This is a genomic window from Micromonospora globbae (genome assembly GCF_003610785.1).
GTDB lineage: Bacteria > Actinomycetota > Actinomycetes > Mycobacteriales > Micromonosporaceae > Micromonospora > Micromonospora globbae.
In genome coordinates this window covers 172,493-230,163 of the sequence record NZ_RAQQ01000010.1, presented here as the reverse complement: position 1 = coordinate 230,163, position 57,671 = coordinate 172,493, and the positions used below count along the sequence as shown (strand labels likewise).

Annotated in this window: 47 protein-coding genes and 1 riboswitch (1 of these 48 cut by a window edge); of the genes, 29 read left to right on the top strand and 18 right to left on the bottom strand. The window is 74.5% G+C overall.

The window, feature by feature from the left end; all coding sequences use genetic code 11:
• On the bottom strand, window positions 1-213 hold the start of the coding sequence (locus D7I43_RS16060; RefSeq protein WP_204985206.1) for an amidohydrolase. 1,536 nt of this gene lie to the left of the window's left edge; only the first 213 of its 1,749 coding nucleotides appear in the window; its start codon is at window positions 211-213; its stop codon lies beyond the left edge, outside the window.
• 272 nt (window positions 214-485) lie between these two features.
• A riboswitch (glycine riboswitch) is annotated at window positions 486-579 on the bottom strand.
• A gap of 586 nt (window positions 580-1,165) precedes the next feature.
• Between D7I43_RS16060 and D7I43_RS16055 the strand changes: the two genes are divergently transcribed.
• Window positions 1,166-3,409 carry a penicillin acylase family protein gene (locus tag D7I43_RS16055; protein ID WP_120329301.1) on the top strand — a complete coding sequence of 748 codons (2,244 nt, stop codon included), beginning with the start codon at window positions 1,166-1,168 and terminating at the stop codon, window positions 3,407-3,409.
• 119 nt (window positions 3,410-3,528) lie between these two features.
• Here D7I43_RS16055 and D7I43_RS16050 read toward each other — a convergent pair whose 3' ends face one another.
• Window positions 3,529-4,098 carry a hypothetical protein gene (locus D7I43_RS16050; RefSeq protein ID WP_120329300.1) on the bottom strand — a complete coding sequence of 190 codons (570 nt, stop codon included), beginning with the start codon at window positions 4,096-4,098 and terminating at the stop codon, window positions 3,529-3,531.
• A gap of 215 nt (window positions 4,099-4,313) precedes the next feature.
• On the opposite strand from D7I43_RS16050, the gene D7I43_RS16045 reads away from it, so the two are divergent.
• The 3 genes from D7I43_RS16045 to D7I43_RS16035 all read left to right on the top strand — a co-directional run bounded on the left by D7I43_RS16045 (window position 4,314) and on the right by D7I43_RS16035 (window position 9,317).
• Window positions 4,314-5,096: an SDR family NAD(P)-dependent oxidoreductase gene (locus D7I43_RS16045; RefSeq protein ID WP_120329354.1), complete on the top strand. Its 783-nt coding sequence runs from the start codon at window positions 4,314-4,316 to the stop codon at window positions 5,094-5,096.
• Between the two features lie 251 nt (window positions 5,097-5,347).
• Complete coding sequence (locus tag D7I43_RS16040) at window positions 5,348-7,942, top strand: M64 family metallopeptidase (protein WP_120329299.1); 2,595 nt, start codon at window positions 5,348-5,350, stop codon at window positions 7,940-7,942.
• A gap of 130 nt (window positions 7,943-8,072) precedes the next feature.
• Window positions 8,073-9,317 (top strand): PucR family transcriptional regulator, encoded by a 1,245-nt coding sequence (locus D7I43_RS16035; RefSeq protein ID WP_240032987.1) that lies wholly within the window; start codon window positions 8,073-8,075, stop codon window positions 9,315-9,317.
• A gap of 10 nt (window positions 9,318-9,327) precedes the next feature.
• Here D7I43_RS16035 and D7I43_RS16030 read toward each other — a convergent pair whose 3' ends face one another.
• The 3 genes from D7I43_RS16030 to D7I43_RS16020 all read right to left on the bottom strand — a co-directional run bounded on the left by D7I43_RS16030 (window position 9,328) and on the right by D7I43_RS16020 (window position 10,803).
• Complete coding sequence (locus D7I43_RS16030) at window positions 9,328-9,600, bottom strand: cation:proton antiporter regulatory subunit (protein ID WP_120329298.1); 273 nt, start codon at window positions 9,598-9,600, stop codon at window positions 9,328-9,330.
• Window positions 9,601-9,703: 103 nt separating this feature from the next.
• Entirely contained in the window at window positions 9,704-10,642 is a 939-nt protein-coding gene (locus D7I43_RS16025) for a rod shape-determining protein (protein WP_120329297.1), read from the bottom strand.
• Window positions 10,597-10,803: a hypothetical protein gene (locus D7I43_RS16020; protein WP_240032986.1), complete on the bottom strand. Its 207-nt coding sequence runs from the start codon at window positions 10,801-10,803 to the stop codon at window positions 10,597-10,599. Before D7I43_RS16020 ends, D7I43_RS16025 begins: the two co-directional genes overlap by 46 nt.
• 268 nt (window positions 10,804-11,071) lie before the next feature.
• Here D7I43_RS16020 and D7I43_RS16015 point away from each other — a divergent pair, with 268 nt between their 5' ends.
• Both D7I43_RS16015 and D7I43_RS16010 read left to right on the top strand, forming a co-directional pair.
• Window positions 11,072-11,905: a rod shape-determining protein gene (locus D7I43_RS16015; protein ID WP_120329295.1), complete on the top strand. Its 834-nt coding sequence runs from the start codon at window positions 11,072-11,074 to the stop codon at window positions 11,903-11,905.
• A 13-nt stretch (window positions 11,906-11,918) separates the two neighbouring features.
• Window positions 11,919-12,257 carry a TraR/DksA family transcriptional regulator gene (locus D7I43_RS16010; protein ID WP_120329294.1) on the top strand — a complete coding sequence of 113 codons (339 nt, stop codon included), beginning with the start codon at window positions 11,919-11,921 and terminating at the stop codon, window positions 12,255-12,257.
• Between the two features lie 44 nt (window positions 12,258-12,301).
• Here D7I43_RS16010 and D7I43_RS34095 read toward each other — a convergent pair whose 3' ends face one another.
• Entirely contained in the window at window positions 12,302-13,270 is a 969-nt protein-coding gene (locus D7I43_RS34095) for a TrmB family transcriptional regulator (RefSeq protein ID WP_120329293.1), read from the bottom strand.
• Window positions 13,271-13,390: 120 nt separating this feature from the next.
• On the opposite strand from D7I43_RS34095, the gene D7I43_RS16000 reads away from it, so the two are divergent.
• Window positions 13,391-17,125: a S8 family serine peptidase gene (locus tag D7I43_RS16000; protein WP_158610108.1), complete on the top strand. Its 3,735-nt coding sequence runs from the start codon at window positions 13,391-13,393 to the stop codon at window positions 17,123-17,125.
• A gap of 164 nt (window positions 17,126-17,289) precedes the next feature.
• Here D7I43_RS16000 and D7I43_RS15995 read toward each other — a convergent pair whose 3' ends face one another.
• Window positions 17,290-19,314, bottom strand: a complete 2,025-nt coding sequence (locus tag D7I43_RS15995; protein ID WP_240032985.1) for a hypothetical protein — start codon at window positions 19,312-19,314, stop codon at window positions 17,290-17,292.
• Between the two features lie 622 nt (window positions 19,315-19,936).
• Between D7I43_RS15995 and D7I43_RS15990 the strand changes: the two genes are divergently transcribed.
• From D7I43_RS15990 to D7I43_RS15980, 3 genes are all read left to right on the top strand, one after another.
• On the top strand, window positions 19,937-22,870 hold the full coding sequence (locus D7I43_RS15990) for an ATP-binding protein (RefSeq protein WP_120329290.1): 2,934 nt from the start codon (window positions 19,937-19,939) through the stop codon (window positions 22,868-22,870).
• A 474-nt stretch (window positions 22,871-23,344) separates the two neighbouring features.
• Window positions 23,345-26,935, top strand: coding sequence for a S8 family serine peptidase (locus D7I43_RS15985; protein WP_147427254.1), 3,591 nt, complete (start codon window positions 23,345-23,347; stop codon window positions 26,933-26,935).
• Window positions 26,932-27,573, top strand: a complete 642-nt coding sequence (locus D7I43_RS15980; RefSeq protein WP_147427253.1) for a hypothetical protein — start codon at window positions 26,932-26,934, stop codon at window positions 27,571-27,573. The genes D7I43_RS15985 and D7I43_RS15980 overlap by 4 nt, the downstream gene beginning before the upstream one ends.
• 105 nt (window positions 27,574-27,678) lie before the next feature.
• Here D7I43_RS15980 and eccCb read toward each other — a convergent pair whose 3' ends face one another.
• From eccCb to D7I43_RS15965, 3 genes are all read right to left on the bottom strand, one after another.
• Entirely contained in the window at window positions 27,679-32,010 is a 4,332-nt protein-coding gene (gene eccCb, locus D7I43_RS15975; protein WP_120329287.1) for a type VII secretion protein EccCb, read from the bottom strand.
• Window positions 32,011-32,012: 2 nt separating this feature from the next.
• Window positions 32,013-32,456 (bottom strand): hypothetical protein, encoded by a 444-nt coding sequence (locus tag D7I43_RS15970; protein ID WP_120329286.1) that lies wholly within the window; start codon window positions 32,454-32,456, stop codon window positions 32,013-32,015.
• Between the two features lie 77 nt (window positions 32,457-32,533).
• Window positions 32,534-33,742: a hypothetical protein gene (locus tag D7I43_RS15965; protein WP_120329285.1), complete on the bottom strand. Its 1,209-nt coding sequence runs from the start codon at window positions 33,740-33,742 to the stop codon at window positions 32,534-32,536.
• An 83-nt stretch (window positions 33,743-33,825) separates the two neighbouring features.
• Here D7I43_RS15965 and D7I43_RS15960 point away from each other — a divergent pair, with 83 nt between their 5' ends.
• From D7I43_RS15960 to D7I43_RS15930, 7 genes are all read left to right on the top strand, one after another.
• On the top strand, window positions 33,826-34,524 hold the full coding sequence (locus D7I43_RS15960) for a TetR/AcrR family transcriptional regulator (RefSeq protein WP_120329284.1): 699 nt from the start codon (window positions 33,826-33,828) through the stop codon (window positions 34,522-34,524).
• Window positions 34,525-34,843: 319 nt separating this feature from the next.
• Window positions 34,844-35,806 carry an ABC transporter substrate-binding protein gene (locus tag D7I43_RS15955; protein ID WP_120329283.1) on the top strand — a complete coding sequence of 321 codons (963 nt, stop codon included), beginning with the start codon at window positions 34,844-34,846 and terminating at the stop codon, window positions 35,804-35,806.
• On the top strand, window positions 35,803-36,657 hold the full coding sequence (locus D7I43_RS15950; RefSeq protein ID WP_120329282.1) for an ABC transporter permease: 855 nt from the start codon (window positions 35,803-35,805) through the stop codon (window positions 36,655-36,657). Before D7I43_RS15955 ends, D7I43_RS15950 begins: the two co-directional genes overlap by 4 nt.
• A complete protein-coding gene (locus D7I43_RS15945) occupies window positions 36,654-37,373 on the top strand; it encodes an ABC transporter ATP-binding protein (RefSeq protein WP_120329281.1) in 720 nt (239 codons plus the stop codon). The genes D7I43_RS15950 and D7I43_RS15945 overlap by 4 nt, the downstream gene beginning before the upstream one ends.
• Complete coding sequence (locus D7I43_RS15940; protein ID WP_120329280.1) at window positions 37,370-38,932, top strand: FAD-dependent oxidoreductase; 1,563 nt, start codon at window positions 37,370-37,372, stop codon at window positions 38,930-38,932. The genes D7I43_RS15945 and D7I43_RS15940 overlap by 4 nt, the downstream gene beginning before the upstream one ends.
• Window positions 38,929-39,273 (top strand): 4Fe-4S dicluster domain-containing protein, encoded by a 345-nt coding sequence (locus D7I43_RS15935; RefSeq protein ID WP_120329279.1) that lies wholly within the window; start codon window positions 38,929-38,931, stop codon window positions 39,271-39,273. The genes D7I43_RS15940 and D7I43_RS15935 overlap by 4 nt, the downstream gene beginning before the upstream one ends.
• Window positions 39,274-39,290: 17 nt before the next feature.
• Window positions 39,291-39,869 carry a thioredoxin family protein gene (locus D7I43_RS15930; RefSeq protein ID WP_120329278.1) on the top strand — a complete coding sequence of 193 codons (579 nt, stop codon included), beginning with the start codon at window positions 39,291-39,293 and terminating at the stop codon, window positions 39,867-39,869.
• Between the two features lie 43 nt (window positions 39,870-39,912).
• Here the strand turns inward: D7I43_RS15930 and D7I43_RS15925 are convergent, their stop codons facing one another.
• The gene (locus D7I43_RS15925; RefSeq protein WP_204985204.1) at window positions 39,913-40,311 is read right to left on the bottom strand and encodes a winged helix-turn-helix transcriptional regulator; all 399 of its coding nucleotides are present in this window, start codon (window positions 40,309-40,311) and stop codon (window positions 39,913-39,915) included.
• Between the two features lie 60 nt (window positions 40,312-40,371).
• Here D7I43_RS15925 and D7I43_RS15920 point away from each other — a divergent pair, with 60 nt between their 5' ends.
• Both D7I43_RS15920 and D7I43_RS15915 read left to right on the top strand, forming a co-directional pair.
• Complete coding sequence (locus D7I43_RS15920) at window positions 40,372-41,061, top strand: NAD(P)-dependent oxidoreductase (protein ID WP_120329277.1); 690 nt, start codon at window positions 40,372-40,374, stop codon at window positions 41,059-41,061.
• Between the two features lie 46 nt (window positions 41,062-41,107).
• Window positions 41,108-41,989, top strand: coding sequence for a hypothetical protein (locus tag D7I43_RS15915; protein WP_120329276.1), 882 nt, complete (start codon window positions 41,108-41,110; stop codon window positions 41,987-41,989).
• A gap of 85 nt (window positions 41,990-42,074) precedes the next feature.
• On the opposite strand, the gene D7I43_RS15910 is transcribed toward D7I43_RS15915, so the two are convergent.
• From D7I43_RS15910 to D7I43_RS15890, 5 genes are read right to left on the bottom strand one after another with little or no spacing between them, the layout of a single operon-like run.
• Window positions 42,075-42,764, bottom strand: a complete 690-nt coding sequence (locus D7I43_RS15910) for a hypothetical protein (RefSeq protein WP_120329275.1) — start codon at window positions 42,762-42,764, stop codon at window positions 42,075-42,077.
• A gap of 33 nt (window positions 42,765-42,797) precedes the next feature.
• On the bottom strand, window positions 42,798-43,562 hold the full coding sequence (locus D7I43_RS15905) for a hypothetical protein (RefSeq protein ID WP_120329274.1): 765 nt from the start codon (window positions 43,560-43,562) through the stop codon (window positions 42,798-42,800).
• A 13-nt stretch (window positions 43,563-43,575) separates the two neighbouring features.
• Complete coding sequence (locus tag D7I43_RS15900) at window positions 43,576-44,277, bottom strand: WXG100 family type VII secretion target (protein WP_120329273.1); 702 nt, start codon at window positions 44,275-44,277, stop codon at window positions 43,576-43,578.
• Window positions 44,274-44,603, bottom strand: a complete 330-nt coding sequence (locus D7I43_RS15895) for a hypothetical protein (RefSeq protein ID WP_204985203.1) — start codon at window positions 44,601-44,603, stop codon at window positions 44,274-44,276. The genes D7I43_RS15900 and D7I43_RS15895 overlap by 4 nt, the downstream gene beginning before the upstream one ends.
• Window positions 44,600-45,040, bottom strand: a complete 441-nt coding sequence (locus tag D7I43_RS15890) for a YbaB/EbfC family nucleoid-associated protein (protein ID WP_204985202.1) — start codon at window positions 45,038-45,040, stop codon at window positions 44,600-44,602. The genes D7I43_RS15895 and D7I43_RS15890 overlap by 4 nt, the downstream gene beginning before the upstream one ends.
• Before the next feature lie 264 nt (window positions 45,041-45,304).
• On the opposite strand from D7I43_RS15890, the gene D7I43_RS15885 reads away from it, so the two are divergent.
• From D7I43_RS15885 to D7I43_RS15840, 10 genes are read left to right on the top strand one after another with little or no spacing between them, the layout of a single operon-like run.
• Window positions 45,305-46,600: an alpha/beta fold hydrolase gene (locus D7I43_RS15885; protein WP_120329272.1), complete on the top strand. Its 1,296-nt coding sequence runs from the start codon at window positions 45,305-45,307 to the stop codon at window positions 46,598-46,600.
• Window positions 46,601-46,646: 46 nt separating this feature from the next.
• On the top strand, window positions 46,647-47,552 hold the full coding sequence (locus D7I43_RS15880; RefSeq protein WP_120329271.1) for a dihydrodipicolinate synthase family protein: 906 nt from the start codon (window positions 46,647-46,649) through the stop codon (window positions 47,550-47,552).
• Complete coding sequence (locus tag D7I43_RS15875; protein ID WP_120329270.1) at window positions 47,549-48,550, top strand: proline racemase family protein; 1,002 nt, start codon at window positions 47,549-47,551, stop codon at window positions 48,548-48,550. Before D7I43_RS15880 ends, D7I43_RS15875 begins: the two co-directional genes overlap by 4 nt.
• Window positions 48,547-49,230 (top strand): GntR family transcriptional regulator, encoded by a 684-nt coding sequence (locus tag D7I43_RS15870; RefSeq protein ID WP_120329269.1) that lies wholly within the window; start codon window positions 48,547-48,549, stop codon window positions 49,228-49,230. The genes D7I43_RS15875 and D7I43_RS15870 overlap by 4 nt, the downstream gene beginning before the upstream one ends.
• Window positions 49,227-50,378: an NAD(P)/FAD-dependent oxidoreductase gene (locus tag D7I43_RS15865; RefSeq protein ID WP_120329268.1), complete on the top strand. Its 1,152-nt coding sequence runs from the start codon at window positions 49,227-49,229 to the stop codon at window positions 50,376-50,378. The genes D7I43_RS15870 and D7I43_RS15865 overlap by 4 nt, the downstream gene beginning before the upstream one ends.
• Window positions 50,375-50,713 carry a 2Fe-2S iron-sulfur cluster-binding protein gene (locus D7I43_RS15860; protein ID WP_240032984.1) on the top strand — a complete coding sequence of 113 codons (339 nt, stop codon included), beginning with the start codon at window positions 50,375-50,377 and terminating at the stop codon, window positions 50,711-50,713. The genes D7I43_RS15865 and D7I43_RS15860 overlap by 4 nt, the downstream gene beginning before the upstream one ends.
• Window positions 50,697-52,172, top strand: a complete 1,476-nt coding sequence (locus D7I43_RS15855; protein WP_120329266.1) for an FAD/NAD(P)-dependent oxidoreductase — start codon at window positions 50,697-50,699, stop codon at window positions 52,170-52,172. Before D7I43_RS15860 ends, D7I43_RS15855 begins: the two co-directional genes overlap by 17 nt.
• On the top strand, window positions 52,165-53,688 hold the full coding sequence (locus tag D7I43_RS15850) for an aldehyde dehydrogenase (NADP(+)) (RefSeq protein WP_240032983.1): 1,524 nt from the start codon (window positions 52,165-52,167) through the stop codon (window positions 53,686-53,688). Before D7I43_RS15855 ends, D7I43_RS15850 begins: the two co-directional genes overlap by 8 nt.
• A gap of 19 nt (window positions 53,689-53,707) precedes the next feature.
• Window positions 53,708-54,517 (top strand): helix-turn-helix domain-containing protein, encoded by an 810-nt coding sequence (locus D7I43_RS15845; RefSeq protein WP_120329264.1) that lies wholly within the window; start codon window positions 53,708-53,710, stop codon window positions 54,515-54,517.
• An 11-nt stretch (window positions 54,518-54,528) separates the two neighbouring features.
• On the top strand, window positions 54,529-55,248 hold the full coding sequence (locus D7I43_RS15840; RefSeq protein WP_120329263.1) for an SDR family oxidoreductase: 720 nt from the start codon (window positions 54,529-54,531) through the stop codon (window positions 55,246-55,248).
• Between the two features lie 15 nt (window positions 55,249-55,263).
• On the opposite strand, the gene D7I43_RS15835 is transcribed toward D7I43_RS15840, so the two are convergent.
• Together D7I43_RS15835 and D7I43_RS15830 are read right to left on the bottom strand one after the other, a co-directional pair.
• Window positions 55,264-55,968 (bottom strand): FadR/GntR family transcriptional regulator, encoded by a 705-nt coding sequence (locus D7I43_RS15835; RefSeq protein WP_240032982.1) that lies wholly within the window; start codon window positions 55,966-55,968, stop codon window positions 55,264-55,266.
• Between the two features lie 239 nt (window positions 55,969-56,207).
• Window positions 56,208-57,638 carry a P1 family peptidase gene (locus tag D7I43_RS15830; RefSeq protein WP_192902170.1) on the bottom strand — a complete coding sequence of 477 codons (1,431 nt, stop codon included), beginning with the start codon at window positions 57,636-57,638 and terminating at the stop codon, window positions 56,208-56,210.
• Window positions 57,639-57,671 lie beyond the last annotated feature (33 nt).

Sequence of the window (57,671 nt, the reverse complement as noted above, 5' to 3'; positions counted from 1 at the left end):
CTGTGAGTCGACGGCCAGACCCGTCGGCGCCTCGTAGTTCACGGGATCGGCCGGCATCGTCGCGGGGTCGAGCGCGAGATCCGACGCGGCGGCCAGGGCCGGGTCCGACGTCAGGATGGGAGCGACCGCGAGCCCGGCGCCGGCGGCGCCGAGGAGCCCGAGCAGATCGCGACGGCTGTACCCGGACGAATCGAGATGATCGGTTTCACACACGTTGCTCTCCTCGACCAGAAGCTGATCAACCGGACAGTGACAGCGGGTCGTCGGCATGCCGAAATGGTGAGCAACGGGCAATCCGAAATGGAGGATCCCGCGGAGGAGTGACACATTGGGGGTCGACGGAAAAGGGCATGACGTTGAGCCGACTGTCGATTGGACGCAACGGGCGCCCACCGTCCCCACTGTCTGTTTACCTGAGAGTGTCACCAGCTCGCGCTGGCTTCCCCCTTCGGTGAGCGGCATACGCCGCTGCTCTCCAGTGGCGCCTCGGAACTGCAGTACCTGGGCCTGAGAGATTCCGGGAAGTTGCTCCTTCGGCGCCTCCCTTGGCCAGAGGGAGGACTCTCCTGCAGCTCCTCAAACGGCTAGTGTCGATCCAAACCAACAGGGCCCGCGGATGTCAACCCTCATCCCATGGTTGCCCGTAAAAGATTATTACCGACGCCAATGCGTATCCGGTCGTGAACCCGCACGGCGGTGGCCGCGTGGCCGCGCGGGCGTACCTGGCCGCCGCCGTGCTGGTCGCCTGGCTCCGCCGCCCGCCCCTCGTGTCGCGGAGCGATCACGCGCGCCGGCCGTGACCCGGCCTGCGATCAGGGCGAATATCTGTTGATCTCTATTGCCCGTCCGCCCCACGAGTGGTAGTCATGTCGGAGCGGGTTGATCACCGAGTGGTCGGGGAGGTGGCGATGATCGTTGTCGTCCCCTGGCCGAACGGCGGGCACCGCGCCGCCGCCCGACCCTGCGCCGGCGCCTCCGGCGCACCTCACCCACGCGCGACCGGCACCGCCGGGTCCGTCCGGTAGGGACAGGCCGCAGTGCTCGGAGTCCGCGAACCGGCAGTCGCCGAGACGCCTCGGGCGCCGGCCCCGCGGATGCCACGAGCCGATCCACCCGGATCGCCCCACCACCGCACCGTCCCTTTCGAGAAAGGTGGACCACCCCCATGGACCACGCGCAGAACGACGGGCTGAGCCGGCGCCGCATCCTGGGCGGCGCGGCCGGACTGGCCGCCGGCGCCGCCGCCGTCGCGGCGGGACTGCCGACCGGCGGCGCGACCGCGGCCGGGAAGGGCGGTTCCGATCTCGCCCGCTGGCGCCGGCAGGCGGCACACGTGACGATCACCCGCGACGACTGGGGCATCCCGCACGTGACCGGCAGGACGGACGCCGACGCCGTGTTCGGGATGATGTACGCCCAGGCCGAGGACGACTTCAACCGGATCGAGCGCAACTACCTGGTGAGCCTCGGCCGTCTCGCCGAGGCCGAGGGCGAGAGCGCGATCTGGCAGGACCTGCGCCAGCGGCTGTTCATCGACCCCGAGACCCTGAAGAGGTACTACGCCGCCTGCCCCGCCTGGCTGCGGAAGCTCATGCAGGCCTGGGCGGACGGCCTCAACTACTACCTCGCGACCCACCCCGAGGTGCGCCCGCGCGTCATCACGCGGTTCGAGCCGTGGATGCCGCTGAGCTTCTCCGAGGGCAGCATCGGCGGCGACATCGAGCGGGTGCCGCTCAGCCAGCTCCAGGCGTTCTACGAGGGGCGTTCGGCGCCGATGACCGACGAGGAACGCGGGTTGCTGTTCCGCGAGCCCAGCGGCTCCAACGGCATGGCCATCGCGCCCAGCCACACCCGCGACGGCCACGCGCTGCTGCTGATCAACCCGCACACCAGCTTCTTCTTCCGCTCCGAGCAGCACGTGACCAGCGGCGAGGGGCTCGACGTCTACGGCGCGGCCACCTGGGGCCAGTTCTTCATCTACCAGGGCTTCAACGCCCACACCGGATGGATGCACACGTCCAGCGGCGTCGACAACGTCGACGAGTTCGCCGAGACGATCGTGACCGGGCCGGACGGCCGCCGCTCCTACCGGTACGGCACGCGGCTGCGGCCCGTGACCACGAAGACGATCACGCTGTCCTACCGTACGGCCGAGGGCGGGCTGGCGCGCCGGCGGTTCACGACGTACGCCACCCACCACGGGCCCATCGTGCGGGAGGCCGACGGCAAGTGGATCGCGTTCGCCCTCATGAACCGGCCCGTCGAGGCGCTGCAACAGAGCTTCCTGCGCACCAAGACGCGCGACTACGCGAGCTACATCGCCGTGGCGGGGCTCAAGGCCAACAGCTCGAACAACACCCTGTTCGCGAGCGCGAAGGGTGAGATCGCGTTCCTGGTGCCGCAGTTCATGCCCGTACGCGAGGACCGCTTCGACTACCGCAAGCCCGTCGACGGCAGCGACCCGGAGACCGACTGGCACGGGCTGCACACCCTGCGGAGCCTCCCTCAGGTGGTGAACCCGAGGAACGGCTGGACGTTCAACACGAACAACTGGCCGTGGACCGCCGCCGGCCCGGACAGCCCCCGGGCGGAGGACTACCCGCGCTACTTCGACCAGGCGGGGGAGAACCCGCGCGGCCCGCAGGCGATCCGGGTGCTCAGCGCCCGCACCGACTTCACCCCCCAGACGCTGATCGAGGCGGCCTTCGACCGGTACCTCACGGCGTTCGCCCGGCTCGTGCCGCAACTGGTCGCGGCATGGGACAAGCTGCCCGACGACGACCCGCAGAAGTCGGCACTCGCCGGCCCGGTCGGCCTGCTCCGCGACTGGGACCACCGCTGGAGCGCGGAGTCGACCGCGACGTCCCTGGCCGTGTTCTGGGGTGAGGCGCTGTGGGCGCCCCTGGCGCAGGCGGCCCGGGACGCCGGCATGTCCATGTGGGACTACCTGGCCGAACGCGCCACCGACCCGCAGCGGCTCACCGCCCTCGCGGAGGCAACGAACCGGCTTACCCAGGACTTCGGCAGCTGGCAGGTGCCGTGGGGCGAGATCAACCGCTTCCAGCGCAACGACGGCGCGATCACCCAGACCTTCGACGACGCCAAGCCCAGCATCCCGGTGCCCTTCACCTCCGCGCAGTGGGGTTCGCTCGCCTCGTTCGGCGCGCGCCGCTACCCGGGCACGAAGCGCTACTACGGCACCAGCGGCAACAGCTTCGTGGCGGTCGTCGAGTTCGGGCCGCGGCTGCGCGCCTGGGCGGTGACGGCCGGAGGCGCGAGCGGGCACCCCGACTCGCCGCACTTCAACGACCAGGCCGAACGGTACGCCAACGGCGACCTGCGCCCCGTCTACTTCTACCCGGAGGACCTGAAGGGCCACATAGAGCGGAGGTACAAGCCGGGCCAGTGACCGGCGCGCGGGCAGCCCGGCCGGGCCTCGGACGACGGGGTCCGGCCGCACTGCCGCGGGCGCGACGGCGGCCACGGCGGGGGCCGGGCCCCAGCGTGGGGGCACGAGGTGCGCCCCTGTCAGCGCGGCCCCGCGCACGGCGTACCGACGGCGACCGGCACGTCGACCCGCTGCCCTCCGGAGTCGACGACGAGCGGGACGCACGACGGATCCGACACCCACGTCCCGCCGGTGAAGACCAGCCACGTGGCCGACGCGGCGGGGCACGGCCCCACCTGCACCGTCTCCGCGGGCATGGCGTCCCGGCCCCATCCGATGCGCGCTCGGCCCGCCCACCCGGGTGCCACCCGCACCTCGGCGGCCGCTCCGGCGCGGACGTACAGCCCCCACTTGGCGAACCACCACGCCGGCTCCGGACCGTCGGGCGACCGGTCGTATCCGAGGACGGCGGTGGGCACGGCGACCGCTCCGGCGACCGTGCGGTACCCCGGCGGCGGCGCCGTGCCCGGGATCGCGTCCCCGCATGACAGGCGCAGCCCTTCAGGCGGCAGCGGAGGCAGCGGCGAGACCACCGGCCGGACCGGAGCGGACGCGTCGGGGGCCGCCCCCCGGTCCTGGGTGGTGCAGGCCGGCGCCGCCGCCAGGAGGCCGGCGGCCAGCGCGAGCCGTGGGAACGTTCGGGACCACACGCGCCGATCCTCCCAGCCGGCGGCGCCGGGAGCGACAGTCGCGGGTCGACGTTCCCGAGTCGGCCGGCCGAGGGCCACGCCGACCTTCGCGAGTCCGGTCCGCGGCGGAGGCGGCCGGCGTCCGAATCAGGTCGCCCGACGGCGGGCCGCCCCCTAGGGTGTCGGCGGACCACGGTCGCGCGGCCCTGTGCCGCAGGCACGTCAGGAGGGTGGCGGTGATCGATCCGGGGCTCGCCGGCAGGACGGTGCTCGTCACGGGAGGTGCGGGCAACATCGGCGCGGCCATCAGCAGGGCCTTCGCCCGGCAGGGCGCACGGGTCGCGATCCACTACCTGGCCCAGGACCCGCCCGCCCCGGCCGGGACGGAGTGGGCGCACGTCACCCCGGCCGTCGAGGACGCCGACCGCCTCGCGCGGGAACTCGGCAACGGCGCCTTCGCCGTGAGCGCCGACCTCACCGCACCCGAGGCGGCACGCGAGTTGGTCGGCGCGGTCGTCGCCCGCGCCGGATCCGTGGACGTCCTGGTCAACAACGCGGCGCACTGCGAGGCGCCGGACACGATCGACGAGCTGAGCCTCGGCTCCCTCGAACGCCACTACCGGGTCAACGCGATCGCTCCGGCACTCCTGATCGCGGAGGTCGCCCGTCGGCACACCGGCGGGGAGGCGCCGTGCGTCGTCAACATCAGCACCGACGCGGCGCGTGCCTTCCCGGGCCAGGTCGGCTACGGCACGTCCAAGGCGGCCCTGGAGGCGATCACCCGCGCCACCGCGCTCGACCTCGCCCGGCGCGGCATCAGGGTCAACGCGGTGGCCCCGGGGCCGGTGCAGACCGGATGGATGAGCCACGACCTCGCCGCGCGGGTCGCCGACCTCGTGCCGATGGGCCGCGTCGGGGATCCGGACGACATCGCCGACGCCGTCGTGTTCCTGGCCTCCCGCCAGGCCCGGTGGATCACCGGGCGGGTCCTCCAGGTGGCCGGCGGGCACGCGCTCTGAGCGGCGTCCGGTGCCGATCACGCTCGCCGGGCCGTACGGCCCGGGCCGTGAGCGCCCGGCGCCCGCCGCGCGCCCACGCCCCGGGACCGTCCACGCCCCGGGACCGTCCACCCGCCCCGCGCCGGCACTTCGGCTGAACGGCCGGTGACGGCGGAAGTTCCGTCAGGTGTCGAATGCTTCCCACCCCCGGCCCGAACTAGCGTCGGGTGGCCGGAGGACACGCCGGCGGACGAAGGGGAGGTGGGGAGCCAGTGAGACTGAAGGTGGCCGCCCTCGCGGCGGTGGCCCTGGTGGCCACGCTGCTGGGCGGAGTCGGTCCGGCGAGCGGTGCTCCGGCGGACGGACCGCCGACGCCCCTGCCCGAGCCGAAGGTCCATCCGATCCAGGTCACCGGCCCGGCCGCGGAGCGCCTGAACCTGATCATCCTCGGCGACGGCTACCAGTGGGACCAGCAGCAGCTCTTCCTCGCCGACGTCGACCGCAACCTGGCGGTCATGTGGGCCACCGAGCCGTTCCGGACCTACCGCGACTACATCAACGTGTACGCCGTGGAGATCGCCTCCATCGACTACGGCGTCCGGTGCGACCCGGACGGCCGCGTACGCCATCCCGACGGCACGATCCGCGACACCGGTGAGCGGGAGGGCCCCGTCAACGGCAAGAACACCGCCCTGCGGATGATCTTCCAGAACGGCTGCAACGACCCGCTGTCGCGCGGCACCGTCTACGGTGGCGCGCCGGTGGACTGCGCGGAATACGCCGCCTACTACCCGGCCGGGGTCAATCCCTGCGAGACCGGCAACCAGGCGCACAACCGGATCCTCGACACCTACGTGGCGCCCGTGCTGGGCATTCCCCGCACGTCGCAGAACGTGCAGACCCTCGCCATCTTCAACACGTTCACCTACGGCGGGATCGGCGGCACCAACGCGACGACCTCCGGCGGCTCCCCGCAGGGCCCGCTGATCTCTCTGCACGAGATCGGCCACTCGCTCGGCACGCTGGCCGACGAGTACCCGTACTCCTCCCGTGACGTGGTGCGGCCCTGCTACACCGGCGGCGAGCCCAGCAGCTTCCACCACACCACCTACAGCGACCCGGCGAAGATGGTCGCCGACCAGCACAAGTGGTGGCGGTGGATCGGTGAGGAGAGCCTGTCCGGCGGCACGATCGGGCTGCACGAGGGCGGCGGGTCGTACCCGTGCGGCCAGCGCCGGCCCAGCGAGCACTCGATGATGCGGTGGATCGGCTTCGACTTCGACCAGGTCGGCCTCGAACACATGGTCGCCCGGGTGACCGGGATGCGGAACGCCGGGCAGATGAGCATCCGGCACACCCCGCTCGGCACGGTGTCCTCCGACAGCGTCCTGTGGGTCGAGACCGGGCAGCCGCGCTACCACGAGCTCCAGGTGACCTGGCGGGTCGGCGGCCCGGACGGCACCGTGCTCGACACGCACAACAGACGCGACCTCGACCTCGGCGACCTCGACCTGCCGGCCGGGACCGTGGTCCACGTCGAGGTGCGCGACCCCGTGGGGCCCGACGGCATCGACTGGGTCCGCAACCCGTCGACCGGCAACACGGCCACGAACTCCGGCTACAACGGCCCCCGGTTCGTGCAGACCCGGCAGTGGACGGTGGGGGAGACGACGGCGGAGGTGTCACCGCCCGCCGCCACCATCACCGGCGCGACGCCGACCACCCAGCCGGTCGCCGGTGACGAGGTGGTCTACGTACGCACCAACCACCCGAACGACCGCGTCCTCGACGTGTCCTGGTCGCTCGACGGCCGGGCGCTGCCGAACCCGCACAACAGCCGGACCCTCGACCTGGGCGCGCTGGACCTGCCGGCGGGCACCCACCGGCTCACCGCCACGGTGACCGACCCGGCCGACCGGAGCGTCTCCGACCGGATCGAGTGGACCGTCGACAACGCCGGCCCGACCGCGCCGCGCCGCCTGTCGGAGCCGCTGACCCGGCTGTCCGGCGACCTGGAGCACCCGGTGTACTTCAACGGTTGGGACATGTGGCTCGACCCGCAGGACGACCGCACCGGGTACGACCAGGAGCGCCACGTCGTCGGCCAGTTCCGGCTCGACAGGGACGGCTGGTACAACTACTTCGGCTTCCCCGAACAGCCGATGCCCGAGTCGCCGTTCCGGTTCCGCCACTCCGGCACCGACGTCAAGGCGCTGACGTACGGCAACCTCGGCACCGGCGGCCTGTCGAAGGCGGCGTTCGAGCAGACGCTGCCGGACGACCACCCCAGCGGCGGGTTCGTCCCGGGCTTCGGCACGCACCTCGTCGAGCACCGGGCCATCGACCCGGCGGGCAATATCGGTGAGCCGAGCGCGTACCGGGCCACGGTGCTGCCGGGCGGGTCGCCGGAGTGCACGCGGACGCTGACCGGGCCGCAGCAGCGGGTCGTGGCCGGCGACGGGGTGACCTGCCTGCGCGACGCCCGGGTGGCCGGTGGCGTGTCGGTGCGTCCGGGCGCGTCCCTCGTCGTCAGCGACAGCACGATCGACGGTGGGCTGACGACGACCGGCGCCCAGGCGGTGCAGGTGTTCGGCAGCACGGTGAACGGCCCCGCCCGGATCGCCGGCACCACCCGGGACGTGACGATCGCCGGGAGCACGTTCAACGGCCCGCTCGCCCTGTCGCAGAACGTCCAGGTCAGCGCCAACGAGCGGTACAGCCGGCTGGCCGGCGCGTACGGGCCCGTCCTCGTCGGCAGCCGGGTCAACGGCCCGCTGAGCTGCGCCGGCAACAGCGCGGCGGTCGCCGACTTCGGCGCCCCGAACACGGTGAACGGCCCGAAGGGCGGTGACTGCGCGGCCCTGTAGCGGCGGCCGGAGCGCGGCGGGCCGGGGACACCCGGCCCGCCGCGCCGGCGGCGCACCCGCCCGTGTGCCCGGTTGCCGTCGCGCCGCCCGCGGCCGGGCGATACTGGGTGACGCGGGAAAGGACGTGACGGTGGCCGACGGTGACCAGCGCTGGCGGGCCGCGGCCGGCGACGACTGGCTGGCGGACGTGGCGCGGGCGGCCAGCCGGGACGCCGGTGGCGCGCCGGTCGAACTGCTCGGCGACTACCTGCTGCTGCTGGCCGACGCCGCGGTGTCCGGCCGCCGGCCCCGGCGCAGCGAGCTGGAGGCCGTCGAGCGACTGGGCCGCCACGCCGCCGAACAGGGCGTGTCGGCCGGTAAGGCCGTGCAGCTGTACCTGTCCGCGGCGCGGCGGATGTGGCAGCAGCTGCCCCTGCTCCGGCGCTCCGGCGACAGCGCCGTGGTCCTCGCGGCCGCCGACGCGGTGCTCCAGGTCGTCGACGACGCCGTGGCGACCCTCGCCGAGGGGTACGCCGCCGCGCGCCGGGAGCTGGTGCGCCGGGAGGAGACGCTGCGCCGGGAACTCGTCGACGACCTGCTGCGCGGCGACTCCGACCTGGGCGGCCTGGTGCAGCGCGCCGAGCCGTTCGGCCTGGACCTGACCCGGACCCACCAGGTCGCGCTGGCCGCGCCGAGCCGGCGGCTGCCGGACACGGAGGCGGCCATCCGCGCCCTGGAGGCCGTGATCTTCGACCGGCTGGGCGACCGTGACGTGCTGGTCGCCACGAAGGAGGGGCTCCTCGTCGTCCTGGCCCCGGCGGATCCCGCGACCACCGCCGCCGAGCCCGCGGCCCGAGCCGCCGACCTCGCGGCGGCGGCCACCGCCGTGCCGCTCGGCGACCTGATGTACGCGGAGCTGAGCCGCCTGCCGAGGGGCCGGCCGTGGCAGATCGCCGTGGGCCGACCCCATCCCGGCCTGTACGGCATCGCCCGCTCGTACGAGGAGGCCCGCGAGGCCCTGACCATGGCCCGGCAACTGAAGGTGGACCGGCCCGTCGTCGGCGCCCACAACCTGCTCATCTACCGGGTGCTGCTCCGCGACCAGCCCGCCATGGTCGACCTCGTGCAGGCCGTCCTGCACCCGCTGACCCGCGCCCGGGGCGGCGCGCAGCCGCTGCTGGAGACCCTGGCCGCGTACTTCGACAGCGGCGGCGTCGCCACCGAGGCGGCGCGGCGGCTGCACCTGTCCGTCCGCACCGTCACCTACCGGCTGGCCCGGGTCCGTACGCTGACCGGCTACGACCCCGCCGACCCCACCGACCGGTTCACCCTGCAGGCGGCGACCCTCGGGGCCCGCGCGCTCGACTGGCCGCGGCAGCCGCTACCCGCCGTCTGAGCGAAGGCGTTCAGCGCCTCGGCGGCGGCGGCGAGGCGTCGCGGGGTCCGGTGAAGGCGACGTCGACGACGTCGAGGATGCCGAGGAGCCCGGCCAGCGCCATGGCCTCGCTGCGGGTGAGAGAGAGGCTGCACGCGGCGTCCGGGTCGTCCCCGCCGGTGTCGACGATCAGTTCACGCCGGCCGCCCGCGTAGTGGTTGATCACACCGACGCGGCGCCCGTCGGCCGTCGTGAACGTGCGGCGGAGCCCGATACCGGGCAGCGGGGTCAGCTCGACCTCCATGACATCTCCAGGAATCGCAGTGCGCCGAGCCGCGCTCGGCCGGACGGGGACGCCGCGGATGACCGACGTGGTCGCGCCCGCGGCGGGCGGCGACAGGACGGGATCAGCGGGTGAGCAGGAGCCGCAGACCGGTCAGCGTGGCCAGTTGCGGGTCGGCGGGGATGGTGACGGACCGGCCGGTGTACCCGGCGAGGCGTGCCGCCGCTCCCGCGGACGCCGCGCCCCCACCGGTGACCAGGAGCCGTCGCCGCCCGGTGCCCGGCGCCGTCAGGTCGCGTACGCACCGGGCGATCGCGGGAACCGGGTCGACCGGGTCGTCCACGTCCACCCGTTGCGCGGCGGTGACGCTCCGGTCGGCGATGCGCGCCACCTCGATGCGGCCGGAACCGATGTCCACGGCGACGACGTCGTCACCGCCCCAGTCGGGCCGGCAGGCCAACGCCGCCGCCAGCGGCTCCTCCACCGTGCTGACCCGCCCGCCGGTGGCCCGGCGTACGGCGGCCACCAGCACCTTCTTCTCCCGCAGCGTGGCGGTGGCCGGTACGCCGACGAGCACGGGGTGGTCGTCGGCGTACCACTGCCCGGCGCGGGCGAGCAGGAGCCGGAGCAGGTGCACGCAGCCGAAGAAGTCGCGGACCACGCCGTCCCGCACCGGCCACACGAGCGTCCCGCCGTCGCGCTTCGCCTGCTCGATCGCGGCGCGTCCCACGGCGTGGCGGCCACCCGCCCGTCGGACGAGGGCGGCGGGCTCGCTGATCGTCGTGTCGGTGGCCGAGGTCCACAGCCGCACCGTCGACGTGCCCACGTCCAGTGCGATGCAGTGGCGCAGCCCCCGACGGGCGTACGCACCCATGGCCAGCACCGTCATCGCCCCCTGCGAGCAGGGGCCGAGGCGGGTCGGCGCGGCGGCCGGGAACGGCGGGGAGGAGACGACGTGGGCATGGTGCTCCCAGGACGGGGCGACGGCGCCGGGTACGGCGCCGCGGGTGGACGGCTTCAGGCGGCGGGCAGCAGGCCCGGCGGGGCCCGGTCCGCCGACCACGACGGGACGCAGCCGGGAACGGCGCGCCTCGTCAACCGGAACACGATGCACAGCCCGACGCCCCTCGTGGCCGCCAGCACCACGGCGAGGACGGCCAGCACGGCCAGCATCGGCAGCGACACCCGCTCGCCGACGCAGCCGATGCCGGGCTGGTCCTGCATGCCGGACACCATAGCCCTCCCCACCGGGAGCGGCCAGCGCCCTTTGAGCGGAGCACGCGTGCCCCCGCCGGACATGCCGGACGACCGGGAAGCCGGCGAGCGCGGGCGAGCCGGATCGCCGGCTTCCCGGCTCGCGGGGACGGCCCGTCGCCTGGCGGTCTCGTTGCCGGACGCCGGCAACGAGCACCGCCCCTTCTTCGCCGGTCGCCGATCCTGTCGACCGGCCGACCCGCGGCGATGATGGATTCCCCGACGGAAAGGGGTCGGTGTGACCGCGTCCGTGAACCTCAGTCCCCTCAACCGCCCGGCCGGGCGGCCCACGACGGGCGCCGGCGGCCGACCGGCGGCCACCCCGACGGCGGTCGCGGTCGACCTGGGCAGCTGCACCGTCGGGGTGTGGGCGTCCCACCGCGGCACCCTCACCGGCCCGTGCGGCGACGCCTTCTCCTCGGCGGGCCGACTCGTGCGTCGCGGCCGCGTCGTCGACGTCGACGGCTGCGCGCTGCTCCTCGACCAGCTGGTCCGCCGCTACGACGAGCCGCTGCCCGCCGGCGCCGTGGTGGTGGCGTGCCGGCCCCTGCTGGCCGCCGAATCCGACCAGGCCGCGATGCGGCGGGTCCTCGACACCGTCTTCGCGCCCTCCCGCATCCTGTTCGTCGACGCCGTCCGGGCCGCCGCGATCGGCTCCGGCGCCGCGGCCGGCACACTGCTCATGGCCGACATCGGCGCACAGGTGAGCGAGGTCGCCGTCCTCTCGCAGGGACGTGTCGTCGCCGCCCGCCGCGCCAACGTGGGCACCATGGACCTCGCCCACGGCACGGCCGCCGGACTGCTCGGCGATGTCGTCGCGAACCAGGTCCGGGACCTGCGGCGCGACCTCCCGGCGGCGGACCTCGCCGCCGCGAAGGCGCGCGGCATGCTCGTCGTCGGCGACGGCGCCCTGCAACCCGACCTGACCATGGCGCTGTCGAAGCTGCTGCGCCTGCGGGTGCACCGCGCACCGACGCCCCGTACGGCCGCGCTCAACGGCGCGGCCCTCGCCGCGATGGCCGCGCTGCGCCACCCGGCACCGCCCCGTACCCGGACGTGGCCCGTCTCGTGACCCGGGAGGCACCATGGCCCTTTCCGCGCAGGAACCCGCCGGCGTGGTCGAGGAGCACACGGAGCTGCTCCGCGCGATGCTCGAGGACCAGTTCGCCGCCCACACCCGCCGGCTCACCGAGCTGACGGTGTACGCCCGGCTTCCGGGCCACGGCGGCTACGAGCCGCAGGCGCTCGAGACGCTCGCCGCGGCCGCCCGCCAGGGCATCGCCGACACCGCGCAGGCGCTGCGCCGCATGACCGACGGCAGCTACGGCGTCTGCGAGCGGTGCGGCGAACCGATCCCGTTGGGACGGTTGAAGGCCCTGCCGCACGCCCGCTACTGCGCCCCCTGCCAGCGACACCAGACCTGACGGCGGGACCCGTCGCGCCGGGCGTCACCGCACGACGATCCGGTTCAGAGCCAGCCCCGTTCGCGGGCCTGCCAGCCCAGCTGCATCCGTGACCGCGAGTTGGTCAGCTCCATGAGGTGCTGCACCCGCCGGACCACCGTGCGGCGGCTGACTCCCAGCCGCGCGCCGACCGCCTCGTCGGTGAGCCCGGCGACGAGCAGCGAGAGCAGGTGCCGGTCGGCGGCCGAGACGGTCGCGGCGGCGGTGAGACCGGCGGAGTCGGCCACGGACAGGGGAGTGGCCTGGTTCCAGACGGTCTCGAAGAGGGCGATCAGCGCGTCGAGCAGCCCGCACGGGTGCACCAGCAGCGCGGCGTCGTGCGCCGCCCGCGTCCACGCCAGCGGCAGCAGGGCCAGCTCCCGGTCGGCCACGGCGAGCTTGGTCGGCAGGCCGTGCGCCAGGCGGGCGTGCTCGCCCTCCTGGACGTGGACCACCACGCTCTCCAGGAACGAGGCGTCGGTGAGGGCGTCCACGTCGTACACCGCCCGGTAGGTGACCCCGGCGGCCTGCCGTTCGAGCTGTTGGCGGTTGACGGCCTTCGGCACGGCGTACGGCGGCGCGACCAGCACCCGCATCTGCTGGCGGGCGGTGTGCTGGAGCCGGTCGAAGGCCTGCGCGACGGCCGCCCGGCCGGAGACGATCTCGATCAGTTCCTCGGTACGCCGGTTGGTGGCGCGGCTGCGGGCCTCCTCAGCGAGGCGGCGGGCGGCCGCCCGTACGCCCTCCAGCTCCTCCTCCCGGCGGCGGACCTGCTGCTCCACGGCCAGCTCCGGGGGCACCGGCACGACGCGCTCGTCCGGGGCCGGGGTGTGGTGCACGAAGCCCCGGCGGCGCAGGGTGAGCACCGCGCGGCGTACCTGGGCGGGGGTCAGTCCGGTCCGGACGGTCAGCTGCGCCGGCGTCGCGGCGCCCTGCCGGACCAGGGCGAGGTAGGTCGCCTCCTCCGCCACGCTCAGCCCCGCCGGTCGCAGCACGATCGTCCTCCCTGGCGCATCTGGGCCATGTCACAGCTGCGCTGACTCTAGATCCTTTACGGTCCGGCTGACGAGGTGTGACGCTGCCTGCCGTACGGCCGGCACGTCAAGGGGAGTCTCGTGTTCAGCTCGTTACGCAGGGTGCTTGCCGCGGCGGTGGCCGCGGTCACCGTCATCGCCGTGACACCACCGTCCGGTTCGGCCTTCGCCGCTGACGCAGTTGCGCCAGCCGGGTCGCCCGGGTCGGTGTACACCGTCACGCTGATCACGGGTGACGTGGTCCGGTTCACCCGCTTCACCGACGGCCGCCAGGAGGCGACCATCGACCAGCGGGGCGGCCCCGACCGGCACGGCTTCCGGCTGTCCCACCGCGACGGTGACGTCTACGTGGTGCCGGACGAGGCGGTGCCGTACGTCGCCGCCGGCCTCGTGGACGAGGCGCTGTTCAACGTCACGGACCTGGTCGCCGAGGGCTACCACGACGCGGCCCGCGCGACCCTTCCGCTGCTCGTGGCCGGGCCGCCCGCCGACGGCGTCCGCGCGGCGGCGGTGCCCGACACACCGCCGGGCGCCACCCGCACCCGGGTCCTGCCCAGCATCGGCGCGGTCGCCGTCACCGGACGCAAGACCGAGCTGCGGACGCTGTGGGAGTCGCTGACGACCGGGCCGCGTACCCTCGCCGCCGGTGCCCGGAGGGTGTGGCTGGACCGGCGGCTGCGCGCCGACCTCGCCGACAGCGTGCCCCAGATCGGCGCGCCGGCCGCCTGGAAGGCCGGATACGACGGGCGGGGCGTCACCGTGGCGGTGCTCGACACCGGGTACGACCCGACCCACCCCGACCTGGCCGGCCGCGTGGCCGCCACGGCGGACTTCACCTCCGACGGCGGCGACGCGGTCGACCGGGTCGGGCACGGCACGCACGTCGCCGCCACCATCGCCGGCAGCGGGAAGGCCGGACGGGCCGGAGCGAAGGGTGTGGCGCCGGGCGCCCGGCTGCTCGTCGGCAAGGTCCTCGACGACGCCGGCTCCGGCGACCTCTCGTGGGCCATCGCCGGCATGGAGTGGGCGGTACGCCAGGGGGCACGGGTGGTCAACCTCAGCCTCGGCGCGCCGTCCTACGGCGGCCCGGACCCGGTCAGCGAGGCGGTCGACGCGCTGAGCGCCAGCTCGGGGGCGCTGTTCGTGGTGAGCGCCGGCAACTCCGGCCCCGGGCCGCAGACCGTCGGCACACCCGGCATCGCCACCGCGGCGCTGACCGTCGGCGCCGTGTCCAAGACCGACGAGCTGGCCGACTTCTCCAGCCGCGGTCCCCGCCCCGACGACGGCGCCGTCAAACCGGAGATCACCGCGCCCGGGGTCGACATCGTGGCGGCCCGGGCCGCGGGCACCTCGCTCGGGCAGGTGGTCGACGCCTCCTACACGGCGATGTCCGGCACCTCCATGGCGGCCCCGCACGTGGCCGGCGCGGCGGCGCTCCTCGCGCAGGCGCATCCCGACTGGCGCCCGGAACAGCTCAAGGCCGCGCTCGTCAGCAGCGCCACCCCGGTCGGCACCGCGCCGGTCTGGCAGCAGGGCGTCGGCCGAGTGGAGGTGCCGGCGGCGCTGCGCCAGACCGTCCACGTCGACAGCGCCGGCCTCGTGATCGGGCAGGTGCCCGCCGGCTCCGGCCCGCGCACGGCCGACGTCGCCTACCGCAACACCGGCCGGGAACCGGTCACCCTCGACCTGGCCGTGACCGCCACCGACGCCGGCGCCACGGGCCGGGCCGCCGCGCTGACCGTCACGCCGTCCCGGCTCACCATCGCACCGGGTGGACGGGCGACCGCCACCGTGCGGCTGGACACCGCGGCGACCGCGCCGAACCAGTACGCCGGGGTGCTCACGGCGACCGGGGCCGGAGTGCGGCTGCGCACCCCCGTCGGTCTCCGCGTCACCCCACCGGTGCACACGCTCACCATCGAGGCCACCGACCGGGACGGACGGCCGGTGACCGGCTTCGTCAACCGGGCGGAGCTGTGGAACCTGGACACGGGCGCGCAGTACTACGGGCACTTCACCGACGGCCGCGCCACGGTGGAGCTGCCCGCCGGCCGCTACTCGGTGATGGCGCTCCTGCACAGCCTCGACGCCGGCGGCAACGAGAAGGACCTGACCCTGGCGGGTGACCCGGAGGTGCGCGTCGACGCGGACCGCACCCTGCGCTTCGACGCCCGCGCCGGCAACGAGATCCGCATGGACGTCCCGGACCCCACCGTGGTCGGCAGCGGCGCCGTCTCGTGGCTGCGCACCGCCGGGAGCCGGTCGAACCTGTCCGGCTGGGCGTTCAACCCGTCGAACGTGCGGCACGTGTACGCCGTGCCGACCCGCCCGGTCTCCACCGGCACGTTCCGGTTCTTCAGCCGGTGGGACCTGCGGGCCCCCGAGCTGACCGCCCAGGTGACCGGGGCGCGTGGCTTCGCGCTGACCCGCCCGCTGCCGGTGGAGGGCGCGCCGCTGCTCGACGGCACCCGCACGGCGCCGCTGGTGGACGGCGGTGACGGCGAGCCGGGCCGGCTCGGCGCCGCCCGCGGAGCCGTGCTGCTGCTGCGCCACGTCGGGGACGACGCCGTCGCGGAGCAACTGCGGGCCGCGGCCGCGGCCGGTGCGGTGGCGGTGTTCCTCGCCCCGGACACGGCGGCGAGGGTCTACCCGAGCGGCTACGGCGCGACCGTCCCGACCTACCAGATCGAGTACGCCGACGGCCAGCGGCTGCGCGAGCGGTTGGCGGCCGGGCCGGTGACGGTCGGACTGACGGGCGTGCCCCTCAGCCCCTACCGCTACGACCTGCTGCTGACCGAGCCGGACCGGATTCCCGCCGACCTGCGCTACACGACCGGCGACCTGGCGCTGGCCACCGTGGAGAGCGAGTTCCACCAGCACGGGTCCGAGATGCGGGCGCTGGACGCGAGGGCCGGGTACCCCGACGGGGTCGGCGTCGCCTTCGACTTCAACCGCTCGGTGACCGTGGCGCAGCGGCGTACCGACCACGTGAGCACCCGGGGTGTGCTCTGGCGGGCCCAGGCCACCGCCGAGGGTGAGAACCTGGGCGGGACCCAGGGCACCGTGTACGGCCCGCTGCGCGCGTACCGGCCCGGCGAGCGGGCCCGGGAGGTGTGGTTCCCGGCCCTGACCCGGCCCGCCGTCCCGCAGACCACGCCCGACTACGCGTACGGGACGCCGGTCAACCGGTGGCACGACACCATCCGGGTGGCCGTGCCCCAGTACGCCGACGGCTCCGGGACGACGTACGGCTGGATCGACGGCCGCTCCGACCGGGCCCGGTTGACCCTGCGTCGCGGTGACCGGGTCGTGGGCACCACCACCGGATCGTCGCACCAGTTCACCGTCGGCAACGGCAACGGCACGTACCGCCTGACGCTCGACGTCACCCGGGACACCTTCCCCGAGAGGGTCTGGTGGACCACCTCGACGGCGACGTCCACCACCTGGACGTTCCGGTCGAAGCGGCCCCGGGGCGACGAGCCGCAGGTGCTCCCGCTGCCGCAGCTCCGCTACGACCTCCGGACCGACCTGTCCAACGTGGTCCGCGCCGACCGGCCGTACCCGCTGACGCTGACCCCCGGCTACCAGCCCGGCGCGTCCGGGCCGGGCCGCTTCCAGGTCACCGTGTGGGTGTCCTACGACGACGGCGCGCACTGGCGCCCGGCGCCGGTACGGGGCACGGGGCCGGTGACGGCGACCGTGCCGGCCGCACCGCCCGGCGCGGCGTTCGCCACCGTACGGGTCACCGCCGCCGACCGCGACGGCAACCGGATCGACCAGACCATCACCCGGGCCTGGAAGGTGCGGCCCTGACCTCACCGGCCGGTCGGGCCGACCCCGCGCGGGGCGCGGGCCCGACCGGCACCGTGGACGGCGTTTCCTCCGGCCGCCGGCCACGACGGGCGGTGCCGGGCGACCCCTCGTCGCCCGGCACCGCCCCCCGCGTCGACCCCGGTCGCCGGCCGAGGGTGACCACGTCACGCGCAGGGCGCCCCCGCGCAGACGTCGACGACCTTGCCGGTCAGCAGGAACGTGGCCTTCTGCCGCTGCGCCGCGGGCTGGGCGCGCGGGTACTCGTGCGGGTCCGCGCCGTACTCCGGCCCCTCCGGCGCGAGGTTGGTCGGCGGCGGGGCGTACGCCGCGCCGCTGTTCCAGATCACGATGGCCGAGCCGGTGTACGGGTAGGAGCGGATCGGCGGGATGCCCCAGTACGGCCTCACGTCCGTCGACCAGCCGTCGGCGAGGGCGGGGGTGTGCAGGCGGGCGCCGATGGTCCGCGCCTGGACCTCGGCCGCGGCGGGGGAGACCTGGTGGTCGCCGAAGGCCACGTGCATGAGCACCTGGTGGCGCGGGGTGCGGGGCAGCGGGTCGTCGGTCATGTGCTGGGCGTACCCGTTGGCCTCCGACCGGTCCCACAGCATCTGCAGCAGCGCGAAGATCAGCTGCTGGTCCGCCGGGTCCGGGTACGACACGTCCATGATCGCCTGGAACGGGGCGAAGTCCACGCTGCGTTGCAGCAGGGTGGAGTAGTTCATGGCCGGCACGCCGAGCACCGAGCGCGTCCAGTCCTGGGCGATGGCGGTGAGCGCGCCGCCGTTGATGCCGCCCTGGCTGTTGCCGTCGTAGTGCAGGCCGCCCCGGACGTCGATCAGGGAGCGCCCGGCGGCGTCCTGGAACGCCCGGTCGGCGGCGAAGCCGCGCGGGTGGATCATCGTCCGGCCGAGGAAGAGGAAGTTCAGGAAGCTCTGCTGCAGCCGGTCCACGACCGCGGGGAACGCGCTGAGGTCGCCGAACGTGCCCGCCACGTACGGCACGTCGGCCGCGGCCATGCCGATCCAACTCGTCGCGCAGAAGGCGAAGCGGTACGTGTCCGACATGCTCTTGACGTTGCCGGCGTTGATCTCGGTCGGTCTGCCGAGCAGGCCGTGGCCGTAGAGCGACAGGTGCGCCGGGCGGGCGGCGGTGGCGCTGCGCGGGATGTTGCAGACGAAGTCCGCCGACACCGTCGCGCCGGACGGCGTGGGAAGCGCGTCCTTGGTGGGTGGTGTCCCGTCGCCGCCGGCCCGCCCGTAGTGCAGGCGGGAACCGGGCCCGCCGTCGCCGGTCAGGTAGGACGGCACGGCGACCGTCCCCGTGACCTGGCGGGCGATCCGCGGATCCTGCTCCGGCGTGTAGTCGGTGACCTGGGTGACGGTGTACGACGGCGCCGCCGCGCCGAGCGTGGCGAACGCGCGGTCGCGGATCGCCAGCATGCGTCCGGTGAGACCCTGCCGGCTCGCCACCGTGAAGTCCCAGGCGAGGTAGAGGTGGTGACGCGTGACGCCGGCCCGGGTCAGGTCGGCGAGGATGCGCTTCATCTGCGGCGCGCGGCGGTCGCGGGGGCCGAGGCCGTTGCCGGTGACGTACGCCCGGAAGGCCGCCGGCGCGGGGATCGGCGCGCCCGTCTCGTCGCGCATGCCGCGCAGGCCCACGACGTAGCGGGCGCCCTCGGTCAGCGCGACCGCCGGCCGGATGACGAGCAGCCGCCGGTCCGGCCGGTCGGCGGCGTGGGCGTCCAACTCCGCCCAGTACGGGGTGCGCCTGCCGGTGTCGGCGTCGAGCAGCACGATCGGGGCGTCCGGCGCCAGCGAGCGGCCGACGTCGGTGACCGGGGCGATGCCCGTGGCCGCGGCGTCGAGGCCGGGCACGTGCACGAGGATCGGCGAGCCGGGGCTGAACCCGTCCTGCCGGTTCCACTCGGTCGGGTCGATGGGGGTGCCCTGCACGGTGGCCGGCATCGACGAGGGCGTGAACTGCACACGCCTGCCCGTGGGGCTGGTGCGGTCGGGCACCGTGAAGTAGTCGTTCGGGAACGGCAGCAGGCAGGCCGTCGGGTCGATCGGGTCGCACGCGCCGTGCGCCGGCCGCGGCGGGGGTGGGCCCGCGGCGGCGGTCGTGCCGAGCAGCACGGCACCGGCGGTCACCAGCACGGACACGACGAGACGGAGCCGGCGGATGGTCACGCGCATCTCCTCGGCGGGGACGGACGGGGCCGACGCGGGCCCGGGGGTGGTGGGGTGTGTCCTTCCTACGCTCGTGAAGGATCCTCGGCAAGGGGCGGACCGTCGGGTGTGGGCGGACGGCGAACGCGGCGACCCGGGTCGGTCGGGGCGTCGCGGAATCCTCGTCGCAGCCGCCCGCATTCCGTCGTCGCGCGCCGGTCCGCATTTCACGGGCGGGCGTACGGTTGTCGGCCGCCCGCCGTTCGGCGGCCCCGACGGTTTCGGTCCGCGAGCCGCGGGCATTTCGGACGGAACCCGTCCGTCGCCGCAATTCAACAATTGCCCCCGTCGACCGGCTCGCCTATCCGGATCGGCGCGGGACGCCGGCGACGGGCAGGTGGCGGTCCCTGCGGAGGCGTGGGAATTGCCGTCCATGGGGGATGCCCACAGTTCCTGTGCGGCGGACGACGAGTCGGACTAATTCCGTCATGTCCGAGCCTTCTCCGCGGCCGGGCCGCCTTCTCGTACGCGCCCCCGCAATGCGGCCGTCCCGCTCTATGGATATTCCACGAATATCGGTGGACTTCAACGTCATTTCCGGGCGACAATCGGCCCGGCCGATGCTGACCGACCGGGAGGGGGGATGGTGACTACCCGGTCCGGGACGCGTTCCGGTCAACTCCCCGCGCTGTCCGTGCCGCGGTTCGTCGGACGCGACCGGGAACTCACCGCGCTCGGCGACGCGCTGGGGCGGCCACCCGCCGTGGTCCTGCTGGAGGGCGAGGCGGGAATCGGCAAGACCCGGCTGCTCCGGGAGCTCCTGCCGTCCTCGTCCGGGCCCGACGGACGTGTCCTCATCGGCGCGTGCCCTCCACTGCGCGAGCCGTACACCCTCGGCGCCGTGGTCGACGCGGTGCGCGAGGGCGTCGGCGGCGTCGCCGGGCTGCGGCTCAGCGGCCTGGCCGGCGCCTTGCGTCCGCTGTTCCCCGAGTGGGACGCCGACCTGCCACCGGCCCCCGAGCCGCTGGGGGACGCGACAGCGGCGCGGCACCGGCTGTTCCGGGCGTTCGTCGAACTGCTCAACCGGCTCGGCGTCGCGGTGCTCGCCCTCGAGGACGTGCACTGGGCCGACGAGGCGACCCTGGAGTTCCTGCTGTTCCTCGTCTCCCGCCGGCCGCAGCCCGTCAGCGTGGTGGTGACGTACCGGCCGGAGGAACTCCCGCCCGACTCGCTGCTGCTGCGGCTGTCCTCCCGGGTGCCGGCCGACGCCCACCTGGTCCGCATGACGCTGAAGCCGCTGGGCGTCGCCGAGTCGGCCACGTTCGTCTCCTCCATGCTGGCCGACGAACACGTCTCGGCCGAGTTCGCGGCCTTCCTGCACTCCCGGACGGAGGGCGTCCCGCTGGCGTTGGAGGAGTCGGTGCGGCTGATGCACGCCCGCGCCGACCTGATCCGCCAGAACGGTGCGTGGGCGCGCCGCCGGCTGGACCACATCGAGGTGCCGCCCACCATCCGCGACGCCGTGCTGGAGCGCGTCGCCCGGCTACGGCCCGACACGCGCACGGTCCTGTACGCCGCGGCGGTGCTGGCGGACCCGGCCGACTACCCGACGCTGCGGGCGGTGACCGGCCTGCCGGACGAGCGCGCGAGCGCCCAGGTGGCCGAGGCGGTGGGGTGCGGCCTCCTCCGCGAGGACGGGCGCGGGCAGTGGTCCTTCCGCCACTCCCTGGCCTGCCGGGCCGTCTACGAGGCCATCCCCGCCCAGGAGCGGCGGTGCATGCACCTGCGCGCCGGCCGGGCCCTGGAGGCCGCGCCGCTGCCGCCCGTGGCGCAACTGGCCCGGCACTTCCGGGAGGCCGGCGACGTCGAGGCGTCGCGCCGGTACGCCGAGCAGGCCGCCGACCTCTCCGCGGAGGCCGGCGACGTGGCCACCTCGGCGCTGCTGCTGCACAACCTGGTCACCACCGTCGCCCTGCCGGTGGAGGCACTCGTCCGGCTCGTCACGAAGATCCAGTTCCAGTCGCTGCCCGGCTCCGACCCGTACTCGAAGGTCCTCGAGTCGTTGCAGTCGGCGCTGCGGACCCAGGCCCTGACGCCCGCGCAGGAGGCGCTGGTCCGCTTCCAGCTCGGCCGGGTGCTCATGGTGGCCGGCGCCATGGAGACGGGCCGGTGCGAGATCGCCGATGCCGTGCCCCACCTGCCGCCGGACTCCCTGGAGGCCGCGCGGGCACGGATCCTCCTCGCCCTTCCCCTCGGGGCCGCGCGGCCGGTCGCCGAGCACCTGCGGTGGCTGCGCGAGGCGCCGCCGGTGGCGCCGTCGATCGCCTCCCACGAACGGCTCCGCCTGTTCCTCGAACGCTCCTTCGCCCTGATCATGCTCGGTGAGGAGGTCGGCTGGGTCGAGGCGCGGCAGATCCCCGACGACGCCACCAGCCCGCAGGAGGCGGCGCTCATCGCCATCGGCCACACCAACATCGGCGAAGCGGCGATGCGGTGGGGGCGGTACGGCGAGGCCCGCCGGCGCCTGGCCAGGGCCCTGGCCCTCGCCGAGGACCACCAGCTGCTGGGCCACTTCGGCAGCATCGCGTCCACCGCGGCCCACCTGGACTGGTTCACCGGCGCCTGGGCCGGCCTCCCGGAACGGGTCGCGGCGCTGCTCGACGACGACGGCGTACGGCTGAAGGACCGGTGCGAGGCCGCTCTCGTCGCGGGTCTGATCCAGGCCGCCGGCGGAGACCGGGACGTCGCGGAGCAGCGGCTGCGGTTCGCCCGGCACGACGACCAGCAACACGTCGAGGCGGCGGCGGCGCTGGCGTGCCTGCACCTCTACGACGGCGACGTCGACGAGGCCCTGCGGATCACCGACGAACCGACCGACATCACCGTGCGCAGCGGCATCTGGCCCCGGGCCGCCGAGATCGCCCCGGTGCGGGTCGCCGCGCTCGTGGCCGCCGGCCAGCTCGACCGCGCCGCGGACCTGGTGGCCACGTTCGCGCGGGCCCTCGGCGACGTGGACGCGCCGGCGCCGCAGGCATCCCTCGTGGTGTGCCGGGCGCTCCTGGCCGAGGGCGAGGGTCAGCTCGGCCGCGCCGCGGCGCTGTTCGCGCAGGCGGCCGCCGCGTGGGAGACGCTGCCACGCCCGTACGGCGCCCTGCTCACCCGGGAGCACCACGGTCGCTGCCTGCTCGCCGCCGGCCGGGAGCAGGCGGGCCTGGCGGTCCTGTCCGACGTGGCACGGGCGCTGTCCGACCTCGGCGCGCACCACGACGCCGACCGGGTGACACGGTGCCTGCGGGAGCGGGCCCCGTCCTCCCGGGCGCCGCGGGCCCGTCGCGGCCGGCCGAGCTACGGCAACCGGCTCTCCCCCCGCGAGCGGGAGGTGGTCCGGCTGCTGGTCGGCGGGCGGACGAACCGGCAGATCGCCGACGCCCTCGTGGTGTCGACGCAGACGGTGGCCAGCCAGCTGAAGTCGGCGATGCGCAAGCTGGACGTGTCCTCGCGCACCGCGCTCGCGATCCGGGTCGTGGAGCTGGGCCTCGTCGGCGATCAGGAACAGCCGCCGGACGGCGACGAATAAATTCGCCACCGTCACTGGCTGCGAAGAAATACGCGCCGGTGGGGCGCCTCTTTAAATCCCGCATCTGACCAATCGAGGCCGGGCCCGTCCCGATCACACACTGGGCACCATGCTGCCCGCAGATCCGCCGAGGCCGGAACCGGCCGGCGATCCCCTCGCGCCGGTGTCCGGCGCGGGGGACGAGCCGGTACCGGCAGTACCGCCGACCAGTCCGGCAGACACCCCGACCGCCGAGGGCACGGGCGGTGCCGAGGTCGCCGGTGAGTACGAACCGCTCTAGTGAGGAGACCCCATGGCCGGACCGTGAACACCCGTGGTGAGCAGGCACCTCACCCCGTACCCCCGAAGCTCCGCACGTCCGTAGTCGTAACCCCCTGACAGGAGACCGAAGAGATGAGGCGAAGCCCGGCCAGAAGGCCTTTCGGGCGGCGCCTGGGCGCGGCGACCGCTGGTCTGGCCATCCTCGCGATGGTCATGTCGACCACGGCGGCCCACGCGGCCAGACCCACCCAGCAGGCGCCGATCCCCGGCGCCCCACAGCGACAGCACGTGACGGTGAACCCCAACGACGATCTGCTGCGGACCGTCGCCGCCTCCGGCGCGACCCTGCCGCTCACGCTGATCACCGGTGACACCGTGCACGTGGGCATCGACGCCGACGGCAAGCCGGTCGTCCGCGACACCGAGAGCGCGGCCCGGCCCGACGGGTCCACCGTCGTGTTCCACACCATCACCCGCAGGGGCGCCGTCCACGTCGTACCCAACGACGCCCTGCCGCTCGTCAGCGACGGCCTGCTCGACTGGGGCCTCTTCGACCTGAGGAAGCTCGCGGCCCTCGCGGCGTCCGGCACGGTCGGCACGGTGCCGGTGCTCGTCACCTACACCGGGAAGACGTCGGCCGCGAAGGCCCCGAAGGCCGCCGGTGCCACCGAGGGCAAGGTGCTCCCGAGCGTCAACGGCCGCTCGCTGACCATCGCGGGCGACGGCCGGTGGTGGCACGACGTGCGGGGCAAGACGGACCAGGGCATCGGCGCCGCGCGCGCCGCAGGCTCCCTGGCCGGCGTCGAGAAGGTGTGGCTCAACGAGCTGGCCACGGTCTCCCTCGACACCTCCGTGCCGCAGATCGGCGCGCCCGTCGCCTGGGAGCGCGGATACGACGGCACCGGGGTGTCCGTGGCGGTGCTCGACACCGGCATCGACCCCGACCACCCCGACGTGGCCGGGAAGATCGTCGAGCAGGTCGACTTCACCGGCAACGCCAACGGTCCCCGCGACGGGCACGGGCACGGCACGCACGTGGCGGCCACGATCCTCGGCACCGGGGCCGCGTCCGACGGGCTGCGCAAGGGCGTCGCGCCCGGCGCCCAACTGCGGGTCGGCAAGATCTGCAACGACGGGGGCTCCTGTGCCCTCGACGCGATCATCGCCGGGATGGAGTGGGCCGCCCAGACCGGGGCCCGGGTCGTCAACATGAGCATCGGCGGTGGCGCCACCGACGGCACCGACCCGATGAGCGAGTCGCTCAACCAGCTCAGCCGGACCACCGGAACCCTCTTCGTGGTCGCGGCGGGCAACAACGGCCCGGCCAGCGGGACGGTCGGCGCCCCCGGCGCCGCCGACGAGGCGCTCACCGTGGCGGCCGTCGACAAGGAAGACGAGATGGCCGACTTCTCCAGCCGCGGACCGCGGGTGGGGGACGGCGCCGCCAAGCCGGACATCGCCGCCCCGGGCGTCGACATCGTGGCGGCACGGGCCGCCGGCACCGCGATGGGCACCGTCGTGGACGACTACTACACCACCGCCAGCGGCACCTCGATGGCCACACCGCACGTGGCCGGCGCCGCGGCGATCATCGCCCAGCAGCACCCGGAGATGCGCGGCCAGGAGATCAAGGCACTGCTCATGGGCACCGCCACCGACCTGGGACACGACGTGTACGCCCAGGGCGTCGGGCGGGTGAACGTCGGCACCGCCGTCGACCCCACGATCATCCCGAGCGGCAGCCTGAACTTCGGCCGGCTGGCCTACCCGCACTCGGCACAGGTGAAGACCGTCACCTACACCAACCACACCGACGAGGCCATCACGCTGCACCTCTCGACGTCGATCGCCTCGGGTGACCGGCCCGCCCCGAACGGCCTGTTCAGCCTCAGCACCGACCAGGTGGTCGTACCCGCCCGAGGCTCCGCCGAGGTCTCGCTGACCCTCGACGGCCGGGTGCTCGGCACCGACGGGCTCTTCGGCCGCTACACCGGCGTCCTGAACGCCCGGGACGCCTCGAACACACTGCGGGCCACCACCCGCGTCAACGCCTTCGTCGAGCCGCAGCGGTTCGGCCTCACCCTGAAGGTGGTCCCGCCGAAGGACGCGACCACCGTCCGCTACGGCAACGCCGTCGTGCTGCCGGTCGACGACAAGGACCTCCTGCACGACGGTCCCGTCTCCCTGGAGGGCGCGGAGACGGTCACGGCGTCGCTGTTCGGCGGCACGTACGCGGCCGCGGTCGCCGTCGAGTGGCAGGACAAGGCCGGCGAGTGGCACACCGCCGTGCCGATGGCGGCGGAGGTGACCGTCACCAGGGCGACCACGGCCACGCTGGACCTGCGCAAGGCCAAGCCGCTGCGGGTGCAGGCCCCGGTGCCCACCGAGACCTACGACGCGGTGACCAACTTCGAGCGGCTCTCCGCGACCGGCGCGTGGGGGATGACGAGCGAGCTCACGGCCGCGTACGGCGCCGACGAGCCGAACTGGTGGGCGCTGCCGACCGGCAAGGTGCGCAGCGGAACCCTCACCCACAACACCTACAGCGTCCTCGCGACGCCGGTGGTCACCATGAAGGTCGTCGGTGGCGGTGAGGCGTTCAGCCTGTCCAGCCGCTACCACACCCCGGACGTCTCGGTGCCCGTCGGGCAGCAGACGTGGCAGGAGGGGGAGACGACCGTCGGCCGCGACATCGCCGTCTCGGTTCCCCGCCTGCCGACCCGCGGCCTCGCGTCGGTGGTCCACGCGGGCACCGGCTCCGCCGCCGACCTCGCGAAGGTCGGCGTCAGGGGCAAGCTCGTGCTGGTGACGCCGACCGACATCTGCACGACGGCCTGCGACTTCATCATGCTGCGGGACCGGGTGGCGGCCGCCGCCGCGGCGGGCGCCGTCGGCGTGCTGGTCGCGGCGCCGGGCCTCACCTCGCTGGGCGTCGTCCCGACGCAGAGCGCCACCTGCACCGACGGGCCGCAGAGCTGCCCCGAGGTCCAGCCGTACGCCGCACTGCCCGTCGTGAGCGTGGACCACGACGCGGCGGCGCGCCTCATCAAGCGGCTCAACGCCGACTCGCGGCACGTCCGGATCCTCCTCGGTGGCAGCAGCGCACCGACGGTCTACGGCGCCTCGTTCGGCAGCAGCGGCAAGGTCCCGTCCGACCTGCCGTACCGGACCCGGACGCGCGACTTCGACCGGGTCGACCACCACTTCCACGCCGACCGGCCGGGGGAGGCCGTCAGCCACACCTGGCAGCAGCAGCCCAAGTCGGGTCCGCCCGCGGTGCTGCTGGACGTGCCGCTCACGGCCACGCAGCGGACGCTGACCATGTTCGTGAAGCGGCAGGGCGACGCGATCAACCGGTTCCAGACGGCCTGGGCCGAGCACGCCGGACCCTCCGTGCGGGGTGCGAGCGGCGGCGAGATGCAGGACGTCGCGCTCACCGGCAGGAACGAACTGCACTGGAACACCGGACCGACCGTGCCGGGCGCCGTGCCGCAGGTGCGGACCCGGTCTGGCTTCACCGTCGAGACCGGTTACCTCTGCTCGGGCTGCCGGCAGGGTGACACGTTCTATCCGACCCTCTACCTGACCGGCAGCGGCGGCGGCCGCCAGGCCATGATCGGGATCGTCAACGACACGGGCCTCGGGCAGTACTACTTCGGAAGCCCGAGCTGCGAGCCGCCCGCCTGCGACTTCCGCCTGCGCGACGGGTCCGGCGACGAGGTCGAGCGGCGCTACGAGCGGGTCACCTGGGGGATCGGCGGCAACGCCGGTGCCACGGCGGGCCTCGCCGGAGGCCGGCGATGACGGTCGAGACAGCTAAGGAGACCAACGCCATGAACATGAACGCGCCGTCGCCGCGGCGCCGGAAGGGGGCCGTGGCCGCGCTGGTGACCGCAGCGGTGTTCGCCCTCGGCTGCTCCGTCGGCGGGGACATCGTCGCCTACGACCTGCCGGCCGAGTCGGCCCGGTACACCTTCGAGGCGGAGACCAACGGGGTCAAGACGGTGTGGGAGTACACCTCCGACAAGCCGACCGAAGGGGAGGCCTCGGAGCTGCAGCCCTGCATGGGCGAGGTGCTCGGCAACAACTCCGACGCCTGCCGCCCCGAGCCGCTGATCTTCCTGAAGTACGACCTCAACCTGGCCCTGGACAACACGGCCCGCGCCGGCGACAGCCACCGCATCACGGTGGTCGGCTACTACCAGGAACGGCTCACCGCACCGCCCACGGTGACCTCGCTGCGGGTCGAGGCGAGCTTCGACGAGGGCCGGACGTGGCGGCCGGTGACCACCCGGGCCACGGCGAAGAACACCTTCACGGCGGAGATCAAGCACCCGAAGCGGCAGCAGGCCGCCGAGGGCGTCGCGCTGCGGATCAGCGCGACCGACAGCGGTGGCAACACGGTCACCCAGACCATGCCCGAGGCGTACCGGCTGCGCTGAGGAACCGGCCACCGAGTGGAGGGAACCGGGGGTGACGGCCGGGGCGAGGCGACTCGCCCCGGCCGTTCGCCGTGCGACGGGACGCCACCGCGGCCGAACCGCCGGTCAGGGCTCCGACCAGGCGGTCTGGACGACCAGCGCGTCCTCCCGGCGGCGGACCAGGGTGCCCCGACCGGGCGGCATCGCCTGCGGCCGCAGCCCACCCAGGAGCGGGCCCTCCTCCCGGCTCCCCGACATGAGCAGTCCCGGGGAGTCCAACTCGCGCAGGCGTTGCAGCACGGGCTCGTAGAGCGCCCGCCCCGCGCCGCCGCAGCGCCGGGCCACGATCAGGTGCAACCCGATGTCGCGGGCGTGCGGCAGCAGGTCCAGCAGCGCCCCGAGCGGGTTGTTGCCGGCGGAGGCGACCAGGTCGTAGTCGTCCACCAGGAGGAAGAGGTCGGGCCCCGTCCACCAGTTGCGCGACCGGAGCTGCTCGGCGGTGACCTCCGGCCCGGGCAGCCGCGCCGCCATCGCCTGACGCACCGAGGCCAACGCCTCGGTGAGCACCTGCTGGGAGGGGGCGTACTCGACGAGGTGCTCGTCCGGGACCGCGCCGAGCAGGCTCCGCCGGTAGTCGACGACCATCAGCCGGGCCTGCGCCGGCGTACGCCGGGCGACGATCTGCCGGGCGACGAGCCGGAGCAGGTTGGTCTTGCCGCACTCGGCGTCACCGAAGACGATCAGGTGCGGCTCGCGGTCGACGTCGAGGCTGACCGGGGAGAGGGACGACTCGTCGACCGCGACGGGTATCCCGGACGCGGCCGGGTCGACGAGCGCGTCGAGCTGCTCCATCGTGAGCCGGCGCGGCAACAGGCGCACCGGCGGCGCGGGCGCACCGGGCCACGCCTGCGCGACGGCCGTCACCAGCTGCGTCGTCGCCGTGGCCAGGTCGTCCACGTCGTGTCCACCGTCGATGCGGGACAGCGCCGTGAGGAAGTGCAGCCGGCCGCGCAGCAGACCGCGGCCCGGCGTACGGGGCACGTTCGCGGCGGCACGCCGGCCGAACTCGGACTCGGCGGGGTCGCCGAGCCGCAGTTCCAGGCGGGTGCCGAGCAGGTCCCGCAGGGTCATCCGGAACTCCATCCAGCGGGCGCCCGTCAGCACCACGTGCACCCCGGAGCCCGACCCCCGCTGGGCGATGTCCGTGATCGCCTGCTCCAGCTCCTCGTACTCCTGGCGCAGCGTGGTCCAGCCGTCCACGACGAGGAAGACGTCCCCGAACGGGTCGTCGGCGAACTCCCCGGCGGCGCGGCGCGACCGGTAGTCCGCCATGGACTGCACGTCGTGCGTGGAGAAGCGGTGTTCCCGCGCGTCCAGGATCGCGGTCACCTCGGCGACGGTCCGCCGCACCGCCTCGGTGTCCCGCCGGGTGGCCACCCCGGAGACGTGGGGCAGCCCGTCGAGGGCCCGCAGGCCGCCGCCGCCGAGGTCGAGGCAGAAGAACTGGACCTCGCGTGGCGTGTGGGTCAGCGCCAGCGCCGTCACGAGGGCGCGCAGCATCGTGGTCTTGCCGGACAGGGGAGCACCCACCACGGCGACGTTCCCGCCGCTGCCGTCGAGTTCCAGCCACAACGGCTCCCGGGCGTGCCGCTCGGGCACGTCGACGACGCCGACGGGCACGCGCAGCGGCGCCCGCTCCTCCCGTATCGGCGTGAGGCCGCGGACCGGGTGCCGGTGCAGCGGGCCGAGGAGGTCGTCCAGGCTGGGCGGCTCGGCCAGCGGCGGCAGCCAGATCTGGTGCGCGGCGGGTTGCCGGCCCCGCAGCCGCTCGACCAGGATCTCCACGAGGCTGCGGCCGAGCAGCTCCGGCGGTGCCGCGTCGTCCGGGTCGGCGAGCGGCCCGGAGACGTACGCGGCCCGGAAGGCGTTCATCGTCGTGCCGGCCTTCAGGAAGCCGTGCCCGGGCGCGCGCGGCAACTCGTAGGCGTCCGGCACGCCGAGCACCATCCGGCTCTCCGTCGCCGAGAACGTCCGCAGGCCGATCCGGTACGACATGTGCGTGTCGAGCCCTCGCAGCCGTCCCTCCTCCAGTCGCTGCGTGGCGAGCAGGAGATGCACACCGAGGGAGCGGCCGACCCGGGCGATGTGCACGAAGACGTCGATGAACTCGGGCCGCGCGCTGAGCAGCTCGGAGAACTCGTCACAGGCGACCACCAGGCTGGGCAGCGGTGGCAGCGCGGCGCCGGCCTCCCGGGCGCGTTCGTAGTCGCGGCGGTTGGCGTGGTTGCCGGCGGCGCGCAGCAGCTCCTGACGGCGGATCATCTCCCCGTTCAGCGTGTCCGCGAGCCGGTCGATCAGGGTCAGGTCGTCGGCGAGGTTGGTGACCAGCGCGCTCACGTGGGGGAGCCCGGCGAACGGCCGGAACGTCGCCCCGCCCTTGAAGTCGATGAGGACGAGGTTGAGCTGGTCGGTGGAGTGCCGTGCGGCGAGCGCCACGACGATCGTCCGCAGGAGTTCGCTCTTGCCCGACCCGGTGGCGCCCACGAGCAGCCCGTGGGGCCCCATGCCCTCCTGGGCCGACTCCTTGAGGTCGAGCAGCACCGGCCGCCCCTGGTCGTCCAGTCCCACGGGCGCCGTGAGGTGGTCCGCGCCGGTGCCGGTGCGCCGCCCCTCGAACCGCCACAGCGCCGCCCGGTCGGGTACGCCGAGCACGAGGAGCGTCTCGTCGGGCCGGTCGGCCAGTGGGAGGGACCGGTCCCCGCCCGTCGCGGTGCCCGTGGAGGCCACCGACCAGGCCTGCACGATGGTCGACACCATGGTGCCGGTGTCCTCCGCCGGCTCGGTCTCCGGGTCCGTCTCGCCGTCGACCGTGCTCGCCGTCAGGTCGGGCAGCGCGATGCGGAAGGTCCGCCGGCCGTGGATGGCCCAGCCGGGCAGGTTCATCGGCAGGCGGGCGGCCTGGTCGGGGTTGACCAGCGACTCCTGCGGCTGCGACAGGCGGGTCTCGATCCGGGTCTGGGGCAGTTCCCGCAGCTCGTCCGGGATGACCCGCCAGCTCCGCTCGACGATGACGACGTGGATCCCGTAGCCGAGGCCCTTGTTGGCGAGGTCGACCACGCGGGACGTGAAGTCGGGCAGCAGGGTCGCGAAGTCCTGCCAGCGGTCGACGATCAGGAAGACGTCCGGGCACGGGCCGATGTCGAGGTCGGCCCGCCGGGCCCGCAGGCTGGTCGGCGACTCCAACTCGTGGCGGCGGAAGAGCTGCTTGCGGTCGAGGACGTCGCGTTCCAGGCGGTCGAGCAGCTTGCCGACCTCGTCGACCTCGTCGTCGCCGAGCACCGCGTGGACGTGCGGCAGGCGCCGCATCGGGCCGAGGCGGTTGCCGCCCGACTCCAGGCAGTGGATCGCCACCTCGTCGTCGGAGTGGGTGAGCGCGAGCGCGCCGATGATGGTCCGGAGCAGGGTGGTCTTTCCGGTCCCCGCCCGCCCCACGACGAGCAGGTGGCCGTCGGAGGAGGCCAGGTCCAGCCAGACCGGTTCGCCGCCCGGCTGGTCGATCCGCTGCACGCGCCCGACGGGGATCCTCAGCAGTCCCCGTCGCCGCCACTCGGTGGCCCGCAGCTTCACGTCCTCGGCCGGCTCCAGCGGGCCCAGCAGGTCGCCCAGGCGCGGTTCCCGCTGGTCGCGGTGCCGCCGGTGCCGCTGCTGCCCCTCCCGCGACAGGGCGATGTGTATCTCGTCGCTCGCGCTGCCGAAGTGGCACGGCGTCTGCGCCGAGCGCTTCGGCAGTTCGAGGTGCACGTACCGCCACAGGTCGTCCGGGGTGATCCGGCCGCGTCCGGAGATGTCGGCGGCGCCGGTGCTGAGGCCCTGGATGACGGTCTCGGTGAACGCGGAGCGCTGGCGCGGCGCGGTCTCGGACGCCGGCCGTCCGTCGTCGGCCCGCTCGACCGAGTTGGTGGCGGTGATGACGTAGCGCCCGTACCCGGTCTTCAGCTCACCGTCGATCGCGAGGTCGTCGGTGGTCTTCAGGCCCTGCCCCTCGAACGCGCCGCTGTAGCAGCAGTCGAGCAGGATGACCGAGCTGGCCGCGTCGCACTCGTCCAGCAGTTCCCGGATGAAGGAGGCGGAGATCGCGGTCGACGAGAGGTGGTCCACCTCGGTGTTCGCGACGGCGAGGTGCAGCCGGCCGCGCTTGCTGCTGCGGACGCCGTGGCCGGAGAAGTAGAGCAGGACGAGGTCCTCCGGACCGGCGGCCCGCAGCATCGCCTCCATGGCCCGCTCGATGGAGCTCTTCGACTCGTTCTCCAGCAGCAGCGTCTGGTCGAACGCGCCGATGTCCGCGTCCGCGAGGAGGCTGAGCAGGTCGCGGGCCTCCTCGCGGGGCGCGTAGAGGTCGGAGAGGGACTCGTCGATGTACCGGTCGTTGGCGATCAGCAGCGCCCGTCGTGCCCCCATCCTCAGCTCCCCGCGCGGGCGCTCCCGCCGTCGGGGGAGGCGGTGGGTAGGGCCGCGGTGGCGGGAGCGGCCGTCGACCCGGACTGGCCGAGCAGCTGCGCGAGCTGGTCGACGAGCTGCGCGTCCACCCGGGTCGCCCCCGTGACCACCAGCTCGTTGTCCCCGCTGCGCAGCCGGATCGAGCGCGCCTTGACCCGGTCGGCGTACGCGATGGCGATCTGCGCGATCGCCCGCATGGTGGTGGCCGAGAAGAGACCGCCGACCACCAGCATGCCCAGCTCCCACGCCTGCGGGGACTTCCCGTGCCCGTCGGCCGGACGCTGCGCGTGCGCGACCCGCAGGCCGCGGACGGTGCGCAGGTCGTCGGCGAGGCCGGACGCGAGCCCGTCCACGCGCTCGGCGGTAAGCGCCGGGCTCGGTTCGACGAGCAGGGTGAGTTCGGACACGGGCACCTCCGGCGGCAGGGGTGTCTACATTCAACACCACGGCGCCGCACACCCCGGCCCCGCCGGGCGTCCCGGGCTCAGGCGGATGCCAGGTCGGCGGGGAGAAGCTGCTCGGTGAGCAGACGGCGGACGCGCGCGGCGCGGTCGTCGGCCAGCCACCGGTCCAGCAGCTCCCAACCGTGGTGGTAGCCGAGGACGTACAGGTCCATGCCGGTCGCGCGCAGCGTCGCGAGCGCACCGGCGGTCTCCGCCTCGGAGAGCAGCGCCCATCGGCGGAGGTACGCGGCCACTTCCGCCTCGGGGCGGCCCTCGGCGGCCAGGTGGGCGGCGTTGGCCCAGACGCCGAACAGCACGTTCTGGACACGGTGGACCGTGGCGAAGTCGCTGCCGTCCGGGGCGATGCCCACCTCGGCGAGGACGTTGTCGGTGAGCCACGCCTGCGCCTCGTCACCGGGGAAGATGATCTCCTCGGCGTGCAGGCCGAGCCCCTCGCTGAGGACGAAGCTGGGGCTCAGCAGGAACCGGATCCGCTGTTCGAGGTGGCCCTGTTCCGCGGCGAGCCGGCGGTCCTTGAGCAGGGACTCCGCGATGTGCCCGGGGTGCCCCTCGTGCGCGACGACGTACAGCAGGTCGGCCAGGTTGAACGGCAGGTCAACGTTGACGTGCAGCGTCGCGCGCAGGCCGCCCTCGTACTCGCCGGCCGCGCGGTACCCCACGCCGGACTCCAGGCGGCAGCGCACCACCTCGCCCTCGGGCAGGGCGACGAGCCGGCTCGTGCGTCGCCGCGTCTCGGCCACGGCCCGGTCGAGCAGGGCCGGCAGCCGGTCGCGCTGCGCCGCCGGCAGGGTGTGCGCGGCCTGCCAGGCGTGCAGCCGGTCGGCCAGGGTGCCCGGGCCGGGCGGCAACGCCCTGTCGAGTCGGGCGTGGGCCTCGTCGAACACGTCCTCGGGCAGCGGTCGCGCGGCGATCCCCAGGCACTCGCGGGCGAACTGCGGCAGGGGCGGCCGCGGGCCGACGAGGCTGCGGGCGACGGCCCGCATGGCGCGTACGTGCGCCGCCAGGTACTCGGCGCGGCCGGCTGCGAACGGTACGTGCGCCAGCAGTTCGTCGGCGTCGTCGACCAGTCGGCGGACGGGTGGCTGCTCCTCGCGTTCCACCTCGACGCGCCACTGCGGTGGCCCCTGGTAGATGAGCACCGTCCCGGTGGCGCTCCCCGGCAGTCGCCGGTCGAGGCGGAGCGCGAGCAGTGCGTAGCGGCGCAGCCATTCCTGTGGTGTGACGGACATGCTTCCTCCCGGACCTCCGTTCGGCACTCGGGCGAAAGCTAGCTGTACGGTAATTCGTACGGTGTACGAAAGGAGTGCGTGCGATGCCCCGGCCGCGACCGTCGGCGATCTGGCTGCGGGAGGAGCCGGTCCGCAAGCCCCGGCTCTCCCGGGAACGCATCACGCGCGCCGCCGTGGAGCTGCTCGACGTCGAAGGTGTCGAGGGGCTGTCCATGCGGCGCCTCGCGGCCCGCCTCGACGCCGGCACCATGTCGCTCTACCAGTACGTCGGCAGCCGGGAGGACGTCCTCGACCTCGCCACCGACGAGGCCGTCGCCGAGATCGCGATCGACGACGTCGAGGGCCTGCCCTGGCGTGCGGCCGTCGGTCAGCAGATGGGTCGGGGCCGTCAGGTCATGCTCCGGCACCCCTGGCTGCCGACCCTGATGTCCACCCGTCCGCTCCTCGGCCCGCACGCGCTCGCCCGCTCCGAACTGGTCTACGCCCTGCTCCGCGGCGCCGGACTGGACGGGGCGCGGCTCACCGCCGCGGTCGGGGCCCTGACGTACTACGTCCAGGGCTACGCCGCCATGGAGAACACCTGGCGGGGCCTGCGTCACGAGCCGGCGGCCGAGGCGGACCTGCGCCGGCGGGCCCAGGAGCACCTCGACCGCGCCGCGGAGCGGCATCCGACCCTGGCCCGTCACGCCGATCTCGGCAACGACGACTTCGACGCGTCGTTCCAACTCGGACTCGACGTCCTCCTCGACGGCATCGAGGCGCAGCTCGGCCCGCGGTCCTGACCCGCGTCGTCCCCGGCGGTCACGCCTGGCCCGCACCGTCATGTGGGACGACTCTTGCTATGTCCTATCGGATAAGTAGACTTTCCGGCATGACGGAGTCGAGGGACCTGACCACTCGACGCCACGTGGACTTCGAGCGGACCTCCAGCAGCCTCTGTCGCTGCCGCTGACGGCCCTCCGCGCCTCCCACCCTCCACCTGCCCGGCCACCGGCGCGACGACGCGCCGGGGCCGACACGTCCCGCCTCCCCGTCGACCCGTCGCGCCCGCGCCGGCCGCCACGCCGACCGGCGCCGCGCCGCACCCTCCGGAGCCTTCCCATGCCCAGACTCAGACTCCTCGCCATCCTCCTGACCCTCACCGCGCTCGCCGGTTGCGCCGGCGGCGCGGCCGGCGCCGACGGCCGCCAGCAGTTCGTCCTCCGCGTCGGCATGACCTCGGTCACCGGCACCGTGCAGGGCAACCTCGGCTGGGCCGACGAGAAGGGACTCCTGCTCGACCGCCTCCGCCCGGTCGGGGTCACGCAGGTGCGCTTCTCGTTCTTCCAGTCCGGCGCCGACGTCAGCGCCGCGCTCCTCGCCGGGGCCGTCGACGTCGCCGTGACCGGTGACATGCCCGCGCTGCGCACCCGCGCCAGCGGCAACCCCACCCGACTGCTCGCGCTCACCACCGTGAACGCGGACACCTGGCTCATCGGCCGCAAGGGCGGCCCGACCGACATCCGGTCACTGGTCGGCAGGACGGTGACCGCGCCCGAGGGCACCATCCGCTACCGGGTCGCGTACGGGCTGCTGCACGCCGCCGGCCTCGACGACCGCATCGCGATCAGGAACGTGCCGACCCCCGAGTCGCTGGCCGGCCTGTCCAGCGGCGCCATCGACGCCACCGTGATCGGCGGTCCCCAGGCGTACGACCTGGAGCGCAAGGGCTTCGTCGTCATCGACAAGGCGTCGAACCACCCGCACCTGCTCAGCACCGAGCACAGCACCGCCCTGCAGTCCTTCCTCGACGCTCACCCCGGCTTCGACGAGGCGTGGGGGAGCGCCGTCGCGGCGATCAACCAGCACGTCCGCGACAACATCGCGGACTACTGGGCGTACGCCGCGAAGAAGGACGGGGTCGACGTCGCGCTGGAGGCCAAGGCGGAGCCGGCCGCGCACTTCAACGTCGAACCGTTCCCGGCCGAGGGCCTCGCGCAGGTCCGGGCCACGTACGACTTCCTGCGGGAGCAGCGGCTCATCGACGCCGAGTTCGACCTCGATGCCTGGCGGGTCACGCCATGACGGTCGTCCTCCCCACGAGCGCCCCGCCCGCCGCGGAGCCGGCGCTGCACGAACTCGCCCGCGCGCCGCGCCGCCGCGGCCGGGTGCTCCGCGTACCCCGCTGGCTGCGCGCGCTGTCCGGGCCGGCCTTGCTGATCGCGCTCTGGTGGCTGGCGTCGGCGACCGGCGTGCTGAACCCGCAGCTGTTCCCGCCGCCGGCCGCGGTGGCCGCCACCGCGGCCCGGCTCGCCGCCGACGGTGAACTCCAGACGCACGTGGGCGCATCGGTGTGGCGGGTGCTGCAGGGCACTGCCTACGGGGTGCTCGGTGGCGGGGCCGTCGCGGTGCTCGCCGGCCTGAGCCGCGTCGGTGCGGACGTCATCGACTCCACCATGCAGGTGGCCAAGGCGGTGCCGAACTTCGCGCTCACGCCCCTGCTCATCATGTGGATGGGCATCGACGAGGGGCCGAAGGTGCTGCTCATCGCCCTGGGCGTCGGCATCGCCATCTACATCAACACCTACAGCGCGATCCGCGGGGTGGACGCGCAACTCGTCGAGGCGGCGACCACGCTCGGCGTCGGCCGGGCCGCCATGGTGCTGCACGTGATCCTGCCCGGCGCGCTGCCCGGCTTCCTGGTGGGGCTGCGCCTCGCGCTGTCCAGCGCGTGGCTCAGCCTGATCTTCGCCGAGACGATCAACACCACCGAGGGCATCGGTTTCCTCATGGCCCGGGCGCAGACCCTGCTCCAGTTCGACCTGTCCGTGCTCGTGCTGCTGCTCTACGCGGTGATCGGCCTGCTGAGCTACGCCCTCGTGCGCTTCCTCGAGCGGCGCCTGCTCGGGTGGCGCCGCGGATTCGAGGGCGCATGAGCACGGCGGCGATCGACGTGCGGGGCGTACGCCGCCGCTTCGGCGCCCGCGCCGTCCTGGACGGCCTCGACCTCACCGTGGCGCCCGACGAGTTCGTGGCGATGCTCGGGCACAGCGGCTCGGGCAAGAGCACCCTGCTGCGCGCGCTGGCCGGGCTCGACCCGGACGTCGAGGGGTCGCTGCGGATCCGCCCGCGACGGTCGGTGGTCTTCCAGCAGCCCCGGCTGCTGCCGTGGAAGCGGGTCCTCGCGAACGTCACGTTCGGCCTCGGCGGGCCGCGGCCACGGGAACGCGCCCTGGCCGCGCTCGCCGAGGTCGGCCTGACCGGGCACGCCCGTGCCTGGCCGGTCACCCTCTCCGGCGGGGAGGCGCAGCGGGTGGCGCTGGCCCGCGCCCTCGTCCGGGAACCCGACGTGCTGCTGCTGGACGAGCCGTTCGGCGCGCTCGACGCGCTGACCCGCCTCCGGATGCACGTCCTGCTCCGGGACCTGTGCGCGCGGCACCGACCGGCCGTGCTGTTCGTGACCCACGACGTCGACGAGGCGTTGCTGCTGGCCGACCGGGTGGTGGTGCTCCGCGACGGCCGCATCTCGCTCGACCGGACCGTCGAGCTGCCCGCGCCCCGGCGGCGCACCGACACCGCGTTCGCCGCGCTGCGGACCGCGCTGCTGCGGGAACTCGGTGTCCCCGAGGAGATCGTGGAGGTGACGGCATGACGGCGCGGAACGTGCGCGACGCCGACGTGCTGGTCCTCGGCGGCGGTCCGGCGGGGGCCTGGGCCGCGTGGAGCGCCGCCAGCCACGGGGCGCGGGTGGTCCTGGCCGACAAGGGCTACCTGGGGTCGAGCGGCGCCACCGCGCCCGGCGGCAGCAACCTGCTCTACCTGCCACCGGACGCCGAGCTGCGCGAGCGCGCCGTGGCGAAACGGATGGCCGGCGGAGGGGAGCTGTCCGAGGCCCGCTGGATCCACCGCGTCCTCGACGGGGTGTACGAGAGCCTGGCCCTGGTCGAGCGGTGGGGTTACCCGTTCGTGCGGGACGAGCACGGTGAGCCGCTGCGCAACCACCTCCAGGGGCCGGAGTACATGCGGCTGATGCGCCGGGTGGTCCGGCGCGCCGGGGTGACCGTGCTCGACCAGTCGCCGGCGCTGGAACTGCTGGCCGACCGGCACGGCGTCGGCGGCGCGTGGGGCCTCGACCGGCTCACCGGCGCCGAGTGGGAGGTACGCGCCCCGGCCGTGGTGCTCGCCACCGGCGGCTGCGCGTTCCTCAGCAAGGGACTGGGCTGCAACGTGCTCACCGGCGACGGGCTGCTGATGGCCGCCGAGGCCGGCGCCGAGCTGTCCGGCATGGAGTTCAGCAACTCCTACGGCACCAGCGCCCGGTACAGCACCGTCACCCGTAACCGGCTGCTGTCGATGGCCACCATCACGGCCGCCGACGGCACGGTCCTCTACGCCGGCGACGGCGTGCTGCCCCGGGACGCCATCGCCCGGGCACTGCTGGACGGCCCCGTCCACGCCGTCCTCGACCGGGCGGACACCGCCGAGAAGCGGGCGCTGCTGCGGACCTCGCACGCCGTGTTCTTCCTGCCCTACGACCGGCGCGGGATCGACCCGTTCACCCAGCCGTTCCCGATCACCATGCGGTTCGAGGGCACCGTGCGGGGCACCGGCGGGATCCGGCTCGTCGGCGACGGCTGCGAGACGTCCGTGCCCGGCCTCTACGCGGCCGGCGACGCGGCCTCCCGCGAGCGCAGCCACGGGGGACAGAGCGGCGGGGGAGCGTACAACGCCTCCTGGGCCATCTGCTCCGGGCGGTGGTCCGGAGCCGCCGCCGCCCGCTACGCGGCCACGGCCGGTTCCCGGGCGCGGCGTCTGGCGCCGGTCGGCGCCGCGGGCCTCCGCTCCGGGTCGCCCGACACGATCGACACGGCGTCGGTGGTCGCGGCCGTCCAGCGCGAGACGCTGCCCCTGGAGGTCAGCCACTTCCGCTCCGTCACCCGGCTGCGCCGCGCGCTGGCCGCCGTCGACGACCTGTGGCCCGCCGTGCTCCAGCGCCCGGCGCCCGGCGTACGGGGACGGGTGCGGTCCCGCGAGACCGCCGCGATGGTGGCCACCGCCCGGTGGATGCACACGGCCTCGCTGGCGCGCACCGAGACCAGGGGCATGCACCGGCTCGCCGAACACCCGGCGCCCGACCCGGCCCAGCGGCACCGGTTGGTGCTCACCGGCCTGGACCGGGTGTCCGTACGCACCGAGGAGGTACCCGCGTGATCGAACTCGTCAGCGACAGCCGCTGCACCGGCTGCGGCATCTGCGTGAAGGTGTGCCCCACCAACGTCTTCGACGGCGCCGTGGGTGAGGTGCCCGTGATCGCCCGGCAGGGCGACTGCCAGACCTGCTTCATGTGCGAGGCGTACTGCCCGGCCGACGCCCTGTACGTCTCACCGCTCGCCGACGAGACCGAACACGTCGACGAGGACGCGCTGGCCGAGGCGGGACTGCTCGGCAGCTGGCGGTCCCGGCTGGGCTGGCACAAGGGCCAGACCCGGCTCGCCGCCATCGACACCACCCCGTTCCTGCACCGCGTCGAACCCGTCCGGCTGGACGGCTGAACACCAGGAGGACACCCATGCCACCGGTCAACTCGTCACTCGTCGCGCTGGGCACCCCGCTGCCCGCGTTCGAGCTGCCCGACCTGGACGGGAAACCGGTCAGCTCGACGGACCTCGCCGGTCCCGCGCTGCTGGTCGCGTTCCTGTCCAACCACTGCCCGTACGTCCGGCACATCGAGCGGCGCTTGGCCGCGGTGACCGCCGACCTCGCCGGCCGCGGCCTGTCCGTCGTCGGCGTCGCCAGCAACGACACGGGCATCGCGCCGGACGACGACGTCGACGGCCTGCGGGAGCAGGTGGAGCGGGCGGGCTTCACCTTCCCGTACCTCGTCGACACCACCCAGCGGACCGCGCGGGACTTCCGCGCCGCGTGCACACCGGACCTGTTCCTCTACGACGGGCAGCGGAGGCTGGCCTACCGTGGCGCGTTCGACGCGGCGCGGCCCGGCAACGACGTCCCGGTCACCGGCGACCTCCTCGTGTCGGCGGTCGACCTCGTGCTCTCCGGCCGCGACGTGCCCGAGCCGCACACGCCGAGCCTGGGGTGCGGCATCAAGTGGTCACCGGACAACGAACCCGGCGTCGTCGTCCACTGACGACCCGGCGGTCGGGGCCGTTCGGGCGCGTCCGAACGGCCCCTCAACCGGCCAGCGCCGACGGCCGTGCCCCCGGCGCGTCGTCGAAGTCGTCGCGTGCCCGCAGCACCTCGCCGAGGTGGTCGCGGGCCCAGCCCCGGACGTGCGCGATGACGTCGAGCAGGGTGCGACCGAGCGCGGTGAGCTCGTACTCGACGCCGCCGTCGGGACCGCCGACCGGGCGTCGCCGCAGCAGCCCGTCGCGCTCCATCGCCGTCAGGGTCTCGGCGAGCACCTTCGCGCTGATCGGACGCAGGTGGCGGCGGAGCACCCCGAACCGCCGGGGGCCCGCCTCCAGGCAGAGCACGATCATCGCCGTCCACCGGCCGCCGATCCGGATCGGGAACGCGCTCATCGGGCAGGCCGGGTCGAACGCCGGCAACGGCGCATCGGTCCTGGTCACCGATCCAGCGTACGTGGTTACGTTGCGGTTACCGCCCCGGTGGCCTCTACCGTCACGCCCATGCCCAGTACTCCTGACCAGCTCCCCAAGCAGGTGGCCGTCCTCGGTGCGGGCGGCCGTGTCGGCCGCGCCGTCACGGCCGCGCTGCTCGCGGGGGAGCACCACGTGACCGCCGTCGTCCGCGATCCGGGCCGGTACGACCCGCCCCCGCACCCGAGGCTGCGCGTCGTCCGGGGCGACGCCCGGCAGCCGGCGCCGCTCGCCCCGGTCCTGCGGACGACGGAGGCGCTCGTGCTGGCCGTCACCCCGTTCACCGCGCCCCCACCGTCGTTCGACGGCTTCGACCCCGACTACTACGCCGCCATCGTGGCCGGCCTGGCGGACGCCTGGGACCACCCGCACCGGCGGCTGGTGGCCGTCGGCCTGACCGCCACGCTGCGGCTCGACTCCGGTGGCGCCGTCATGGACGATCCCGACCTGTTCCCGCCCGCGCTCACCCCGTACGCCGAGGCGCACGCGCGGCAGCTGCCGGCGCTGTCGGCCACGACGCTCGACTGGGCGGTCCTGGCCCCGCCCGGCGGCTTCGGGACCGACCCGGACCCGCGCCGGCCGTACCGGCTGCTGCGGGAACCGCTCAGCCGGACGCAGGTGATGGCGGCGCTGTCCCACGGCACGTACGCCCGGGCGGTCGTCGCCGAGGTGGAGCGGCCGACCGTCCGGCGGGAACGGGTCGCGGTCGTACCCGGGTGACCCGCGAGGGTTCGCGGCCGTCGCGGGCCGATGGTATGAATGCACCGTGGCGTCGTCGCAGAACGAGGACCCGATGGGCAGCGTGCGCGCGCTGGTCGAGGACGCGCTGCCGGGCCTCGTGCCGGGAGCCCGCGTCGCGCCGGCCGGCGACGAGATCGTCGTCCCGGTGCCGGGCGGCCGGGCACGGGTGTCCCTGGCCCCGCTGCTGCGCGCCTGTCAGGACCAGCCCCGCCCGACGTGGCCCGACCTGGTGGCCGACTGGATCGCGGCGGTCCGCCGGGAACTGCCGGACCGGGTCACGGCGGAGCTCGGCGCGGTCGACCTCGACGAGCTCCGCCTGCGCCTCACCCCGGCGGCCACGCGCACCGACGGCTACTTCACCATGCCGTACGGCGCGCACTTCACGGCCGTGCTCGTCGTCAACCGACCCGGCCGGCTGGACATGCTGACCGTCGCGCAGGTGGCGCAACTGGGACACGACCCCGAGGAGCTGGTACGCCTCGCCGTGCGGCAGACCGTGCGGCACGAGCTGGCCACCCTCGACGTGCGCGACCACGAGCTGCCCACCGGCGCCTCGGTCCGCCTGCTCGCCGCGGACGGCAACCCCTTCGTCACGACGGCCCTCATGTCGGTCAGGCGGTTCCTCCCCGACGACGCCGAGTACGGGGCGCTGGTGGCCGCGCCGCGGTACAGCGCCGTCCTGCTGCACGCGGTGGACGCCGAGGTGGAGAAGACGATCGCGGCGCTGCGGCACCTGACGACGTCCATGTTCACGGCGGCCACCGACCCGTGCACCGACGAGATCTTCTGGTGGTACGACGGCGAGTTCCACCCGCTGCGCGTCGTGGCGGGGGAGGCCGGAGGCGGTGAGGTGAGGGTGCCGCAGGCGCTGGCCCCCGTGGTGGCGCGGTTGACCGGCGGCCGCTGAGCATCCCGGGGGCCGGGCGGGCTGTCCCGCCACCTCCCGCGGGCACGGCCAGGTCGTCGCCGGGGCGGTGTCCGGGGCGGGCGGCCTACGCGGCCAGCACCGTGTCGAGCTTCTGCGCGGTGAGGGCCCGGTCCCGTTCCTCGGCGAGGAACCGCAACGCCGCGTCGCGCTCCCCCTCGTGCCACGCCTGCGCGAGCCGCTCGTAGAAACCGGCCTGCTCGGTCAACTGGCGGGCGCCCTTGCCGGACGTCCCACGGGCCCGCTCGTGGCACAGGTCGGCGAGCTGGGTCGCGGGCTCGACGGGAGACGCGGCGCCGGTGACGACCCGCCATCCGGGCAGCTGGTGCCAGTGGGTACGGCGGCGGCGCGGCTCCTGGGCGTAGTCGCGCTCGGCCACCTGGGCGAGACGGTCGGCCGGCCAGCTGTCGATCTTCTCCAGGCCGGCGTCCAGCACGAACCGCCGCGTCTGGTCGGCCGCCGCGTCGGATGCCAGGTCCACCGTGCGCGGCCCGGATCCGGCCTCGTCCATGCGGATGCCGTAGGTCATGATCCAGCTGGTGAAGGGCATGACGAGCGGCTGCACCGCGGCGGACACCCAGCCCTCGGGCCGCGTGGGGGAACCGGCGTAGCCGATCCAGGCCACCGTCCAGTCGACCGGCTCCCGGACCAGCACCGTGCCGAGGCCGCCGCCCCGGACGGACCACTCGCCGGGCAGCTCGGGCCGCAGCTCGGACAGGATCTGACGCCACCGTCGCGCCTTGTCAGCAGAGGACATGCGTACCTCTCGTCACGTGCGGGCCGCCGGCGGTCAGTCTACGCTCAGCGGCCGCTGCGTCGGCCGGATCTCCTCGGGCGGCCGGCCCAGGTCGAGCTTGTCCTGCACCTTGTTGGCCCAGCCCGGTTCGATGCCGGTCTTCAGGCCGGTCTTGAGGTCGTAGGCGTGTGCCACCTCCCAGTCGAGGTCACCGGTCGCGGCGTCCTCGTACTGGCGCTCGAGGATGACGTCCGGCCGGAAGTCCTGGTCCTTCTGCCGCGACGTCTCCACGCCCTGGGCGTCGTAACCGACCTCGGTCCGCAGCCGGAATCCCGTCTCCGGGGGCAGCATGTTCTGCGCCTCGGCGTCGATGCTCCGGGCGAAGTGCGTGTGCGCCTCGGTGCCCAGCGCCGTCCGTTCCAGGATCAGGTCGACCGTCTCCTCCGGGTAGCCCCGCTCCAGCAGCTTCTCGCGCCGTCGCTGGTAGCCCTCCTGCGCGAGGATCGCGTCCTTGTTCTGGTCGACGTGGTCCCACGCGTCGTCGGCCATCTGCTGGAGCTTCGGGGCGATCTGGTTGCGGGCCTTCTCGATCTCGGCCACGGTCTGCTCGTCGTGCTTGCCCAGCTTCGGGTCGTTGCGCGGCGGCTGGGCGGACTCCCCGCCGGGGCGGCCCCTGGTCGCCGCGTCGGCGATGGCCTCGTGACCCTCGGCGATGGTGGCCGTGGGTCGGCCGTGGCCGTCCCGCGGGCGGGGGACGCCGCCGTCGGCGCCGTCACCACCATCACCGGCGTCGCCGTGCGGTCCCTTGGGTCTCGTCACGGTCGGCCCCGGCTCAGCCGTTGATGAGCTTCGACAGGTTGGTGAGGCTGGTGACGAGCGCGGTGGTGTAGCTCAGGATCCGGCCCGCCCACTTGACCACGGCGGCGATGATCTGCGCGGCGACGACCGGGATCGTGACCACGAAGATCGCCTCGACCGCCCACACGATCACGCGCGCGACCAGGTCCGCGATCAGGTCGCGGACGATGTCGCGGGTGAAGGAGACCAGGTTGCCCGCGGCCTGGGTGGCGGCAGCCATCGCGGCCGACGTGCCGCCGAGGCCCGCGATCGCGTCGACGTTGTTCCTCATCAACGACTGGTACGCCTCGGCGGCGTGCCCCCGCCAGTCCGGGAGGTCCCCGGCCAGGTGGGTCTGCAGGTCGGCCGCCATCTGCTTCAGGTGCCCGGCCATGTTGTCCCACGTCGCCGCGTGCGACGCCACCACGTCGGGCATGCCGGTCAGCCAGTCGAGCATCTCCCGCAACGGCTCGAAGTACTCCATGGCCCAGCCGAGCCCGTTGGCGAGCAGCGCGCTGAACGGGTCCAGCACGGTGGCGACGACGTCCAGACCGAGGGACGCCCCGGCGAGCAGGTCGTCGACCCACCCCTCGCTGCGGATCGCGTCGACGAGACCCTCGACGCCGTCGGCCAGCGACGACCCCGTCCACACCTCCCGCGTGGAGTGGACGGGCGCGACCAGCGACATGTCCGTCATGCGCGCAACCGCCGTCCGATGGCGCTCATCGAACTCGCCGCGTCGCTGTCGACCCCGTCGTAGCTGTCGGCGTTGCGGCGCAGGCCGTCCGCGACCATCCGCAGGTTCTCGTCCACGTACGCGACCAGCTCGTCCTGGCGCACGTGCCGGCTCTCCAGGATCCCGGCGATCCAGCCGCAGAGCTGCCCGTACGCCTGGTCGTCCTGCGTGATGTGCGCGCTCGCGCCGCGGATCGCCTCGAACCGCGACCGCAGTGCCTCGATGTGCGCGGCGTGCGCGCGGATCTGCTCGGGGTCGGCCGCCCATCCGTCGGTGATCGTCCTCACCCCCGCCAGCCGTGGCCGTCGTACGGCTCGCGCTCGTCGGGCTCCGGGTCGGGGAGCAGCCGGCGGTGCACCCGCTCGGCGATCGCCCGTGCCGCGGCCGACTCCGTCCCCACGGTCTCGGCGATGATCTGCTGCGACCGGTCCGCCAGCTCGCCCTTGGCGCGCCGGAGCGTGTCCATGATCGTGCGGGCGAGGACGTCGGGCGGGACGCGCTGCGCGTGGCGGCCCAACCGCAGGTCCAGCAGGGCGCCCGTGGAGTCGACCGTCACCTCGGCGAGGCCGTTCTCGTCCTGGACGGTGACCCGCAGCTCCTGGAGGCGGTCGCTCATCGCCTTCGTGTCGGCGGCGAGCTTGTCGATGCGGCCCTTCCAGGCACGCATCTGCTCCATGGCGCCGCCCGGATCAAGGACACCACCGCCCACGGCCGCGCTCTCCATGTGCCTCCCCCGAGATGCCACGGAACCTGTGGAGGCCGCCGCGGCTGCCAGCACTACACGAAGTGGCGTCGATTGTAGACCAGACATTCACGCCCGTGGACGCCCCGACGTGGGCGACCGCCCCCTCTTGGCGGGAAGCCGTCACCGCCCTAGGATCAGTGCAATGGCACACCGTACTGCCGGGTCCGCTGGCGTCCGGCGGCCCGGACCGGGCCTGTGCGAGCAGATCGAGAGCGGCCGCCGGCCACGGCGGGAAGGGTGCCGATGACCGTCGTCGCGACGTACACGATCCCCGGCATGCGGGTCCGCGAGCACGTCGTCGGGGTGCCGCTGGACTGGTCCGACCCGGCGCGCGGCAGCATCGAGGTCTTCGCCCGGGAGATCGTCGACCCCGTGCGGGCGGGGGAGGACCTGCCCTGCCTGGCCTACCTCCAGGGCGGGCCCGGCGGGAAGGGGCCCCGACCGCTGGCCCGCACCGGCTGGCTCGACCGGGCGCTGCGCGACCACCGCGTCGTCCTGGTCGACCAGCGCGGCACCGGCCGCAGCACCCGCGTCGACGGCCGCCGCATGCGCGCGTTCGCCACCGCCGAGGAGGCGGCCGACTTCCTCGCCTGCTTCCGCGCCGACGCGATCGTCGCCGACCACGAGCACCTGCGGAAGACCGTCTTCGGCGGCCGGCGCTGGTCCACCCTCGGCCAGTCGTACGGCGGGTTCATCACGCTGACGTACCTCTCGACGGCCCCGGAGGGCCTGAGCGCCTGCTACGTCACCGGCGGCCTGCCCGGCCTCGACCCGTCCGCCGCGGAGGTCTACCGGCGCACCTACCCGCGGGTGGAGGCGAAGAACCGGGCGTTCCAGCGGCGGTACCCGCACCAGGTCGCGCAGGTGGACCGGATCGCCGACCGGCTGGCCGGGGGCGACGTCCGGCTGCCCGACGGCGACGTCCTCACCGTCCGGCGGTTCCAGTCGCTCGGCCTCGACCTCGGCATGGCGCCCGGCGCCGAGCGCCTGCACTGGCTCGTCGACGAGGCGTTCTGCGGGGACGAACTGTCCGCGACGTTCCTGCACGAGGTGCTGGCCCGCACGTCCTACGCCGACAACCCGCTGTTCGCGGCGCTGCACGAGAGCATCTACGGGCACGGCCCCGGCGCCACCGGGTGGGCGGCCCAGGCGGAGCGGGACCGCCACCCGCAGTTCGCCGAGGACGCCCGGCCCCTGCTGTTCACCGGCGAGATGATCTACCCCTGGATGTTCCGGGAGATCGCCGGACTGCGTCCGTTCCACGGCGCCGTCGAGGTGCTCGCCGCCCGCGAGGAGTGGCCGCCGCTCTACGACCTCGACCGGCTGGCCGCCAACGAGGTCCCGGTGGCCGCCGCCGTCTACCACGACGACATGTACGTCGACGCGGGCCTGCAACTCGACACCGCCGCCCGCGTCGGCAACGTCCGGACCTGGATCACCAACGAGTACGAGCACGACGGCGTCCGGCAGGACGAGCGGGTGTTCACCCGGCTGGTCGAGATGATCCGCGAGACGGGAGGAGGCGCGACCGACGCCTGACGAGGCGACCACCATCCCTGTCCCCACCCCCGCGAGGAGTTCCCGCATGTCCACCCCCGAACGGCCGTGGCGCGGCGTGCACGTCGCCACGGCGCTGCCCTTCCACGACGACCTGTCCGTCGACCACGACGCGTACGCCGAGCACGTCCGGTTCCTCGCCGACGGCGGGTGCGACGGCGTGACGCCCAACGGGTCGCTCGGCGAGTACCAGACGCTGACGCCGCAGGAGCGGGCGCGCGTGGTCGAGACCGCCGTCCAGGCGGCCCCCGCCGGATTCGGCGTGATGCCCGGCGTGGCCGCCTACGGCGCCATCGAGGCGCGCCGCTGGGCCGAGCAGGCCGCCGAGGCCGGCGCCACCTCCGTCCTGCTGCTGCCGCCGAACGCGTACCGGGCGGACCGGCAGGCGGTCGTCGCGCACTATCGCGAGGTCGCGCGGGTCGGCCTGCCGGTCGTCGCCTACAACAACCCGATCGACACCAAGGTCGACCTCACCCCGGACCTGCTCGCCGAACTGTTCCACGAGGGACTGGTCGTCGCGGTCAAGGAGTTCAGCGGCGACGTCCGCCGGGCGTACGAGATCGCCGAGCGGGCGCCCGGCCTCGACCTGCTGGTCGGCGCCGACGACGTGCTGCTCGAACTGGGCCTCGCCGGGGCCGTGGGCTGGATCGCCGGCTACCCGAACGCGATCCCGGAGAGCACCGTGCGGCTCTACCGGCTGGCCACCTCGGGCGACGCCGCCGACATCGCCGAGGCGCTGCCGATCTACCGGGACCTGCACCCGCTGCTGCGCTGGGACTCCAAGACCGAGTTCGTGCAGTCGATCAAGCTGTCGATGGACGTGGCCGGTCGCCGGGGCGGCGCCTGCCGTCCACCCCGCCTGCCACTCGCGCCCGAGCTGGCCGCGCGGATCACCGCCGACACCGAAGCGGTCCTCGCCAAGGGCTACAAGTGAGGTCCCGCCACACGTTCCACGTCGTCGACTCGCACACGGAGGGCATGCCCACCCGGGTCGTCGTCGGCGGCGTGGGCACGATCCCGGGGGCGACCATGGCCGAGCGCCGGCTGTGGTTCGCGGCGAACCGCGACGACGTCCGTACGCTGCTCATGTACGAACCCCGGGGCCACGCGGCGATGAGCGGCGCGATCCTGCAGCCGCCGACCCGTCCCGACGCCGACTACGGCGTGCTCTTCATCGAGGTCTCCGGCCTGCTGCCGATGTGCGGCCACGGCACGATCGGCGTCGCGACGGTGCTCGTCGAGACCGGGATGGTGCCCGTCGTCGAGCCGGTGACCACGATCCGCCTCGACACGCCCGCCGGCCTGGTCGTCGCGTCCGTGGCCGTCCGCGACGGCGCGGCCGAGTCGGTCACCATCGAGAACGTCCCGTCGTTCGTGCACGCGCTCGACCGGACGGTCGAGGTGCCGGGCTTCGGCACGGTCGGGTACGACATGGCCTTCGGCGGGAACTTCTACGCGATCGTCGACCTCGCGGAGCTGGGGCTGCCGTTCGACCGGTCCCGCGCCGACGACCTGTTGCGCGCCGGCCTGGCCGTCATGGACGCCGTGAACGAGCAGGACCGGCCGGTGCACCCCGAACGCGATGACATCGACGGCTGCCACCACGTCTACCTCGCGGCGCCCGGCTCGACCGCCCGGCTGTCACGGCACGCCATGGTCATCCACCCCGGATGGTTCGACCGTTCCCCCTGCGGCACCGGCACCAGCGCCCGGATGGCGCAACTGCACGCGCGGGGCGAACTGGCCGTCGGCGCCGACTTCCTGAACGAGTCGTTCATCGGCACCCGCTTCACCGGCCGGCTGCTGGGCGAGACCACGGTCGGATCGCGCCCGGCCGTCCTGCCGTCGATCACCGGTCGGGCGTGGGTCACCGCCACGGCGCAGTTCCACCTCGACCCCACCGACCCGTTCCCGGCGGGGTTCCGGCTGTGAGTCCGGTGCCCGTCCCCGACCTTCCCGGCGTCGGCCGCCGGGAGAACCTCCGCGACCGCATCCGCGACGCCCTGCGGGCGGCGATCATCTCCGGCAAGCTGGAGCCCGGCGTCGTCTACTCGGCCCCGGCGCTGGCCGCGCAGCTCGGCGTGTCACCCACCCCGGTCCGCGAGGCCATGCTCGACCTCGTGAAGGGCGGCCTGGTCGTACCCCAGCCGAACAAGGGCTTCCGGGTCACCGAGCTGTCCGAGCAGGACCTCGACGACGTCGCCGCCGTGCGGCTGCTCATCGAGCCGCCGACCGTCCGCGACGTCGTGGCGGTCATCCCGGCCGAGGACCTCCCCGAACTGCGGAGGATGGCGCGGGCGATCGTCGACGCGGTCGAGTGCGGCGACCTGGTGGCCTACATCGAGGCTGATCACGTGTTCCACCTGACCCTGCTCGGGTACCGCGGCAACCGCTACCTCGTGGACGTCGTGGCCGACCTGCGGTCGAAGACGCGCCTGCTCGGGCTGACACCGCTACTGCGCAGCGGCCGGCTGATCCGCTCGGCCGCCGAGCACCACGAACTCCTGGACCTCGTCGAGGCCCGCGACGCCGACGGTGCCGAGCTGCTGATGCGCCGGCACATCGGCCACGTGCGGGGCCTGTGGGCCGGCGGCGCCGAGGAACGTCCGTGACCGCCGACCTCGTCGTCGTCGGCGCGGGCGTGGTGGGCGCGGCCAGCGCGTACTTCGCCACGCTGGCCGGGCTGCGGGTGGTCGTCGTCGAGCGCGGCGCGGTGGCCGGCGGCACCTCCAGCGCCGGGGAGGGCAACGTGCTGGTCTCGGACAAGGAGGCCGGCCCGGAGCTGGACCTGGCGCTGTACTCGCAGCGGGTCTGGCGGGAGGACCTGGCCGAGCACGGTGACCGGTGGGAGTTCGAGTCCAAGGGCGGGCTCGTGGTCGCCGCGTCGGCCGAGGGCGTCGCGTCGCTGCGCGAGCTCACTGCCCACCAGCGCGCCTGCGGCGTCGACGCGCGCGACCTCGGCCACGCCGAGCTGCGCGACTACGAACCCCACCTCTCGCCCCACCTCGCCGGGGGCGCCTTCTACCCGCAGGACGCCCAGGTCCAGCCGATGCTGGTCGCCGCCCACCTGCTGCGGCTGGCCCGCGAACGCGGCGCCCAGGTGCGTACGCACACCGAGGTGACCGGGTTCCTCCGCGCCGGCGCCCGCGTGACCGGAGTGCGGACGCCCGCCGGTGACGTCCCCGCCGGCGCGGTGCTCAACGCCGCCGGCACCTGGGCCGGGGACGTCGCCGGACTCGCCGGGGTGCGCGTCCCCGTGCTGCCCCGGCGCGGTTTCATCCTGGTCACCCAACCGATGCCGCCCGGGACGATCCGCCACAAGGTGTACGCCGCCGAGTACGTCGGTGACGTCGCCAGCTCCGACGCGGCCCTGCAGACCTCGCCCGTCGTCGAGGGGACGGCCGCCGGGACCATCCTCATCGGCGCGTCCCGCGAGCGGGTGGGCTTCGACCGGACCGTGTCGACCGCCGCCATCGGCGCCCTCGCGGCCCGGGCGATCGCGCTGTTCCCGATGCTACGGACGGTCCGGGCCATGCGCACGTACCTCGGCTTCCGCCCCTACTGCCCCGACCACCTGCCGGTCATCGGCCCCGACGCCCGCGCACCCGGGCTCTGGCACGCCTGCGGGCACGAGGGCGCCGGCGTCGGGCTGTCCGCCGGCACCGGCAAGCTCGTCGCCCAGGCGCTCGTGGGCGGACGCACGGACCTGGATCTCGCCCCGTTCGCGCCGGAACGGTTCGCCGAGGAGGACCTCCCGTGACATACCGGATGACCTTCCGCGGCGCCGTCGTGCCGGCCGAGCCCGGGCAGAGCGTCGCCGCCGCCCTGGTGGCCGCGGGCGTCACCGACTGGCGTACGACCCGCCGGGGCGGCCGCCCCCGCGGCCTGTTCTGCGGCATCGGCATCTGCTTCGACTGCCTCATCACCGTCGACGGGGTGCCGGACCAGCGCGCCTGCCTCGTGGCCGCCGCCGACGGCCTGCGGCTCGGCGACGCCCCACCCGACGCGGGCGACGCGCGTCCCGGCCCCGGCGGCGCTCTGCCCGACGCCGGTGGCGCCGACGAGCCGGGGAGGGACGATGCCGCCCGTGCATGACGTCGCCGTGGTCGGCGCGGGCCCCGCCGGTCTCGCCGCCGCCGTCGAGGCCGCCGCGTCGGGACTCGCCGTCGCCCTGGTCGACACCGCCGCCCAGCCCGGCGGCCAGTACTGGCGGCACTACGACGAGACCCACGCCCGCCCCGCCGACCGCGCCGGCCACCACGGCTGGCGGACCTTCACCGCCCTGCGGGAGCGCCTGGACGCCCTGCGCGCCGCCGGCCGGATCCGCTACCTGCCGGGCCACCAGGTCTGGCTCGTCACCCGGAGCGCGGACGGCGAGTTCGACCTGCGACTGACCGCCACCACCGCCACCGCGTCCGTCGCGGCGCGCAGCATCGTGGCGCGGGCGCTGATCCTGTGCCCCGGCGGGCACGACCGGCAACTGCCCGTGCCCGGCTGGGAGCTGCCCGGCGTCCTCACCGCCGGGGGAGTGCAGGCCCTGCTCACCGGGCACCGCACGCCGGCCGGGCGACGCGCCGTCGTCGCCGGCACCGGTCCGTTCCTGCTGTCCGTGGCCACCGGCCTCGCGGAGGCGGGGGTGACCGTGGCGGCCGTCGCGGAGGCCAACGGGGTGGGGGGCTGGCTGCGCGACCCCCTCGGCGCGCTGTCCGCGCCGGGCAAGGGCGTCGAGGCGGCGCGGTACGCGGCGCTCATGGCCCGGCACCGCATCCCGTACCGGACGAGGACGGTGGTCCGGGAAATCCTCGGCCGCGACCGGGTGGAGGCGGTCCGGCTCGCCCGCGTGGACCGGGACGGCCGGGCCACCGGGCCGGACGAGGAGGTCGCCGTCGACCTCGTGGCCCTCGGGTGGGGCTTCACCCCCGCGCTCGAACTGCCGCTCATGCTCGGCGCCGCGACCGCCAGGGACGTCGACGGGTCGCTCGTCGTGGTGGCCGACGACCTCCAGCGCAGCAGCGTCGACGGGCTGTACGTGGCCGGTGAGGCGACCGGTGTGGGAGGCGCCGCGCTGGCCGTCGCCGAGGGCCGGCTGGCCGCGCTCGCCCTCGCCGCCGACCGGGGCCGCCCCGCCGACCCGGCGCGCACGCGCCGGCTGCGGGGCCGCGTCCGGCGGGGTCGCCGCTTCGCCGCCGCCATGCACCGGGCCTGTCCCGCGCCGCCCGGATGGTCCGACCGGCTACCCGACACGACGGTGGTGTGCCGGTGCGAGGAGGTCTCGTACGGTGACCTGCGCCGCGCGTACGACGACCTCGGCGCCACCGACGCGCGCACGCTGAAGATGCTGGCGCGGCCGGGCATGGGCTGGTGCCAGGGACGGGTGTGCGGCTACGCCACCGCCGCGATCGCGGCCCGGTGGGGCGGGCGGGCGACCACGGTGGACGACCTGCGTCCACTGGCCACCCGCAGCCTCGCCGTGCCGGTGCCGTTGGAGGAGATCGCCGCGCTCGCGGGGGAGCCCGCCGGTGCGACGGAGGAGGAGGGAGGAGACGGTGAGTGACGTGCTGAGCATCGACCCGCGTACCGGGACGGTCCGGGGACGCGTGGCGACGGAGGCGACAGCGGAGGACGTCGACCGTGCGGTGCGGGCCGCCGCGGCGGCCGGCGCGGCGCTGCGGGACCGGGCCCGCCGGGCGGACCTTCTGCGCACCGCCGCCACGCTGCTGGAGAAGAGCGGCGAGGAGATCGTCGCGACGGCCGACGCGGAGTCGGCGCTCGGGTCGGTGCGGCTCACCGGCGAGCTGGCGCGCACCTGCTACCAGCTGCGGGCGTTCGCCGACGTGGTGGACTCCGGCGCGTACCTGGACGTGGTCGTCGACCACGCCGACCCGTCGGCCGTGCCCGCGCCGCGTCCGGACCTGCGCCGCCTCAACGTGCCGCTGGGCGTGGTGGCCGTCTTCGCGGCGAGCAACTTCCCCCTGGCCTTCAGCGTGCCGGGTGGCGACACCGCGAGCGCGCTGGCCGCGGGGTGCCCCGTGGTGGTCAAGGCCCACCCCGACCACCCGGCCACCTCCGTCCTGTGCGCACGGATCCTCCGCGCCGCGGCCGCCGAGGTGGGGCTGCCCGAGGACGTCGTCCAACTCGTCCACGGCTTCGACGCGGGCCCGGAACTCGTCCGCCACCCGCTGACCGCCGCCGTGGGGTTCACCGGCTCGGTACGCGGCGGCCGTGCCCTGTTCGACATCGCGTCCTCCCGGCCGCGGCCGATCCCGTTCCACGGCGAGCTGGGCAGCCTCAACCCCGTGGTGGTCACCGAGCGGGCGGCCGAGACCAGGGCGGACGAGATCGGCACGGGGCTCGCCGCCTCGTACACGCTCGGCATGGGCCAGTTCTGCGTCAAGCCGGGTCTCGTCCTCGTCCCGGCCGGCCCGGCGGGCGACGCGGTCGTCCGGGCGGTCGCCACGGCCGAGGTGCCGTCCGGGCCGATGCTCGACGCGCGCATGCGGGAGGCGTTCCTCGCCGGGGTGCGCGCCCGCGCCGCCCTGCCCGGTGTCGAGGAGGTGCTGGTGGCGGGCGAGGCCGGCGACGACGGCACGCCGCTGGCCGTACGGGCGGGCGTGTTGACCGTGGCGGCCGCCCGGCTCACCGGCGGGCCGCACGACGAGCTGTTCGAGGAGTGCTTCGGGCCCGTCACCGTGCTCGTCCGGTACGGCTCGGCGGCCGAACGCGACGCCGTCCTCGCCGCCCTGCCCGGCACCCTCACGGCCACCGTGCACCTGGCCGCCGACGAGCGCGACGGTGCGGCGGCGGACCTCGTCGCGGCGCTGAGCGGGATCGCCGGGCGGGTGGTGGTGGACGGCTGGCCGACGGGCGTGACGGTCGCACCCGCCATGCAGCACGGCGGCCCGTACCCCGCCGCCACGACCCCGGCGACCTCCGTGGGAAGCGGGGCCATCGCCCGCTGGCTGCGTCCGGTCTGCTACCAGAACGTCCCCGACCCGCTGCTCCCGCCCGAGCTGCGGGAGGCCAACCCGCTCCGCCTTCCCCGCACGGTCGACGGCGTCCGCACGGCCTGACCGCGGCCGGCGGCGGGGCATGATGGACGTCGTGGTGCCGCTGCTGCATTCCCTGCCGGCCGAGCCGCTTCCCGACTGCGGTGAGACGACGAGCCGGCTCGCGCGGCGGGCGCTGCGCCCGTACGTCCTCGGCTACGGAGGCTTCCGCACCCGGGTCGACGGGCGCCTGCGGCGGCGGATGCTCCCGCTGACCGTCACCACGGTGATCGTGGACTTCGCGGGCCCCGGTGGCTGGGTGACCGGCCCGCGCAGCGTCCACGCCGTGCACGAGCTGGCCGAGTGGCGGCACGGTGTGGCGATCGGGCTGACACCGGCCGGGGTGTCGGCGCTGCTCGGCGTACCCGTGCCGGAGCTGGTCGGCGCGACCGTGCGCCCGGACGCGCTGCTCGGCCGCCGGGCGGCGGAGCTGGCCGACCGCCTGGGGTCCGCGCCCGGCTGGCCGCAGCGATTCGCCCTGCTGGACGACCTGCTCGCCACGTGGTTGCGGCCGGACCGCCCGCCGGAGGACGCCGTCACCCGGGCGTGGTGGCGGCTCCAGCGCCCGGTCCGGGCGGTGGGGGAGGTCGCCGCCGGCCTGGGCATGAGCCGGCGCGGCCTGGAGCTGGGGTTCCGGCGGCACGTCGGCATGTCGCCCAAGACGGTGGCGCGCATCGGCCGGCTCCAGCACGCCGTGCACCGGCTCGGCCGGCCCGGCGCCGCGCTGGCCCTCGCCACCGACTGCGGGTACGCCGACCAGCCGCACCTGAGCCGGGAGGTCCGCGCCATGACCGGGCTCACGCCGACCGAGCTGTTCGCATTCCTTCAAGACCTGCGGCGGACGGCCAACTAGCCTGCCCAGCCATGAGCTTGAGCGGAAAGACCGCGATCGTGACCGGCGGCTCCCGCGGGATCGGGCGGGCCGTCGTGCGGCGCCTCGCCCGGGACGGCGCCGAGGTCGTCTTCACCTACCGGGAGAACAGGGCCGCCGCCGAGGAACTGGCCGGCGAACTGGACGGCGTGCGGGCGGTTCACGCCGACCAGGCCGACGTGAGCAGCCTCGACACGCTCTTCGCGGCGGTGCCCGACGGCCTGGACATCCTCGTGAACAACGCGGCGATCACCGCGCCCGTCCCCGTCACGGCGATGACCGCCGAGGACTTCGACCGGGTGATGACGGTCAACGCGAAGTACCCGGTCCTGGCCATGAGGCGCGCCGCGGAGGTGATGCGCGACCACGGCCGCATCATCAACATCTCCACACTGAACACCGTGGTGCCGGCGCCCGGCCACTCCCTGTACTGCGCCAGCAAGGCGGCGCTGGAGCAGTTCGCCGCGGTCGCCGCGCGCGAGCTGGGCGGCCGGGGCATCACGGTCAACACGGTCTCGCCGGGCGCGACCGACACCGACCTGCTGCGCGGGAGCAACCCGCCGGAGGCGCTGACGCAGGTGCCCGCGATGACCGCGCTGGGTCGCCTCGGCCGGCCCGAGGACATCGCCGACGTCGTGGCATTCCTCGCCGGGCCCGACGCCCGGTGGATCACCGGGCAGAACATCCGGGCCACCGGCGGCCTGCTCCTGTGAGGACTCCGCCCCGGGTCACTCCTGGTCGATGAGCGCCCGCAGGAACACCCGCTCGTCCTCCGGCACGTAGGAGGCGTAGTAGTCGTACAGGTTCTGGCGGGCGATGCGCGCCGCCCCTGCGCCGTCACCGGCCCGCACCGCCTCGAGCACCTCGGCGTGGTGGGCGATGCTCTCCTCCATCTGCGCGGTGCGGTCCAGCGCGTGAGCGATCTTCTCGGCGATGAGCGTGAGCGCCACGGAGCGTACGACCTGGTTGCAGACCTGGAGCAGCCGGTTGCCGCTGGCCCGAGCGACGGCGTCGTGGAACGCGACGTCGGCGCGGCTGAACTCCTCGTAGCCGAGGGACACGCTGTCGCGCATGACCTTCAGGGCCGCGTCCATCTCGGCGAGCTGCTCCTCGGTGCGCAGCTTGGCGGCGAGCAGGTTGGCGGTCGCGTCCAGCAGCATCCGGAACTGGATGAGTTCGGTGAGGGTCAGCTCGGAGAGCCGGGCCAGGGTGGTCATCGACTTCTGGAGGGTGACCGGGGAGAACGGCACGATCTCCGCGCCCGCCGGGTCGCCCGCCCGGGACCGGACCAGGCCGTTGCTCTGGAGCACCCGCAGCGCCTCGCGCACCGTCGCGCGGCTGACCGAGAACTGCCGCACCAGGTCCCGCTCGGAGGGCAGTCGCTCGCCCGGGCGCAGCTCACCGCGCAGGATCGCCTCCTCGATCTGCTGCACGATCCGTTCGTACGCCCGCACGGGCTGGACCGGTTGGAATCGCGGCCGTTGGGCCACTGGCTACCCCCGTGGTGGAAGTCTGCAAGAGCGCTGGCGACCAGCGGAATCGCCGCGGTCGGGGCGAACCGATCCGGCCATTCGTGGCCGTCTGCCGGAAATGGTAACGCCTCACGGTGCCCGGCCGGCGTGGCGGCGAGGCCGCGCCGGCCGGGCCCGTGAAGCGGTCGTCCGCCTCGCGGTCAGCGCCGGGCGGCTGCTCGGCGCCGGATCAGCAGGGCGCCGGCCAACCCCGCGAACCCGACGAGCGCCAGGAGCCCGTTGGCCGGTGCGGGCCCGTCACCGCCGGACGAGGCGGTGGGGGTGAAGGCGACCGGTTGCGACTCGTCGCCCGCCCCGGCTCCGGACGTGCCGGCTCCGGACGTGCCGGCGGTCTGCCCGGTGGCCGACGCGCCCCCGACCGGCGGGGTCCCCTCGGAGACCTTGGCCGACGCGGCGGCCAGCGACTGGGCCGTGACCTCCGGCGCCACGCCGCGCTTGTCCGGCGGCAGGGGTGCGAGCTTCTTGCAGGCCGAGGGGTACCGGTCGCAGTAGCTCGTCGCCGTGCCGACGGTCCGGGCGTTGAGGATCGCGTGGCCCACGGCGCGGGTGAGCGTGTCGGCGGCGGCGTTGAAGATGCGGTTGAGCTGGCCGCCGTCGGCGTTGACGCGCAGCGGCGTGCCCTCGCCGGTGGAGACCGCGAAGACCGTGTCGCCGTCGCTGAGGGTGTGGATCGGGTTGATGGCGCGGGCCAGGCCGTCGTGCGCGTTCGTGGCCATGCGGGCCGCGGCGGCCTTCTCCAGCGGCGCGTTGGTGGCCACCACGGCGATGGTGGTGTTCATCGAGGGCTCGTCGGCCTTCGCGCCGGACGCGCCGGGTGGGTTGCACTCCTGCTTCTTCGGTGTGGTGAGGCCGCGGAACTCACCGGCGACCTCGAACCGGGCGGCCAGCAGCGAGCAGTCCCGTGCGTCCACGGGGGACCCGACCGAGTTCACCACGACGATGGCGCCGACGACGATGCCGTTGTCGAGCACCATGCTGGCCGTGCCGACGCCGCCCTTCATGCCGCCGGAGCGGGCCCCGGTGCCGCCGCCCACGACGCCCTGCGCCACGGCGCCGGCGTGGGCGTTCTCGGCGGCGAGCCAGCCCCAGGCGGGGGTCGTGCGGGCCCGGATGTTGCCGCCCCGACCGAGATCGAAGATGTCGGCGGCCGGCACGATCGGAGCGACGCCGCCGCCGACCCGGACGCCCTCGCCGCGTTCCTCGAGCCACCGGATCACGCCGTCGGTGGCGGCCAGCCCGTACATGCTGCTCCCGCCGAGCATGACGGCGTTGACGCCGGGGTTGGAGTTGAGCGGGTCGAGCAGGTCGGTCTCCTTGGTGGCCGGCGCGCCGCCCTCCTGGTCGACGCCGGTCACGGACATGCGGGGGGTGTAGACGACGGTGGTGCCGGTGAGGTACGGGGCCCGGGTGGACTGGACCTGACCGACCTGGATGCCCGGCACGTCGGTGATGGCGTTGTAGCGGCCGGGCAGGCCGGGAGTGTCCGCCGCGGCGGCGGGAGCGGATACGCCGACGACGGCGACCGAGCCCATGAGCGCCCCGGCGAGCACTGCGGCGGACCGCGATGCCATGGATGCCATGAGTTCCCCTCTCTACGGAGTGGC

Coding starts and splice junctions, on each gene's coding strand:
- D7I43_RS16055 (WP_120329301.1), top strand. CDS start 1,166: ATGGACCACGCGCAGAACGACGGGCTGAGCCGGCGCCGCATCCTGGGC.
- D7I43_RS16030 (WP_120329298.1), bottom strand. CDS start 9,600: ATGGAGGTCGAGCTGACCCCGCTGCCCGGTATCGGGCTCCGCCGCACG.
- D7I43_RS16020 (WP_240032986.1), bottom strand. CDS start 10,803: ATGCAGGACCAGCCCGGCATCGGCTGCGTCGGCGAGCGGGTGTCGCTG.
- D7I43_RS16010 (WP_120329294.1), top strand. CDS start 11,919: ATGGCCCTTTCCGCGCAGGAACCCGCCGGCGTGGTCGAGGAGCACACG.
- D7I43_RS15990 (WP_120329290.1), top strand. CDS start 19,937: ATGGTGACTACCCGGTCCGGGACGCGTTCCGGTCAACTCCCCGCGCTG.
- D7I43_RS15985 (WP_147427254.1), top strand. CDS start 23,345: ATGTCGACCACGGCGGCCCACGCGGCCAGACCCACCCAGCAGGCGCCG.
- D7I43_RS15980 (WP_147427253.1), top strand. CDS start 26,932: ATGACGGTCGAGACAGCTAAGGAGACCAACGCCATGAACATGAACGCG.
- eccCb (WP_120329287.1), bottom strand. CDS start 32,010: ATGGGGGCACGACGGGCGCTGCTGATCGCCAACGACCGGTACATCGAC.
- D7I43_RS15965 (WP_120329285.1), bottom strand. CDS start 33,742: ATGTCCGTCACACCACAGGAATGGCTGCGCCGCTACGCACTGCTCGCG.
- D7I43_RS15960 (WP_120329284.1), top strand. CDS start 33,826: ATGCCCCGGCCGCGACCGTCGGCGATCTGGCTGCGGGAGGAGCCGGTC.
- D7I43_RS15955 (WP_120329283.1), top strand. CDS start 34,844: ATGCCCAGACTCAGACTCCTCGCCATCCTCCTGACCCTCACCGCGCTC.
- D7I43_RS15950 (WP_120329282.1), top strand. CDS start 35,803: ATGACGGTCGTCCTCCCCACGAGCGCCCCGCCCGCCGCGGAGCCGGCG.
- D7I43_RS15945 (WP_120329281.1), top strand. CDS start 36,654: ATGAGCACGGCGGCGATCGACGTGCGGGGCGTACGCCGCCGCTTCGGC.
- D7I43_RS15940 (WP_120329280.1), top strand. CDS start 37,370: ATGACGGCGCGGAACGTGCGCGACGCCGACGTGCTGGTCCTCGGCGGC.
- D7I43_RS15930 (WP_120329278.1), top strand. CDS start 39,291: ATGCCACCGGTCAACTCGTCACTCGTCGCGCTGGGCACCCCGCTGCCC.
- D7I43_RS15920 (WP_120329277.1), top strand. CDS start 40,372: ATGCCCAGTACTCCTGACCAGCTCCCCAAGCAGGTGGCCGTCCTCGGT.
- D7I43_RS15910 (WP_120329275.1), bottom strand. CDS start 42,764: ATGTCCTCTGCTGACAAGGCGCGACGGTGGCGTCAGATCCTGTCCGAG.
- D7I43_RS15900 (WP_120329273.1), bottom strand. CDS start 44,277: ATGACGGACATGTCGCTGGTCGCGCCCGTCCACTCCACGCGGGAGGTG.
- D7I43_RS15890 (WP_204985202.1), bottom strand. CDS start 45,040: ATGGAGAGCGCGGCCGTGGGCGGTGGTGTCCTTGATCCGGGCGGCGCC.
- D7I43_RS15885 (WP_120329272.1), top strand. CDS start 45,305: ATGACCGTCGTCGCGACGTACACGATCCCCGGCATGCGGGTCCGCGAG.
- D7I43_RS15880 (WP_120329271.1), top strand. CDS start 46,647: ATGTCCACCCCCGAACGGCCGTGGCGCGGCGTGCACGTCGCCACGGCG.
- D7I43_RS15855 (WP_120329266.1), top strand. CDS start 50,697: ATGCCGCCCGTGCATGACGTCGCCGTGGTCGGCGCGGGCCCCGCCGGT.
- D7I43_RS15845 (WP_120329264.1), top strand. CDS start 53,708: ATGATGGACGTCGTGGTGCCGCTGCTGCATTCCCTGCCGGCCGAGCCG.
- D7I43_RS15840 (WP_120329263.1), top strand. CDS start 54,529: ATGAGCTTGAGCGGAAAGACCGCGATCGTGACCGGCGGCTCCCGCGGG.
- D7I43_RS15830 (WP_192902170.1), bottom strand. CDS start 57,638: ATGGCATCGCGGTCCGCCGCAGTGCTCGCCGGGGCGCTCATGGGCTCG.